Genomic DNA, 57,671 nt, shown 5'->3' on the forward strand with positions numbered 1-57,671 from the left:
ACGAGATTATCTACGATTTCTTTGATGCATTGAAGTCCAGATCCAGAGGATATGCTTCTTTTGATTATGAGATGGACGGATACCAGAGATCTGAACTTGTAAAACTGGATATTCTGGTCAATAAAGAAGAAGTAGACGCTCTTTCCTTTATCGTCCATGCAGATACTGCATATGAACGTGGAAGAAAGATGTGCGAGAAGCTTAAAGAAGAGATCCCAAGACAGCTCTTTGAAATCCCGATTCAGGCGGCTATTGGTGGGAAGATTATTGCCCGTGAGACTGTAAGAGCAATGCGAAAAGATGTGCTTGCAAAATGTTACGGTGGTGATATCAGCCGTAAGAGAAAGCTTCTTGAAAAACAGAAAGAAGGAAAGAAGCGTATGCGTCAGGTTGGTAATGTAGAGATTCCTCAGAAAGCATTTATGAGTGTACTGAAGTTGGATGACAAATAATGAGATTATTAGAATTATATATTCATATACCATTTTGTAAAAAAAAATGTAAATATTGCGATTTCCTCTCAGGTCCGTCAACGGCGGATGAGAGGGAATCTTATGTGAAAAGCCTTTGTCAGGATATTCGCTCATACGCGCACCTGGCGAAGGCTTGCCGTGTTATCAGTATCTTTGTCGGTGGGGGAACGCCTTCTACTTTGACAGCTTTTCAGATGCAGCAGATATTTTCAGCAGTCCGTGATACATTTGTTGTAGAAGAAAATGCAGAGATCACAGTTGAGATGAATCCTGGAACTGTAGACAGGGAAAAGCTTTCCGGTTATAAAAAATGTGGAATTAACCGATTAAGCATTGGCCTGCAATCTACAAAAAATAGAGAACTTCAGATACTGGGTCGTATTCATACATATGAAGAATTTCTTGAAACATATCATATGGCAAGAGCAGAAGGATTTGAGAATATTAATGTTGATCTGATGTCAGCAATTCCGGGACAAAGTCTTACTGACTGGGAGGAAAACTTAAAAACAGTGGCAGAGATTGCCCCGGAACACATTTCTGCATATAGTCTGATCGTGGAGGAAGGTACTCCATTTTATGAGGAGTATGGGGAAGGGCGTCATGCAGACGAATTACCGGATGAAGAGACAGAGCGTAAGATGTATTGGAGAACGAAAGAAATACTTTCGAAATACGGATATGAAAGATATGAGATTTCTAATTATGCAAAGCCTGGATATGCTTGCAGACATAATATTGGATACTGGGAGCGAACAGAATATCTGGGGATTGGAACCGGAGCTGCATCACTGATTAATAACAGTAGATTTAATTATGGAGAAGAGCCGGAAAAGTTAACTGTATCTGCACAGATGGAAGAGACGATGTTCCTTGGCCTGCGTATGATGAAAGGTGTATCAAAAATAGAATTTCTTAAGATGTATGGTGAGAGCATGGAGAACATTTATGGAAATGTGATAAGAGACATGGAACAGAAAGGACTTCTGGAAGATGGAGAAGACTTTGTGAAACTTACAGATCGTGGAATCGATGTCAGCAACTATGTTATGAGTGAGTTTTTGTTGTAAAGATTATTCTTGGATTTGTTGATTTGATAACATAAAAACGATAAAAGAAAGTTTTAAAATTATATAGCAATAAAAAAGTTTACATAAAACAGCAACGACACAGGGGAAAAGATGGAGACTAAGAAAAAGAAAATAGGTTTTATTCTAAATCCATATGCTGGAATTGGTGGAAAAGCCGGTCTAAAAGGAAGTGACAATTACAAAAAAATAGAAAAGCTTTTGCTGGAAGGCTGTGAAAGAACAGCCTCCAAGAGAGCAGAAAGCTGTATGAGCAAAATTGCAGATCTTACCGCAAGTTTAGTTGCAGGAGATAAAGGATTGGTGGGAGAGAAAAATTTTTCAATCCTAAGTGCATCAGGGGATATGGGAGAAGCTTTGCTTAAGAAACTTAAAATCCCATGTGATGTGGTGTTATGTCCAAAAGCCGACACAAGCAGCGCAGAAGATACGAAGCTTTGTGCACAAGTTATGAAAGAACAGGGTGTGGATCTTCTCGTGTTTTGTGGAGGAGATGGGACTGCAAGGGACATTTGTGAAGCCGTCGGTACGGATGTGACGGTTCTTGGAATCCCGGCGGGAGTGAAGATGTATTCTGCGTGTTATGCCTGTAATCCATATCAGGCAGGTGAGATGTTGGCAGGGTGGCTTGAAGGAAAAGAGATGTCTTATGAAATGAGGGAAGTTCTTGATATTGAAGAGAAGGATTTAGATTCCAGAAACATAAGCCCCCAATTGTACGGATTTTTGGAAGTATTAAGTGATGGAAAACATTTACAAAAGGCAAAAGAATTGGATTTGGGGTCAGGCGAGTCCGCAACTATAATAGCGAGGGCAGCAATCTTGCGAATGGAAAAGGACTGGGTTTATATTATCGGTCCGGGAGGAACGACCTGGAAGATAAAAGAGTTATTGTGTGAAAATGACGAGCAGGAGGATACTGGGAAAAAGAACGTACATGGAACTGTCCGTGGAGTGGATGTGATCAGAAATGGTAAAATCATACTTCGAGATGCGAATGAAAGAGAATTGTGGAACTGTGTCAATTCATACAGTCATATAAAAATTCTGGTGACCTGTATTGGTGGGAATGGTTTTTTGTTAGGAAGAGGAAATCAGCAGATTAGTCCACGGGTAATCAGAAAAGTAGGAAAAGAACAGATTGAAATTGTAGCAACAAAAGAAAAACTGGCAGGACTTGGCGGGCAGCCGATGCATGTAGATACCGGCGATGCAGATGCAGATGAGTATTTAAAGGGGTATTATAAAATTATATTCAAAAATTCTGATTCTGCTATTTACAAGGTTGTATAAAGAAAAATCTGCAAATAGTCTTTTATTAAAAATAAATATTATGGAATATTTAAAGAAGTCGACAAATGGTCGGCTTTTTATTTTATTTTTATGAAATATTGCAAAAATATCAAAAAATTAACAAAATAACTTGACGAAATCACTGGTTGAAGACTAATGTATGTGTTGTAGGTGAAATAAATAAAAATGTTTAGATAATCAATAAGTGAACTGCCATGAAAGGAGTGATTCTTGTGGAAAACAGTTTTGTACATCCATATATGCCTAATAGTGTACCAGAGAATAAGAAGGCAATGTTGGATGAATTGGGGATCAACAGCGTAGAAGACATTTACAAAAGTATAATTCCAGATGAATTGCTGTATAAAGAACGATTAGATATTCCGGAACCAATCAGAAGTGAATATGAACTGAAAAGACATGTGATGGAAATTTTGAATCGTGATATTACAACGGAAGAATATACGAGCTTTCTTGGAGCCGGGTGTTACAAACATCAGGTGCCGGCAATTTGCGATGAGATAAATTCCAGAGGTGAGTTTCTGACTGCTTACTGCGGAGATACATATTCTGATCATGGTAAGATGCAGGCAATCTTTGAATACACAAGCATGATGGGAGAACTTCTGGACACAGATGTTGTAAGTTATACAACTTATGACGGTGGTCAGGCAGTGGCATCTTCGCTTCGTATGGCAGTCAGAGCAGTCAGAGAAAAAGGAATGGCTGGAAAAGTGATTCTTGTTCCGAAGACTATGAATCCGGAAATATATTCACAGGTCGTACAGTATTGTAGAAATGTGGCAGAAGTAAGAAAAATAGCTTATGAACCAGAGACAGGACTTATGGATCTGGAAGAGTTGAAAGAACAGTTGGCAAAGAAAAATGTTGCGGCTGTATTTTTTGAAAATCCAACTTATCTTGGTAACTTTGAGACAAGAGGAGAAGAAATTGCAAAACTGGCACATGATGCAGGAGCTTATTGTGTTGTACAGACAGAGGTGGCAGCGCTTGGAATTATGGAGAGCCCGGTAAATCAGGGTGCTGATATTGTATGTGGAGATATACAGCCTCTTGGAATGCACATTCAGTTCGGCGGTGGTCAGGCAGGATTTATTGCATGTAATCAGAATATGGATCTGGTAGAACAATTTCCAACTTATATGTACGGAATTACAGAGACAGAGAAAGAAGATACATATGGATGGGGAAGAGCGATGAATTATCGAAGCTCTCATGGAAGCCGTGAGAATGCAAAAGAGTATTTTGGAACAGAAACAGGTCTCTGGGCAATTACGGCAGGTGTGTACCTGGCAAGTATGGGGCCGCAGGGCATGTACGAACTCGGTGAGACGATTATTCAGAATGCAGCATATCTGGAGGATATTTTAGATGAGATTCCGAAAGTTCGGGCAAAGAGATTTGAGAATGCGAAGTTTCAGGAGTTTGTAATAGATTTTAACCAGACTGGAAAGACGGTTGAAGAAATTAATAAAGAATTGTTAAAAGAGAACATATTTGGCGGAAAAGACTTAAGTTATGATTTCCCAGAGCTTGGGCAATGTGCACTTTATTGTGTATCAGAGATTACGACATTAGAAGAGATGGAGCATCTTCGTGATACCCTCAAGCGGATTGTAAAGGGGGAATAGTGATGGGATATTATAAGACAAATCGGGATTTCCACGAAGCAAGATGGGACGAACCTATAATTATGAAACTTGGCAATCCAGGTGAACGAGGGATATTAGTTCCCAAAGCAGATGAAAAAGTTACAAAAGCAACAGGAACCGTAGAAACGCTGCTTCCGAAAAATCTGATTCGAAAAAAAGCACCTAAGCTTCCGGAAATGTCTCAGATGCAGGTACTCAGACATTATATGAGATTATCTCAGGAGACGATTGGAACAGATTTTAATATTGATATCGGGCTTGGAACCTGTACTATGAAGTATAGTCCTAAGATACACGAACAATTGGTGAGATCTGAAAAATTAAGCGAAGTTCATCCATATCAGGACGAGTCGACTATTCAGGGGATCCTGGAAATTATGTATCGAGATGAGCAGTACATCAAGGCAATTTCGGGTATGGATAAAGTAAGCTTACAGCCAGGAGGCGGTACTCAGGCAATCTTTGCAAATGTAGAGACAATTCGTGCTTATCATGAATCCAGAGGTGAGGGTGAACAGCGAAATGAGATTATTACGACCATTTTATCGCATCCGGGCAATCCAGGTGCCGCTGCAACGCTTGGATATAAGGTAATCACTTTATATCCAGATGAAAACGGTGTGCCAGATATAGATGCTCTAAAAGCAGCCGTTTCTGAACATACAGCCGCACTTATGATCACCAATCCGGAAGATACCGGAATCTACAATGAGAAAATTAAAGAATTTGTAGATATTGTTCATGCAGTTGGAGGCTTATGCGTATATGACCAGGCAAACTTAAATGGACTGTTCGGAATTACAAGAGCGCGAGATGCAGGATTTGATATGTGTCATTATAATCTGCACAAATCCTTTTCTTCACCGCACGGATGTCAGGGACCGGCAGCCGGAGCACAGTGCGTATGTGAGAAGCTTGCAAAGTTTGTTGCAGCACCGACCGTAGAATTTGACGGAGAAAAATATTATCTGGATTACAATCGTCCGGATAGCATTGGAAAGTTAAGAAAATTTTATGGAGTGCCTGCGGTTCTTGTGAGAACCTATGCATATATTCGAACTCTCGGCCCGGATGGAATGAAACAGATTGCAGAAATGTCGATTTTAAATAATAATTATATGTTGAAAAAACTTTTGGAGATAAAAGGAATTTCTTTGCCATATGCGAAAGGAAAATACAGATTAGAACAGGCAAGACTGAGCTGGAAAGAATTGACGGACGAGACAGGCGTAACGACAGATGATATCTGCAGACGAATCGTGGATTATGGTTTTCAAGATTATTTTACAAGTCATCATCCAAGAATCATTCCAGAACCTTTTACACCAGAGCCTGTAGAATCTTACTCAAAGGATGATATTGATGAATTTGTAGATGCATATCGTCAGATTGCAGAAGAAGCATATACTACACCACAAGTTGTAAAAGAAGCACCGCATCATGCGGCACTCGGATCCAGAATCCAGGAAGATGGTCTTACCGAGTGGAAAAAATTTGCAACAACATGGCGTGCATATATAAAAATGAAAAAAGACTCTTAATCTGATGAAACAGGAGGGTGGTGAAAAAATAATCGGTATGTGAGATGTCTTGAAAATGTTAGAAGGGAGAAGATAGAATGATTTTTGATGGACATGGAGATGTGTGGACAGATGTAACTTGCCGTGCAGTAGATCACGGAGAAAGAGATATTTTTCGTAAGCATCATCTGCATAAGTTCCAGGAAGGTGGTGTTACAGGAGGAATTTTCGTAATCTGGATCGATCCACCATATGATAGTGATCCAGTGAAACGATCCAAACAGATTGTAAAGAGTATTAAGCAGGAAATGGAAGATTCTGCGGATATTCTGAATTTTGTGAAGAAGTATGATGATTTTGAAAAAGGCACAAAAGAAGGAAAATTAAATATCGTAACCGGAATGGAAGGGTTAAGCCAGATTGGGGAAGACATTGATATGATCAACTATTTTTATGATGAAGTAGGTGTCAGACATGCAATGCTTACCTGGAATGAATTAAACGCATTGGCAACCGGATGGCCGGTGGATGTAACAAGGGGACTTACAGAAGCAGGAAAGAAAGCCGTAAAGCGGATTCAGGATCTTGGAATGGTGATGGATGTATCACATCTAAATGACAAATGTTTCTGGGGCGTCATTGATCTGGCGCAGGGACCGATTATTGCATCACATTCCAATGCACGTAGTGTATGTCCGGCAATGCGCAACCTGACAGATGACATGTTGAAGGCGATTGCTAAGACTGGTGGTCTGGTGGGAATGAACAGTATGAGAGAGTTTATTTCTGAAAAACACGATGAACAAAATGTCGAGCATTTGGCAGACCATGTCGAGTATATTGCTGATCTGATCGGAATAGATCATATTGGTCTTGGATTTGACTTTGATGACTACCTTGGAGGAGAGGCGCTTAAGACATTCAGTGATCATGTCGATTCACCGAGTGGCGACGGTATTTCTAATGAGGCAGAAGCAAAGAATATCCTGGCAGTATTAAAGAAGAGGGGATACAGTCAGGAAGATCTTGACAAGATTGGCTATAAGAATTTTTATCGAGTATTCAAAGAAGTATGGAAATAAAGAATACGAAAAAGTAACTTGTTTATAGGATTGAGAAAGGCAGGAATTCATATGAAAACATTAATTAGTGCGGATAATACGTGGGCGTTGTTTGCAATATTAGTAGTCGTCGCAGCATTAGCTATCTGGATGGAGCAGAAGTACAAATGGGCAGGAAAAGTAACAGGTTGTGTTATTGCTTTGATTGGAGCTATGATTCTTTCTAACATCCGGGTAATCCCGACAGATGCACCGGCATATGATTTTGTATGGTCATATGTTGTACCACTTGCAGTACCACTTCTTTTGTTTAATGCAAATGTGAAGAAAATCTGGAAAGAAAGTGGACGTGTGCTTGTAATTTATCTGATCAGCGGTATTGGTACACTGGTCGGTGGTATTGTAGCATTTTCTCTGTTACATAATCAGATTGCAGATCTGCACAAGATAGCAGCTATGATGGTTGGTTCATACACAGGAGGAAGTGTGAACATGGTAGCAATGTCTGATGCATTTGGAGCAAGCGGAGATATGGTATCTTCTTCAGTGGTAGCAGATAACCTTTTGATGGCACTTTATTTCTTTGTACTGATTGCAATTCCAACAATTAAATTCTTCTTGAAGAAATTTAAACATCCATATATTGATGAAGTAGAAGCAAGAAAAGCAAGTGGTGAAAGTGAAAACCAGGCAGCAAGTTACTGGAAAGCAAAACCGGTCGCACTGATCGATATCGCAGAGGCACTTGCGATTGCATTTGCAATCGTAGCAATTTCTACAGCAATTGCAGATTTCTTTGCAGGATTGATTCCAACAAGTAATTTTGGACTGTCATTATTAAACGGTCTTCTTGGAAACAAATATTTGATCATGCCTACATTGACCATGTTATTGGCAACAATTAAACCAGAATTTATGGGAAATATTGGTGGCGCACAGGAAATTGGTACATTCCTGATTCATATCTTCTTTGCAGTAATCGGTGTTCCGGCATCTATCTACCTGATCGTGACACAGGCACCATTACTCCTTGTATTCTGTGCAATCATCGTTGGTATGAACATGATTGTCTCCTTTGTATTTGGTAAGATTTTCAAATTCAACCTGGAAGAGATCTGTATTGCATCGAATGCAAATATAGGTGGACCTACAACAGCCGCAGCGCTTGCAATTGCAAAAGGATGGCAGGCAATGGTAGTTCCGGCACTTCTGGTCGGTACTCTTGGATATGTCATTGGTAACTACTATGGAATCTTTATAGGAACATTCCTTGGAAGATAATGATCATACAAATCCGGGCTAAATAAAAAGAGAATGAACTGTATTTGCAATGAAAATTAAAATACAGTTCATTCTTTTTTTGGGATATACCTATAATAATTCGGCCATTAGATTGGCGTATATCTTTTCATTCTTTTGTGTCCAGTTTGCTGCAATTGCCATTGCTTCAGATTCCGTTGGAACAGTGAGCGTCAGGTCGATTAAAGGAGCATCACGTTCCAGTATCTGACAGCGGACACAATATTCCATGTTGGGATTTCGATAATAGTCAGCTTTTATGGCAACTTCATTTTTCAGTTCATATTGTTTATTACTGAGAAAACTGTTAATATCTTCCTGGATTGCAGGTGAAATATCATTTTTAAAGTAATGAATTGTTTCCTCGCCTTCTTCTGTCAGGTGATAAAATGTTCTTGTGTGCGTGGACTCTTCACGAATAAATCCAGAATCCAAAAGCTCTGAAAGAGCCTGTTGCAATTTAAAATATGTCGTGTAGCCTTCGTTTAAAACGAATTCTGAAATCTGGGAATTAGTCAGTGGGAAATCCACCTTATCCAGCATATACAGAATAATCAGTTTATAAAGTTTAAATGCTTCTGCCATAATTTACAACTCCTTTCCCTGCCAGATGTCGTGAATCTTGAACCAGGACTGCATCTGGTTTAAGACATGTCGTTTGTTTGTGCTCCAGGTAGGAGCAATCAGAAGATCTTTTGGACCGTCCCCGGTGAGCCGATGAATGACGATATCCGGACTCAGATTGCAGATACAGGAACTTAAGACTTCAAAATATTCTTCCATGGAATAAACAGAAAATCTGCCTGTCAGGTAATCGTCCGCGAGATCTGTGTATTTCAGAACATGTAAAAGCTGTAGCTTGATTCCCTGAATGTGGTGATCATTCAGATAATGCATAGTCTCAAGATTCCGCTTGATATCTTCTCCTGGAAGTCCGAGAATCGTGTGTACGATTACCGGAATACCCAGTTGACGAAGTCTCTTTAATGCATGTTCAAATACCGGAAGATCATAGCCGCGCCGGATATAAGATGCCGTATCTTCATGAATTGTCTGAAGTCCAAGTTCAATCCAGACAGGTTTGATCTGATTTAATTCATGAAGAAGATTTAAAATATCTTCGCCGAGACAGTCCGGTCTTGTTGCAACAGAAAGAATTCTGATATCCGGGTGCATGATTGCCTCAGTAAATATTTTACGAAGGTAGTCTACAGGTGCATAAGTGTTCGTATATGCTTGAAAGTATGCAATATAAGAACCGCCTCCATATTTGGCGGCGACTTTGGATTTTCCATGTTCAATCTGTTCACGAATCGTCTCGGAAGGTGATTCGGCAAAATCACCAGAACCACCCTGGCTGCAAAAAATACAGCCACGGGTTCCGCATGTTCCATCCCGGTTCGGACAAGTCATGCCTCCGTTCAGTGATAGTTTATATAATTTGCTGCCATAGGTGTTTTTGAGATAATAGTCCAGAGAATGGTATCTCTTTTCGCCCCAGTAAACAGCCATTAAATCAATTCCTTCACAGCTTCGCTTACAACGTCTGCAACGCGAGGGTCGAAAGCTTCCGGAAGAATATTGTTTTCGTTCAGTTCTTCATCCGGAACAAGGCTTGCGATTGCTTTTGCAGTTGCAAGTTTCATCTCTTCTGTAATCTTAGTTGCGCGTCCTTCCAGAGCGCCTTTGAAGATTCCAGGGAAAGCAACGACATTGTTGACCTGGTTCGGGAAGTCTGAACGTCCGGTTCCAACAACTTTTGCTCCGGCTTCTTTTGCGAGGTCTGGCATGATCTCTGGTACAGGGTTGGCCATCGCAAAGAGGATAGCATCTTTGTTCATGGAAGCGACCATTTCTTTTGTGACAATATTCGGAGCAGATACACCGACAAAGATGTCTGCACCATTCAATGCATCAGCAAGGGTTCCTTTTTTGCCTTCCAGATTTGTTACTTCGACCATCTTTTTCTGCATCCAATTCAGATTCTGAGAATCTTTTCCGAGGATTCCACTGATATCGCACATTGTAATATGAGAAAATCCGTATGTGAGAAGCAGTTTTGTGATTGCAACACCGGCACTTCCGGCACCATTTACAACGACTTTACAGGTCTCTTTGTCTTTTCCTGTTACTTTTAATGCATTAATGATTCCGGCAAGAACCACAATGGCAGTTCCGTGCTGATCGTCGTGGAAAACAGGAATGTCGAGAAGCTCTTTCAGACGTTCCTCAATTTCAAAGCATCTTGGAGCACTGATGTCTTCTAAGTTAATGCCTCCGAAAGCAGGAGCAATATTTACAACAGTTTTGATGATTTCTTCAGTATCCTGAGTGTCCAGGCAGATCGGCACAGCATTGACACCACCGAATTCTTTGAAAAGGACAGCTTTTCCTTCCATAACAGGCATGGCAGCCAGCGGTCCTATATTGCCAAGTCCAAGCACGGCACTTCCGTCAGATACAACAGCAATTGTGTTGGATTTGATTGTATATTTGTATGCGGCTTCTTTATCTTCAGCGATAACTTTGCATGGCTCAGCAACACCCGGTGTGTAAGCAATTGCCAGATCTTCGCGAGTCTTTACATGAGACTTTGCGATGGTTTCAAGTTTGCCGTTCCATTCTTCGTGCATTTTCAGAGCTTTTTCTTGATTTGTCACGTTAAATACCACCTTTTTCTACTATATTTTGTATATGGGGATTTGAACAAGGTCACCCCTTGTATACCATCATATCATTTTAAGATTACCAAATCAAGAAATGTCTTTGAAAAAAGGCTTTTAAAAGCGAAACATTTGTAGTATAATAAACTTTAGTTTCAGATGAAGTCTATTCTGACAAAGAATCCCGTGATGACACATAAGCCTATAATTGAAAGGAATATAAAGCGATGATGAAAGAAAAATATGAAACATTACCGTTGACGACGTTAAAAGAACTTGCAAAAGCAAGAGGCCTGAAAGGTATTTCTACAATGAAAAAGGCCCAGGTAATCGAATTGATGTTACAGGAAGATGAAAAAGAACAGGAAAAAGAAAAACAGGAAAAGCGTGAGACAGTAAAAGAGATGTCTGCGAATACCGGAGATAAAGAAATCCATGATATTGACCGCCTGGACAGTGGCATTGTTGCACGCGGAATTCTGGAGGTTATGCCAGATGGGTTCGGATTTATCCGAAGTGATAATTATCTTCCAGGAGATAATGATATCTATATTTCGCCGTCTCAGATCCGTAGATTCAATCTGAAGACTGGAGATATTTTGGAGGGACATACTCGTATTAAGACACAGCAGGAGAAGTTCAGCGCACTGTTATATTTGACTAAAGTGAATGATACAGATCCAATGGAACTTCTCACACGTAGCAGTTTCGAGAAGATGACACCGATTTTTCCAAATGAGAGAATGCGTCTGGAGTGTGGCAAGACAAGCACGTCTATGAGAATTATGGACTTGCTTTCTCCAATTGGTAAAGGTCAGAGAGGAATGATCGTATCACCTCCGAAAGCCGGTAAGACAACACTTTTAAAAGAAGTTGCATTGTCTGTTCTTAAGAATAATCCGGAAGTGCATCTTCTGATTCTTCTGATTGATGAACGTCCGGAGGAAGTTACGGATATTAAAGAGACCATTCAAGGAGACAATGTAGAGATTATTTACTCTACATTTGATGAGCTTCCAGAGCATCATAAGAGAGTATCTGAAATGGTCATCGAACGTGCAAAGCGTCTTGTAGAACATAAGAAAGATGTTATGATCTTGCTTGACAGCATCACACGTCTTGCAAGAGCGTATAACCTGACTGTTTCACCATCCGGAAGAACACTTTCCGGTGGTCTTGATCCTGCAGCGCTTCATATGCCAAAGCGTTTCTTTGGTGCTGCAAGAAATATGCGTGAGGGTGGAAGCCTTACAATTCTCGCTACAGCACTGGTAGATACAGGAAGCAAGATGGACGATGTTGTATATGAGGAGTTTAAAGGAACAGGTAACATGGAACTGGTACTTGACCGTAAGCTTTCTGAAAAAAGAATGTTCCCTGCTATTGATATACCGAAGTCAAGCACTCGTAGAGAAGATCTGCTTCTTAACAAAGATGAGCAGGAAGCTGTGGAGATCATGCGCCGTGCACTCAATGGAATGCGTGCGGAAGAGGCGGTGGAGAGTATCCTGAATATGTTTTCCAATACAAAGAACAACAATGAGTTGATTGAAATGGTAAAAAAGAAAAAAATATTATAGACAAGCTGGCAATCGTGTGGTACAATAAGAAAGCTGTTTAGAAAATATTCGCGTTTGACGCAACTAAAATAAACGCAACAATAATAAAGAAGAGGTGAAAATCATGAAAGAAGGAATACATCCAGCATACTATCAGGCAACTGTAACTTGCAACTGTGGTAACACATTCGTAACAGGATCTACAAAAGAAGATATCCACGTAGAAATCTGTTCTAAGTGTCATCCGTTCTACACAGGACAGCAGAAAGCAACACAGGCTCGTGGCCGTGTTGATAAGTTCAACAAGAAGTACGGAATGAAATAAGTTCGAAGGTTATCGGGGTTGAGGTTTTTTAAATCTCAACCCTTTCTTCTATTTATATCAGATATGAGGAGAGCAATTATATGAAGTCATCCAATATTGGGGGACAGGCAGTCCTTGAAGGAATTATGATGAGACATGGAGACGACTATGCGGTTGCAGTGAGAAAACCGGATGGAGAGATTTTTGTACAGAAGGAAGAATATCACAGTGTGATCAAATGGAAAGCTTTAACGAAGATTCCGTTTATCAGAGGGGTGTTCAATTTTATAGATTCTATGGTTCTGGGAATTAAGACGTTGATGTTTTCAGCTGAATTTTATGAGGACGAAGAGGAAGTAAAAAGCGAAAAAGAACTGACAGAGGAAGAAATCGCAAAGAAGGAAAAACAGGAAAAATGGATGATGAATGCGACAGTTGCAATATCTGTAGTAATTGCAGTAGCAGTATTTATGGTTCTGCCGTATTTTCTGTCTTCATTATTAAAACCACTGATGCCATCGTATCATTTGAGAACATTAGTGGAAGGATTTGTGAGGATTGGTATATTTATTCTCTATATTGCATTGATTTCAAGAATGGATGATATCCAGAGAACATTTATGTACCATGGCGCGGAGCACAAATGCATCAATTGCATTGAGCATGGACTTCCGCTTACCGTTGATAATGTCAGAATCAGTTCCAGACAGCATAAGCGCTGTGGAACAAGCTTCTTATTCTTCGTACTGGCAATCAGTATTATTTTGTTGATGTTGATTCAGGTGGAATCACCGCTGATGCGTGTGATCGTGAGAATTGCCCTGATTCCGGTCATTGCAGGAATTTCTTATGAAGTACTGAAACTTGCAGGAAGAAGTGAGAATCCGATTATCAATCTTTTGAGCAGACCAGGACTTGCAATCCAGAAGCTGACAACGAAAGAACCGGACGACTCAATGATTGAAGTGGCAATACAGGCAGTAGAAGCAGTATTTGATTGGAGAGCATATGAAGCAGAGAATTTTAAAACTGCAGAGGATTTATAAAGAAGGATCTGCGTATCTGGAAAGCAGACAGATACCAGATGCTCAAATCGATGCATGGTATTTACTGGAATATGTGACTGGAATCAGTCGTGCTTCCTACTATGGAAATCCGGAAAAAAATATTTCGGAAGAGGAAGCGAAACGGTATTGGGAATATCTGGAAAAGCGTGCACGAAGAATTCCACTTCAGCATATTACGGGAAGTCAGGAGTTTATGGGATATGAATTTCTTGTTAATGAGCATGTGCTTATACCAAGACAGGATACAGAGAATCTGGTGGAAGAAGCATTGAAAGTGATAAGACCGGATATGCATGTGCTGGATATGTGTACTGGTTCGGGCTGTATACCGATCAGTCTTTTAAAGTATGCGGCAGAAAGAAAGCACATTACAGGGGTGAAAGCGGTTGGCGCAGATATATCAGCAGATGCGCTTGAAGTGGCAAAAAAGAACGCTCAGAGACTTAAGGTTCCTGTTATATGGGTACAGAGTGACATTTTTGAAAATGTATCTGAAAGTTTTGATCTTATTGTGTCAAACCCACCATATATTAGAACGGAAGTGATCCAGGGACTGGAGGACGAAGTAAAGCTTCATGATCCGTGGATTGCGCTTGACGGACATGAAGACGGACTTTACTTTTACAGAAGAATTGTAAGCGAAAGCATTTCACATTTGAATGATGGTGCATGGCTCATGTTCGAGATCGGTCATGACCAGGCAGAAGATGTATCAAAGCTTATGAAAAATGCAGGATTTTGCAATATATATGTGAAAAAGGATCTGGCAGGACTTGACCGTGTAGTGTGTGGCATGTACAATAAAAGAGTTGTAGAAAATTCAAGTCGAACAAAAATGTGAGACATTGGTCAGGATAGAGAATACCGAAGTGAGGATTATGTTTAATGTTTGCGCCGGTATATGGCAGTTATAGTAATATTGTAGGTAAACAGGAGGAGATAGAGATGTTTGATAAATTAGAAGATCTGCTAATTCGATTAGAAGAAATCTTGAGCGAACTTCAGGAACCGGATGTGGCAAGTGACCCAAACCGTTTCCGTAAGCTCATGAAAGAACAAAGTGAGCTTACACCAATCGTAGAAGCATACAAAGAATATAAAGCATGCAAGCAGAACATTGAAGAAAGTCTGGAACTTCTGAATGAAGAGTCTGACGAAGATATGCGAGAACTTGCAAAAGAGGAGTTGAATGAGTCGAAAGCAAGAGTAGAAGAGCTTGAGCATGAGCTTAAGATCCTGTTGCTTCCAAAAGACCCTAATGATGACAAGAACGTAGTAGTTGAGATCCGTGCTGGTGCCGGTGGAGATGAAGCAGCACTTTTTGCTGCAGAAATTTATCGTATGTATCTGCATTATGCAGAGAGTAAACGCTGGAAAGTGGAACTGGTAGAGTGCGAAGAAATTGGAATCGGTGGTATGAAGAATGTTACATTTATGATTGATGGACAGGGCGCATATTCTATGATGAAATACGAATCCGGAGTACACCGCGTGCAGCGTGTGCCGGAGACAGAAAGTGGCGGACGTATCCACACATCAACAATCACAGTAGCAGTTATGCCGGAGGCAGAAGATGTGGATGTTCATATCGATGAGAAAGATATCCGTATCGATGTTATGAGAGCATCAGGAAACGGAGGACAGTGTGTCAATACAACAGACTCCGCTGTACGTCTGACTCACTATCCAACTGGAATTGTAATCTACAGCCAGACAGAGAAATCACAGCTGCAGAATAAAGAAAAAGCATTTGCACTTCTGCGTGCAAAACTTTACGATTTGGAATGTCAGAAGCAGCATGATGCAGAGGCAGAAGCAAGAAAGAGCCAGATCGGAACAGGAGACCGCTCTGAGAAAATCCGTACTTATAACTTCCCACAGGGACGTGTCACAGATCACCGTATAGGTCTGACATTATACAAACTAGACAAGATCATGAACGGCGATATCCAGGAAATCATCGATGCCTGCATCGCTGCCGATCAAGCCAAAAAACTCGCAAACATGGACGAATAAGCTATGAGGGCATAATATAACGGAAGGACGATTAAACCTGCTTGCAGGGAGAATCGTCCTTTTGTTATATTGTGTGAGAATGCAAACGAGCACCGAGAAGAAGCAAAGCGGAATCGAGGTGGGCGGGTGCATGCCATCATAGCGAAGCACGAGAGCCAGAGTACTCTTATTTTAATCTATGTGAGTCAAACGAGCACTGAGATGGAGCAGAGCGGAATCGAAGTGGGCGTTCGTGCTATGAAAAAGAAAAGAGGAGCCAGATGCTGCTTGCAGCAAACTGACTCCTCTTTTTAGCCTTCGATTGATTTTAAAGATTTCCCGTTATATACACATGTAGTTTCCTTGCCGGGAACTATTGTTACCATATAACCGTCTTTGCCAAAGTTAATTGCAACAACTTTTCCGTCTGTTGTATGGAAAATCTGAAGCAGTACAGCATTAGAATCATATTTTGCTCCAAAATAATCATTAAATGTAGTGTCCCATGTATTTTTTCCAGAAGGCGCAGTGAAAAGGTACTGTGCATTAGATTTATCAGCACTATCCAGATAAGATAATACCTGTCGGGCAATTCTTCTGCTGGATGTATTGATTTCTGTTTTGTCATTGGGATTTCTCTGTACAGCATTCAGAGCAGCGTTCGTAATTCTGCCCAGATTCTTTATTCTTTTGCCATCGATTTCCGTTGCAAATCTGCATGGCGGTTTAGTGGGATCAGGGTTTGTAAAGCTTTCAGGATACATAGCATAGCATTCTGACATGGCTGCCTGTGCAGCTTTCCAAGTATCGGTTGCTTCTGTTATAATTGCTTTTTCTTTTGCCTTTCGTATGTATCCGGTTAAAGCCGGAATCAAAAGTGCGGCAAGAATTGCAAGGATTGTCAGAACCACAATGAGTTCTACTAATGTGAAACCCTGTTTTTTCTTTTCTGATTTTATAATTATCGTCTTCTCTCTATAATATAATGTTGTTGAGTTTTTGGTATCATATAATAAAAATGATTACACATAATATAATTAATGATACCGTATATATAGGAAAACGTCAAGAAAAACAAAAATCAATTCAATCAATTCAGATATTGCTATAATTATATCCTATAGCAAACTATAAAAATCTAAACATAGACAAACTAAATTCTTACAATTATAATAGGAAAAGTCAAGAACATAAAAACTAATGAAAAAAACTTGTAAGGAGTGATCAGTTATGAAGAAGAAAAAAGTATTAAGTACATTATTGATAGTAGGAATGGTAGCAAGTATGATGGCTGGTTGTGGAAAATCAGCAGATGATAAAAAAGAATCTGACAATTCCGGAGTTACCACTTATACAGTTGGAACAGAAGGAGCATATCCTCCGTTCAACCTTGTAAATGAAAAAGGCGAACCGGACGGATATGATATTGCAGTCATGAAGGCAATTGATGATCTGAATCCAGATGTTGAATTTAAATATGAAGCAACAGGCTGGGATGGAATCTTTACAGCTCTCGAGTCTGGCAAGATTGATGTGATTGCCAGCCAGTGTGGTAAGAATGAAGAGCGTGAGCAGAAATATCTTTTCCCGGATATTCCATATACAGAGACTCAGGCAGCAATTGTATTTAAAAAAGACCGTACAGATATTTCCAGTGATGTAAACAGTATTGCAGGAAAAACGATTGTATCTGCAACCTCAGGAGCACAGACAAACTGGCTTGAGAATTATAACAAAGAGCATCCGGACAAAGCAGCCAATATTATGTATGCAGATGGAGATATGAGCAAGATGCTTCAGGAAGTTATTAACGGAAGAGCAGATGCACATATTGCTTCTATTAAAGTAACTGCTGATTATGTTCTCAAAGAGCAGGGACTTGACAATGAACTAGAGTGTCTTCCATTTGAGACTGGTGATGAGACAACTACATACATGCTTCTGAGACAGGACGAGTCAGGAGAGAAGCTGAAAAAGATTATTGATGACAGTCTGAAGACGTTGATTGAAAATGGTACATTAAAAGAATTATCTGAGAAGTATCTTGATGGAGATTATGCACCACAATTATAATCGAGAAAGTGTCTTATATCTTTAAAGAAATAAGAAAAAATGTAAGATGCACGCCGTATGAGATGCGACGTGCATTTTGTGCAATACATTGTTTTACAGAAATCGTTCTTGCACGAATTTCTATAGGGCGATTCATAAGTTGTACCGGAAACCACAAGAGTTCCGAATAAAAGAGAAAGATTGGTGTAAAAGAGATGGGGAAAATATTTAGTGTTGAATTTCTGATACAGTCCATTCCGCAGATAGCAGTATATCTGCCGATTACACTTCTGATTACAATTGCCAGTTGTGTAGCAGGACTGATTGTAGGGTTCTTTATTGCGTTGGCCCGTTATTTTGAAGTACGGGTACTTAAGACAGTTGCGAAAGTATACATATCATTTATCCGTGGTACGCCGACTATGGTACAGTTGGTGCTTGTGTATTACGGAATCCCGATACTGCTTCGTGTGATGAACGAAGCATGGGGAACAAGTTTTGATATTAACGGAATCCACCCGGTCGTATTCGCAATTATTACACTGGGACTTAATGCAGCGGCATATATGTCAGAGATTATCCGCAGTGCATTGATGTCCGTAGATGAAGGACAGGTAGAAGCTTGTTATAGCTTGAATATGACGAAGTGGCAGGCGCTTATAAGTGTTGTAATCCCGCAGGCATTTGTCGTAGCACTTCCAAGTCTGGGCAATAACTTTATATCATTATTAAAAGAGACTTCTCTTGTATTTAACATTGCAGTTGTAGATATTATGGCACAGGCAAGAATCGTTGGAGCGAGATCCTATCGTTACTTTGAGGTATATATTGCAGTATCTTTGATTTACTGGGTATGCTGTATGCTTTTGGAACGTCTGCTTGCAAAGATAGAGACCTATGTGCGTAGAAAAGAGAGGAGAAATTAAGATGTCGATAGTAGAAGTAAGAGGACTTTGTAAAGCTTTTGGTGATAATCAGGTTTTGAAAAATCTGGATTTTCAGATAGAAAAAGGTGAAGTTGTAACGCTGATCGGACCAAGCGGAGGCGGTAAGACAACGCTTCTTCGTTCTCTCAACTGGTTAAATGTACCAGATGCAGGGAGAGTTACCATTGATGGAGTTACAATTGAAGCCGGAAAAGAGAATAAACAACAAATCCGGGCACTCAGAGAAAAGACGAGCATGGTATTTCAGCATTATAATCTCTGGAAGAACAAGACTGCTCTGGAGAATATTACGGAAGGACTGATTCGGGTTCAGAAGATGCCGAAAGTCCAGGCAGTGGAGAAAGCAGAACATTTGCTGGAACGTGTCGGACTGATCGAGAAGAGAGATGAATACCCGGTACGTCTTTCCGGAGGGCAGCAGCAGAGAGTAGGAATAGCGAGAGCACTTGCAGCAGAACCGCAGGTTATGCTGTTTGATGAGCCAACAAGTGCTCTTGATCCGGAGTGGATCGGGGGAGTTCTTGATGTTATGAAAGAAATTGCAGCAGATGGAATGACGATGATCGTAGTATCCCATGAGATGCGCTTTGTAAAAAATGTTGCCTCCAGAATCTTATTCCTGGAAGGTGGACAGATTGTAGAAGACAATACACCGGAGAAATTGTTTAATAATCCGGAGAATGAACGTACAAGAGCATTTTTGGAGATGGCAGAATTGTAAGAAACAATAAAAAGTTTTATCTCAGTCGAGAAGACTCCCACTTCAGGTGGTGAGTAATAGCAAATTTGTCTCAGTGGGAGTTAGGTCTCCGCCTGAGATAAACGCTCCGCGAAGATGCGCAGTGATTCTGATAGGAATATGTCAGCTTCTCTGACCAGAATCACGCGCCAAGTCTCACGGACGTTCGACTTGAATATAAAATGAAGACAGATGAGAAAGCTGAAATAAGAAAATTAAATCTGGGACAGGTACTTTTTAAAGAAGTCCCTGTCCTAAAATATTTGAAGACAACAGGCAATTGCGAAAATGAAGGAGAAAATAAATATGGCAACAGATTTTGATAAAGTAATCAATCGAAAAGGAACACATTCTTTAAAATATGATTTTGCGACAGTAAGAGGAAAGAAAGCGGATATACTTCCACTTTGGGTGGCAGATATGGATTTTCAGGCACCAAAAGCAGTCAGAGAGCGCTTATTTGAGATTGTAGAGCATGGTATATTTGGGTACAGTGATACCCTGGAGGATTATTTCAGAGCAGTGAAATCCTGGTATAAGAGAAGATTTGACTGGGAAATCGAGAGTGACTGGATCATCAAGACACCAGGAATTGTGTTTGCACTTGCAATGGCAGTAAAAGCCTACACAGAGCCGGGAGAAAGTGTTCTGATGCTGCAGCCGGTTTACTACCCGTTCAGAGAGGTCATTGAAGACAATGGAAGAAAGCTGATTGGAAGTCCATTAAAATTAGAAGATGGGCACTACACCATTGACTTTGAGGATATAGAGAAGAAAATCCGGGAAAATGATGTAAAATTATTACTTTTCTGCAGTCCGCACAACCCGGTAGGACGTGTGTGGAAAAGAGAAGAGTTGGAAAAAGTTGCAGCGCTCTGCTTGAAATATCACGTGACACTTGTCAGCGATGAGATCCACAGTGATATTGTATACAAAGGACATAAACATCAGATGATGGCATCTATTTCAGAAGAGATTGCAGATATTACTGTCACATGTACCGCGCCATCAAAAACATTTAATGTGGCAGGGCTTCAACTTTCCAACATTATCATTTCCAATCCAAAGCTGCGTGAGAAATTTAAACACGAAGTGATGCAAGCGGGCTACAGCCAGCCGAATCTGATGGGAATGGAAGCGTGTCAGGCTGCTTATGAAAACGGCGAAGAATGGTTGGAAGAGTTACTTGTATATCTTCAGGGAAATGTGGACTTCGTCCGGGATTATCTGAAACAGGAGATTCCGAAAATCAGGCTTATTGAGCCGGAAGGAACTTATCTGCTTTGGCTGGATTGCAGAGAACTGGGGTTATCAGTAGAAGAACTGGAACATCTGGTCGTTGATAAGGCAAATCTCTGGCTGGATCCGGGATTTATTTTTGGGGCAGTAGGAGAAGGATTTGAACGAATCAATATCGCATGCCCGCGTCAGACGTTAAGGCAGGCAATGGATCAGCTTAGAGATGCTTTGAATGCAGAGGCATTCTTGAACTAGGGATTTGTAAAGAATGGTAGATAAGACAGGAGGAAAATCGTGATGGCAGAAGAACTACAGACATACTTATTGGAACATTTTCAATGGCTGCACAGACATCCGGAACTTGCATTAAAGGAGTATGAGACAACCAACTATGTAAAAAATGTATTAAAACAGACAGAAGGTGTGGAGCTTTTGAATCTGGGACTTGATACAGGAGCGCTTGCAAGGATCGAGGGAAAAGAGCCAGGGCGTGTTGTTGCAATCAGAGCGGATATTGATGCGCTGCCGATCCTGGAAGAGAGTGGACTTTCTTACAGTTCAGAAAATGATGGCTGTATGCATGCTTGTGGACATGATTTCCACACGACAGCACTTCTTGGAGTGGCAAAACTTCTTGGAGGAGAGAGAGAGCATATAAAAGGTACCGTCATTTTATTGTTTCAACCTGCCGAAGAAGCAGAACATGGTGGTGAAAAAGTTGTAAATACCGGAATGTTTGAAAAATATAAGATTGAAAAAATCTTTGGACTTCACACAAAACAAAACATGCCAGTCGGAACGATTGCAATTGCACCAGGTCCATTTTCAGCGGCGGTAGACCGGTTCTTATATACGGTAAAAGGAATGGGATGCCACGGAAGCGCCCCGCAGACGGGTCTGGATCCGATCCCGGCAGCAGCAAGACTGGTAGGAAGTCTTCAGGAAATTGTAAGCCGAAGAATCAGTCCGACGGAGACGGCAGTTATCAGTGTGACTCGTTTTACATCAGGCACAAGCTGGAACATTATCCCAGAGACCGCCAGGCTAGAAGGAACCGTTCGCACATTTAATCCCAAAGTGCGTGAGCAGATTGTGAAACTGATGCAGGCACAGGCTGAAGGTCTGGAGCGGGAAGGTTATCAGGTGGAATTTACATGGATCCCGGGCTGTCCGGCAACGAACAATGATGCAGATCTGGCAGAACTTGTGCGAAAAGAAGCAATGGAAGAAGGATTCCATGTAACCTTGCAGCATCCGGAGATGGGAGGAGAAGATTTTTCCTGTTATCAGGAGTTGGTTCCGGGAGCATTTTTTCATGTGGGGACCGGGGGAAAATATCCGGCGCATAATTCTAAATTCACAGTAGATCCGGCAGCACTTTTGGGAGCTTCCAAACTGATGAGTGAGATTGTGAAGAAAGCGCTTAAAGCTTCATAGATATTGCAGCTATGAAGCTTTGTTTTTTGGCAGAGCAGTAAAAAGCACATAGATGATATTAGGGGCATGCCTTGTAATGAGTATAGAAAATGTGCTATACTCGGAAGAGTAAAAATTACAGTTATCAGATGGACGAGAACTGCGATGAGTACAATGGCGGGGAATTCCTTCGTCGGATGTGCTCTTTACTAGTTTTGAATTGGAGCATAGAATGAAAGATATTATTTTTAAGAGAACAGAGCTGGAAGACAAGGAAATCATGACAAAGTATTTCGATGAGCATCCGAGCAGAAGTTGTGAACGTACATTTGTCAATGCGTTTTTATGGTCCAGGCAGTACCCGGTAAAATGGGCGATTGTTGAAGGAGCCATGGTGTTCAAAAGTGAAGATGAGGGACATGTTGCCTATGCATTTCCGGCAGGGACAGATGAACATGTGAAGCGTGCATTGGATAAGATGAAAACATATAGTGAGGAGCGAGGTTATCCGTTCCGTATGTATAATGTGACACCGGATGATTTTGCACGACTGGAAAGCTGGTATCCGGGAAGATTCGAGATTGAGTATGACCGGGACGAAGCGGATTATGTCTATGAAAGCGAGAAGTTAGCGACTTTGTCTGGTAAGAAGATGCATGGAAAGAAGAACCATGTGAATCGATTCCGAAAAGAATTTGAAGGACGCTGGAGCTACGAATCCATGAAAAAAGAGAATCTGGAGGAATGTTTCCAGATGGCTTTGAAGTGGAGAAAAGAGAATGGCTGTAATGATGATACAGATAAGAATGCAGAGATGTGTGTGACAATGAATGCACTCAGACTTTTTGAAGAACTTGACCTGAAGGGCGGTATCCTTCGAATTGATGGTAAAATCGTAGCATTTACCATCGGAGAACCAATCTGCCCGGATACATTTGTTGTTCACATAGAGAAAGCTTATGCAGATGTGCCCGGAGCATATACTATGATCAATCAGCAATTTGTAGAACATGAGTGTATGGATTACAAATATGTGAATCGGGAAGATGATGCCGGTTCTGAGGGACTCAGAAAAGCAAAGCTTTCCTATAAACCAGTATTTATGGTAGAAAAAGGACATGTACATGAAAAGGAGATAGAAAAATGATAGCAGATAAAATGAAAAATATGGTAGCGAACAGTTCCGCTATTCGTGCAATGTTTGAGGAAGGAACACGTCTGGCAGGAATTTACGGACGTGAGAATGTATTTGATTTCAGCCTTGGGAATCCGAATGTTCCGGCACCGCAGATTGTAAAAGATGCAATTGTCGAACTGGTCAATGACACAGATCCGGTTGTGCTTCATGGCTATACGAACAGTAACAGTGGATATCCGGAAGTAAGAGAGGCAATTGCAAAGTCTCTGAATGAAAGATTTGATACAAAATTTTCCGGCAAGAACATTGTCATGACTGTCGGAGCGGCAGGTGGATTGAATGTCATTTTAAAATCTCTGATCAATCCCGGAGATGAAGTGATTGCATTTGCACCATATTTTGGAGAATATCGTTCTTATACAAATAACTATGATGGAGTTCTGGTCGAGATTTCCCCGAATACAGTTGATTTTCAGCCAAAGCTTGATGAATTTGAGCAGAAGATTACACCAAAGACAAAAGCTGTCATTGTAAATACGCCGAATAACCCGACAGGTGTTGTATATTCAGAGGAGACGATCAAGAAGTTAGCGGCAATCATGGAGGCCAAACAGAAAGAATATGGAACAGAGATTTTCCTGATTTCTGACGAACCATATCGTGAACTTGCTTATGATGGAGTGGAAGTTCCATACCTGACGAAATATTATGATAATACGATTGTAGGATATTCTTTTAGTAAATCCCTGTCACTTCCAGGAGAACGTATAGGATATCTTGTTATTCCGGATGAGGTTGCAGACAGTGAAGATCTTCTTTCCGCTGCCAATGTGGCAACAAGAATCTTAGGTTTTGTAAATGCACCAACTCTGCAGCAGAAAGTAGTAGAAAAATGCCTGGATGCAAAGACAGACCTTTCTTTCTACAACAGAAACAGAGAAGATCTATATAACGGATTGAAAGAATGTGGATTTGAATGCATCAAACCACAGGGAGCATTCTATCTCTTTGTAAAATCACCAGTTGCAGATGAAAAGGAATTCTGTAATGCAGGAAAGAAATATAATATCCTGATGGTACCAGGTAGTTCCTTTGCGTGTCCGGGATATGTAAGACTGGCATATTGTGTATCTCATGAGACAATCGTGAATTCGCTTCCTAAATTCAAAGAACTGGCAAAGGAATACATGTAATGTTCAGAGGTCGCGGCGATGAACAAATTTAGCAAAGATACAGGAGCATAGTATGAAAGCATTTGAGAAGAACATAAGAAAAGTAGAGCCATATGTACCAGGTGAACAGCCACAGCGCAAAGTCATCAAATTAAATACGAATGAGAATCCATATCCACCGGCACCGGGAGTCACAAAAGCGTTAGAAGAGATGGATACAGACCGTTTCCGCCTTTATCCGGATCCGACTGCAGCACCACTTGTAAATGCGCTTGCGGACTTTTATCATGTGAATCCGGACCAGGTATTTGTAGGTGTAGGATCCGATGATGTATTGTCTATGTGTTTCCTGACATTTTTTAATTCCGAAAAACCGATATTTTTCCCGGATATTACTTATTCTTTTTATAGTGTATGGGCGGATCTGTATCGGATTCCATATGAATGTCAGAAACTGGATGAGGATTTCAAACTTGTAAAAGAAGACTACTATAAGGAGAACGGGGGAGTGATTTTCCCAAACCCAAATGCACCGACAGGAATCTATGAGGATCTGTCAGTAGTAGAAGATATCATTGCACATAATCAGGATGTCATTGTGATCGTGGATGAAGCGTATATTGATTTTGCAGGACGTTCCGCACTGGAACTGATTGACAAATACGATAACCTGATCGTTGTCCAGACATTTTCCAAGGCAAGATCTATGGCGGGTATGCGAATCGGCTATGCTATCAGCAATCCGACATTGATCAAATACTTAAATGATGCGAAATATTCATTTAACTCTTATACTATGAACCAGACTTCAATTGTGTGTGGTGTGGAAGCTGTGAAAGACAGGGAATATTTCGAGAATGGCGTCAGAAAAATTGTTGAGACAAGGGAGTGGGCAAAAGAAGAACTTACAAAACTTGGATTTACATATCTGGATTCCGGGTCCAACTTTATATTTGCAAAGCACCCGGAATACGATGCGAAAGAGCTGTTTGAGGCATTAAAGGCACATGATATCTATGTGCGATTTTGGGGCAGCGAGAGAATCGAGCAATATATGCGTATTACCATCGGAACAAGAGAAGAGATGGAACAATTATTTGCATTTTTGAAAAAATATATGTGGCGGGGTTCTGAACAGTTACAAAAATAAATGAAAAAATAAGGAGAGATGTATGACACAGTCATTAGTACAAGGAATTATTGATGCACTCAGTGGAAGTGTTGGGAAAGAGGCAATTGTATTTATTATTTCCATGATTCCGATTCTGGAACTTCGTGGAGCGCTTCTTGTAGCAGGACCGCTTCTTGGAGTGCCGGTCGCGAAAGCGATTCCATTATGTATTCTTGGGAATATTATACCGGTTCCGTTTATCCTGCTTCTGATCACACCGATTTTTAACTGGATGAAAGGAACAAAACATTTAAAACCGCTGGTAGATAAGCTGGAAGCAAAAGCAATGAAGAAAAAAGACCAGATTGAAAAATATGAATTCTGGGGACTTGTATTATTTGTTGGTATTCCGCTTCCGGGAACCGGAGCATGGACAGGTTCACTCATTGCCGCACTTCTCGGTGTGAAATTTAAGAAAGCATTTCCGGCAGTCATCATTGGAATCTGCATGGCAACTGTAATTATGTGGTTCATATCTTATGTGCTTCTTGGTGGAGTACAGATTTTAGGATAGTGCAGTCTTGAATGAATAAGAGAGAAGAAACATAGAAGGAGAAAAAATATGTCTATGAAATTCAATACGACACTGCCTTCTCCGACAGAACTGAAGGAAGAATATCCTCTGTCAGAAAAGCTTGCAGAGTTAAAGAAAAAAAGAGATCAGGAGATTCGAGATATTTTTACGGGAAAATCGGACAAATTTGCAGTCATTATCGGACCGTGTTCTGCAGATAATGAAGATTCAGTGTGTGAGTATGTGAATCGTCTGGCAAAAGTCAATGAAAAAGTAAAAGATAAACTGATGATTATTCCAAGAATTTATACAAATAAACCAAGAACGACCGGCGAGGGATATAAAGGAATGCTCCATCAGCCGGATCCGGATAAGGCACCGGATCTTTATGCGGGAATTATTGCAATCCGTCATATGCATATCCGTGCTATGGAAGAAAGCGGACTGACCGGAGCAGATGAGATGTTATATCCGGAGAACAGAAGCTATCTGGATGATATTTTATCTTATGAGGCAATCGGTGCACGTTCTGTGGAAAATCAGCAGCATCGTCTGACAGCAAGTGGAATGGATATTCCTGTCGGAATGAAGAATCCGACCAGTGGAGATCTGTCGGTGATGCTGAATTCTGTAGTGGCAGCCCAGATGGGACATCGTTTCATTTACAGAGGTATGGATGTACAGACGTCAGGAAATGATCTGGCACATGTGATTTTGCGTGGAGGCGTAGACAAATATGGAACATGCCAGCCAAATTATCATTATGAAGATTGCCTGCGATTATTTGAACTTTATCAGAAGAAAGATCTGAAAAATCCAGCAGCAATTGTTGATGCGAACCATTCTAATTCAAATAAAAAATACAAAGAACAGCTTCGTATTGTCAGTGAAGTGCTTCATACACGAAGATATAATCCGGATCTGAAAAATATGATCAAGGGTGTTATGGTGGAAAGTTATCTGGAAGAAGGAAGACAGAATATCGGACCTGATATGGTATATGGAAAGTCCATTACGGATCCTTGTATTGGCTGGGAAGATACGGAGCATCTAATTTATAAAATTGCAGAAGAGTGCTAGAAAATAAAAAAAGAAAAATAATAAGTGCAGATTAAGAGCTTTCTGAAGCATCTTTTTCTTTCAAAAGTTTCATATACTTTTTGAGATCACGTTTGCTGCTTCGGGAGAGGCTTCGGTATGCAAGCAAAAGATTCAGCTCATCATCAGAATTGGTTGTAAGCCGGGAAGGAGAGAGGGTGATAGTATCCTCTTCGTCATTCAGAAGATAATCAACAGGGACCTCGAATAAATCTGCGATTGCCGTCAGCTTTTCATGAGAAGGCTGGCGGCCCTTTTTTTCGTAACCTGCAATAGCAGAGCGGGAGACATGGATACAGTCAGCAACATTTTTCTGAGTCATATTAAATTTTTTGCGTAATTTGCGTAGCTTCTGACCGAATGACACTTGCCAGGTCTCCTTTCTTTTGTATTTTTGGTATATTTTACCAAGTGTTATGTGAAAAAAAGATAAGTGTGGCGGATGTAAACAAAAAGTAGCGAAAAAGTTCCGTTCTGGAACATGAGAATACCCGTTGACACTGTCTGGAAAAGAATCTATAATTTAGTTATGATAGAAAAGAAGAAAAGTGAGAGGATTATAAGAGTATGATTATAGCAGGCAATGATGAGGCAAAAAGAAGTAAGATATGGCGAGTGGTTACCCTTGTATCCTCAGTGCTGATCATTTTAATCGCAGTATATCTGCTGACGAGAATGTTCACGACTAATCCAGTAGTAGGAAACTGGGAAAGTGAGGATGCAACGATTGCGCTAAAGATTGAGAAGAACGATACGATTCAGGTAGATATCACGGATATTGCAGAGAATACAGATGCAGCCGTAGAGATGAATTACAGCGTAGATATGAAGTCAAAGATTATTACCATCACAAAAGATGAGGAGCAGATTGACAAGGCAGTTGAGAAAGCGGACGGTGCATATACAAAAGAAGATCTGGAGAATGTACTGGATGATCTGGATTCATCTTTTTCATACAGCGTAGATGGCAATCAGCTGACACTTACAGAACGAGAATATGGGGAACAGTTCACGTTCATCAGAAAGTAGGTATCAGACAAAAGAAATCTAAAACGAAAATATCAGAAAATCTGCCGTGTGGCAGGTTTTCTGCATGTGAAGGAGCAAAAATCATGTACAGAGATCACACGAAAGAAGTTCAGATTGGAAATGTTACGATCGGAGGAGGTAATCCGATCAGAATACAGTCAATGACAAATACGAAGACGGAAGATGTGGAGGCGACTGTTGCCCAGATTCTTGCTCTCGAGAAAGCCGGCTGTGAGATCATCCGCTGCGCTGTGCCGAATATGGATGCAGCGAAAGCAATTGGTGAGATCAAGAAGCAGATCCATATTCCACTTGTGGCAGATATTCATTTTGATTATAAGCTGGCGATTGCAGCGATTGAGAACGGGGCAGATAAGATTCGTATTAATCCGGGTAATATTGGAGATGAGCAGAGAGTCCGTGCTGTTGTTGAAAAAGCAAAAGAGTACGGTGTTCCAATTCGTGTTGGTGTGAATAGTGGATCACTGGAAAAGCATCTGGTAGAGAAGTATCATGGGGTGACTGCAGAGGGACTTGTAGAGAGTGCCCTGGACAAAATACAGCTTATCGAGGAGATGGGATATAATAATCTTGTAGTCAGTATCAAATCTTCTGATGTTATGATGTGTGTAAAGGCACATGAACTGATCGCCAAGAAATGCCCATACCCATTACACGTAGGAATTACAGAGGCAGGAACATTATTGGCAGGTAATATAAAATCCTCAGTAGGTCTTGGACTGATTCTGGGACAGGGAATCGGAGATACAATCCGTGTGTCACTGACTGGATCACCATTAGAAGAGATCAAGACAGCGAAGATTATTTTAAAGACACTGGGACTTCGCACAGGTGGAATTGAGGTTGTATCCTGTCCGACATGCGGAAGAACCCAGATTGATCTGATCGGACTTGCAAATCAGGTCGAAGAGATGGTTGCAGATATCCCACTGGACATTAAGGTCGCAGTTATGGGCTGTGTGGTCAATGGACCGGGAGAAGCAAAAGAAGCAGATATTGGAATTGCCGGAGGAAAGGGAGAAGGACTCCTGATCAAAAAAGGCGAGATTGTAAAGAAAGTAAAAGAAGAGGAACTATTAGAGACATTGAGACAGGAGCTGTTGCATTGGAATGAGTAAACCGTTCTTTGAAGTATTCCCTACGTTAAAGGCAGGGGAAGATATACGTAATATGTTCGAAGGAGCGCAGGTATTAAAAGTGACGACCAACTCTGACCGGACATTTTTAAGAGTGCATATAGTAAGCCGTCATCTGATTCAGAAAACATTGGTATACGAGATGGAGCACCTGATCAAGAACCAGCTTTTCGGAAGAAGTGCCGTGCAGGTAGAGATTCGAGAAAAGTATGAGCTGTCCGGACAGTACACGCCAGAGAATGTGATGGCGGAGTATCTGGACAGCTTTCTTGCGGAGCTGGATACAAGAAGTGTTGTAGAACGCAATATGCTGCAGAATGCGAAATGTACCTTTGAAGAAGGAAATATTCTTTGCATGCAGTTAATCGACACTGTTATTGCGCAAGGAAAAAAAGATTCTCTGACAGATTATTTAAAAGGTGTGTATGCAGAACGTTTCGGATTGCCCATTGAGATTCGTGTCATGTATAAAGAACCAAAAGAAAGTACTTTGAAATACAATGATATGCGTCTGCAGCAGGAAGTAGACAGTATACTGGATCAGGTTGAGGCTGTACAGAAGCAAAAAGAGGAAAAAAAGCAGGAAAAAGAAGCAAAGTCTGGGGAAAAAGAAACATCTGGAAGCGGACAAGGTGGAAAAAATTCCGGAGACGGAAAAAATTCTGGCAGTCCTGCAAAAGGTGGATTTTCAAAAGGCAGTGGATTCCAGAAGGGTGGCTTTCGTGATAAGAAGGTGTTTGTGAAATCTGCGAAGATGGATCTTGATGAGTCAGGTTTGATTTACGGACGCCCATTTGACGATGAGCCGATTGAACTGTCAACCGTGATTGGTGAGATGGGAGAAATTACATTTCGAGGAAAAGTCATTAGCTTTGATACAAGAGAAATCCGCAATGAAAAGACCATTGTCATGTATGCAGTGACAGACTTTACTGATACGATCATGGTCAAGATGTTCGTGCGTAATGATCAACTTGCAGATGTACTGGCTGAAATTAAAATGGGTGCATTCCTGAAAATTAAAGGCGTGACCAATATTGACAAATTTGACGGCGAACTTGTCATTTCTTCTGTGTTTGGAATTAAGAAAATTTCTGATTTTACAGAATCCAGAAAAGACAATGCGGTAGAAAAGAGAGTGGAGCTCCACTGTCATACGAAAATGAGTGACATGGACGGAGTTTCCGAGGTCAAAGATCTTGTAAAGAGAGCACATGACTGGGGGCATAAGGCAATTGCGATTACAGATCATGGTGTGGTACAGGCGTTCCCGGACGCGAATCATTATATTGAGACACTGGATAAAGACGATCCATTTAAAGTTATTTATGGTGTGGAAGGATATCTGGTCGATGATTTGCAGGATGTGGCAGTCAATGAGAAAGGTCAGTCTTTAAAAGGAACCTATGTTGTATTCGATCTGGAGACGACGGGATTTAGTTCGGCAAAAGATAAGATTATCGAAATTGGTGCAGTTAAAGTTGAGAACGGAGAAATTACGGATAAGTATAGTACATTTGTGAATCCGAAGATTCCGATTCCATTTCGAATCACACAGCTTACAAGCATTACTGATGAGATGGTTATGGAATCACCGGAGATTGAGACAATTCTCCCACAGTTTCTAAAGTTCGTAGGAGATGCAGTGCTGGTAGCGCACAATGCCAGTTTTGATGTGAGCTTTATCGAAGAAAATTGCAGGCAGCAGGGCATAGAACCGGATTTTACTTCTGTAGATACGGTGGGACTTGCTCGTGTATTATTACCGACACTTTCAAAATTCAAGCTAAACGTTGTGGCAAAAGCACTGAATATTTCTCAGGAACATCACCATAGAGCAGTGGATGATGCCAGAGTTACCGCAGAGATTTATGTGAAATTTATTCAGATGCTGGAAGAACGTGGAATCGAGACACTGGATCAGATGAATCATTTTGGCGCGCACAACGCGGAAGCAATCCGTAAGATGCCGTCTTACCATGTCATTGTTCTGGCAAAGAATGATATTGGACGCGTGAACCTTTATACATTGATTTCCAAGTCACATCTGGAGTATTTTGGACGTCAGCCGAGAATGCCAAAGAGCGAAGTGTTAAAATACAGAGAGGGTCTGATTATTGGAAGTGCTTGTGAAGCAGGAGAATTGTATCAGGCAATACTGGGAGAAAAATCTGCAGAGCGGATTGCCAGAATTGTTAATTTTTATGATTATCTGGAAATACAGCCACTTGGAAATAACCGGTTCATGATTGATAGTGATCGTGTGGAGAAGGTTCAAAGTGAGGAAGATTTACGTGAGATCAACCGTGAGATCATCCGTCTTGGAGAACGGTTTGATAAGCCGGTCGTGGCGACCTGTGATGTGCACTTTATGGATCCGGAAGATGAAGTGTACCGCCGTATCATTATGGCAGGAAAAGGATTCAAAGATGCAGATCAGCAGGCACCGTTGTATTTGCATACGACAGATGAAATGCTGGAGGAGTTTGAATACCTTGGTTCAGCAAAAGCAAAAGAAATTGTCATTGACAATCCCAATATGATTGCGGATATGGTGGAAAAAATATCACCAGTCCGCCCGGATAAGTGTCCACCGGTCATTCCAGATTCAGATAAAACGCTTCGTGAAATCTGTTATAACAAGGCACATTCTATGTATGGAGATCCGCTCCCGGAGATTGTTACAGAGCGTCTGGAACGTGAGCTTAATTCCATTATTTCCAACGGATTCGCCGTTATGTATATTATCGCACAGAAATTGGTGTGGAAATCCAATGAGGACGGATATCTTGTAGGATCCCGTGGGTCGGTAGGATCTTCTTTTGTTGCGACCATGGCTGGAATTACAGAGGTAAATCCATTAAGCCCACATTACTATTGCCCGAAGTGCCACTACAGTGATTTTGAATCCGAAGAAGTACGGGCTTACGCAGGGGGCTGTGGATGGGATATGCCGGATAAGGAGTGCCCGGTGTGCAAAACCAGGCTTGTAAAAGATGGATTTGATATTCCGTTCGAAACATTCCTTGGATTTAAAGGAAATAAAGAGCCAGATATCGATCTGAACTTCTCAGGAGATTATCAGAGTAATGCCCATAAATATACGGAAATTATTTTCGGAGCCGGACAGACGTTCCGTGCCGGAACGATTGGTACGTTGGCGGATAAGACAGCATTTGGGTATGTAAAGAACTATTTTGAAGAGCGGGGAACAAGAAAGAGAACTTGCGAAATTGACAGGATTGTTCAGGGATGTACCGGTATCCGCAGAAGTACCGGACAGCATCCGGGAGGAATCATTGTACTTCCTCACGGGGAAGATATCAACTCATTCACTCCGGTGCAGCATCCGGCAAATGATATGACGACTGATATTATTACGACACATTTTGACTATCATTCCATCGACCACAACTTGTTAAAATTGGATATTCTGGGTCATGATGATCCAACCATGATCAAGGCACTTGAGGCATATATCAGTTCGCCTGCTATGGAAAATGAGTACAATGAGACGGATCATCCATTTGTAGCAACAGATATCCCTCTGGATGATCAGGGGGTAATGTCTTTATTCCATGATACATCGGCACTTGGAATCACACCAGATGATATCGGGGGATGTCCGGTAGGATGTCTTGGAATTCCGGAGTTCGGAACGGATTTCGTAATCCAGATGGTAGTAGATACAAAACCACAGACACTTTCAGATCTGATCCGTATTTCCGGATTGTCCCATGGAACGGACGTATGGCTGAACAATGCGCAGGAGCTGATTAAGAGCGGTAAGGCAACCATTTCTACAGCAATCTGTACCCGAGATGATATTATGACATATCTGATCAACAAAGGACTGGATAGTGAGGAATCCTTCACGATCATGGAGCGAGTGCGTAAAGGTACCGTTGCAAAAGGAAAATGTAAAGATTGGCCGGAGTATAAAAAAGATATGTTGGAACATGATGTGCCAGAGTGGTACATTGGTTCCTGTGAGAAAATTAAATATATGTTTCCGAAAGCCCATGCGGCAGCCTATGTCATGATGGCATATCGTATCGCCTATTGTAAGGTAAATTATCCGCTGGCATACTATGGAGCATATTTTGGAATCCGTGCAGATGCATTTTCTTATGAAATTATGTGTCAGGGCAAGGAAAAACTGCAATACTATATTGATGATTATACAAGACGGTCTGATTCTCTCAGTAAAAAAGAACAGGATACAATGAAGGACATGCATATTGTTCAGGAAATGTATGCGAGGGGATATGAGTTTCTGCCAATCGACATTTATCGCGCAAAAGCAACAAAATTCAGTATCGTAGACGGAAAGCTGATGCCACCGTTTTCCAGCATTGACGGAATGGGAGAGAAGGCTGCAGAAGCGGTGGAGGAAGCGGCAAAAGATGGTCCATATCTGTCCAAAGATGATTTTAGAAACCGTACGAAAGCAAGTAAGACGGTTGTAGATTACATGGCAGATTTAGGACTTTTAGGAGACCTTCCGGAGTCCAATCAGTTGTCATTATTTGATCTTTAACAGACAAAATGGGCAAAAAATGGACAGAAAAAGGTATACTTATAAAAGTATGTTAAAATTAAAATAATGCTTTTCAAACGCCATATTTTGTAGTAATATAATGGGGAGGAACACAATATCTTGTGATTTTGAAGAAACTAAATAGTTTCTTACCGGAGTGAGTGTGAATTGTGGAACACAAGATGTTGTGGTGGATCCGAAAAGCAGAAGAACAAAGATATATAAGAAAGGCGTGAGACATGAAGATGTTAGTGAAGACGAAAGTAATCAAAAGAAATGGAGAGGAAGTCGGCTTTGATCTGGAAAAGATCGAGAATGCAATCCGCGCAGCTAATGAAGAAGTTGATAATATTTACAAACTGAATGAATTCCAGGTCCGGGCAATTGCAGATGATATTGCAGGACAGGTAAAAAAATCAACTCACGCTATACATGTAGAAGATATTCAGGATATGGTAGAGACTGGAATTATGGGAATGCGTGGCTATGAAGTGGCACAGAAGTATGTGCGCTACCGTTATAAACGTGAATTGGCAAGAAAGTCCAATACAACAGATAACGGGATCCTTGCACTGATTGATAACATTAATGAAGAAGTCAATCAGGAAAATTCCAATAAGAACCCGGTGATCAACTCCACGCAGAGAGATTATATGGCAGGAGAAGTAAGTAAAGACCTTTCCAAGCGTGTACTTCTTCCGGAAGAGGTTGTAGAAGCACATGAACAGGGAATCATTCATTTCCATGATTCAGATTATTTTGCACAGAAAGAGCACAACTGTGATCTGATCAATCTGGAAGATATGCTTCAGAACGGAACCGTCATCAGTGAGACAATGATCGAAAAACCACACAGCTTCTTTACAGCGTGTAATGTGACGACTCAGATTGTAGCACAGGTCGCAAGTAATCAATATGGAGGACAGTCTTTTACACTGGCACATCTTGCACCATTTGTGGATATCAGTCGTAAGAAAATCCGTAATATTGTTATCTCTGAACGTAAAGCATGTGGGGAGAGTCTGGATGAGGCAATCATTGACAAACTGACAGACTGCCGTCTGAGAGAAGAGGTAAAAAGCGGAATTCAGACAATCCAGTACCAGCTTATCACACTCATGACATGTAACGGACAGGCACCGTTTGTTACCGTATTCATGTATCTGGATGAGGTGGAAGACGGTCAGACAAGACAGGATCTGGCACTCATCATTGAAGAAGTATTAAAACAGAGAATGCAAGGCGTTAAGAATGAGAAGGGTGTTTGGATCACACCGGCATTCCCGAAACTGATTTATGTCCTGGATGAAGATAATATTACAGAAGATTCTAAGTACTGGTATCTGACAGAGCTTGCAGCAAAATGTACTGCAAAGCGTATGGTTCCGGATTACATTTCTGCAAAGATCATGAAGGAACTGAAAAAGGGTGAAGTTTATCCATGTATGGGATGCAGATCTTTCCTGACAGTAGAGGATTCTCAGATGCTTCCAAACGGAAAGCATAAATTCTACGGGCGTTTCAATCAGGGTGTTGTTACAATTAACCTGGTAGATGTAGCATGTTCCGCAGAAGGAGACATGGACAGATTCTGGCAGATTCTTGATGAGAGACTGGAGTTATGCCACAGAGCACTCCGTTGCCGTCATGAGAGACTTCTTGGAACTATTTCAGATGTGGCACCGATTCTCTGGCAGTACGGTGCATTGGCAAGACTGAAAAAAGGTGAGACCATTGATAAGCTTCTATATGGCGGATATTCAACCATTTCTCTTGGATATGCAGGCCTTTATGAGATGTGCATGCGCATGCTTGGAAAGACGCATACAGATCCGGAAGCCAGACCATTTGCAATGGCAGTTATGCAGAGGTTGAATGACAAATGTGCCCAGTGGAAAGCTGCTGAGAATATCAGCTATTCTGTATATGGTACACCGATGGAGTCTACCACATACAAGTTTGCAAAATGTCTTCAGAAGAGATTCGGAATCATCAAAGGAGTTACAGATAAGAATTATATTACGAACAGTTATCATGTACATGTATCTGAGCCAATCAATGCATTTGACAAGCTGGAGTTCGAGGCAGAGTTCCAGAAACTGTCACCAGGAGGAGCAATCAGCTATATTGAAGTCCCGGATATGCAGCAGAACATTCCGGCAGTCCTTTCTGTGATGCAGTTCATCTACGAGCATATTATGTACGCAGAATTGAATACAAAGAGTGACTACTGTGAAATCTGTGGTTATGATGGAGAGATTCAGATTAAAGAAGACGAAAGTGGAAAGCTTATCTGGGAGTGCCCGAACTGTGGGAACCGTGATCAGGATAAGATGTCAGTAGCCAGAAGAACATGTGGATATATCGGAACACAGTTCTGGAATCAGGGAAGAACACAGGAGATTAAGGATAGAGTCTTACATCTGTAAAAGCAAATTGCGGAGTTAAAGTATAAAATTATACGGTTCCCGGATTTCGCATTAAAATTTGCAGATTAGTTGGAAAAAATAAAGGCTGGGAATTTTATATGAATTATGGAGAAATAAAAAAATATGATATAGCAGATGGTCCGGGAGTTCGAGTGACATTGTTTGTCTCAGGATGTCGTCATCACTGTAAAGGTTGTTTTAATGCAGAAACATGGGATTTCCATTATGGGAATCCGTACACTGAGAATACTGAAAAAGAAATTTTGGATGCATTGAACCATCCATACATTGCAGGACTTACACTTCTTGGCGGAGAACCATTTGAACCGGAGAATCAAAGAGAACTTGTAAAGCTCTTAAAAAAAGTCCGGGAAATGTATCCAAAGAAGAATATCTGGAGTTATTCCGGGTATGTATATGACAAAGATCTGATACCAGGTGGAAGAGCCTATACAGAAGTCACGGATGAGATGTTGTCTTATATAGATGTACTGGTAGATGGTCCGTTTGTAGAAGATTTGAAGGATATTACCTTACAGTTTCGGGGAAGCAGTAATCAGAGAATTTTAAATCTTCGTGAAATGAAATTATAATACAAGAGCAGATGCGAATTATAGAATATATAGTTTGTGTCTGTTCTTTTTTTTGAGAGAAGCTATGATATCAGATGAAAGATAAGAGGAGGAAATGTATATGTTAAAGAAAAAATTTGACTGGAAGGAATTAGGGATTGATCTTCTGGTGGATCTGGCAGCAGGAATGCTTGGTGCGGTTGGAATTTATAATTTTGCGCTGAATGCGAATTTCCCGGTAGCAGGATTTTCCGGAATTGCAATCATACTGTATCATCTGTTTAAGATTCCAGTTGGTGCAGGAATGATACTTCTGAATATCCCGGTCACCATTTTCTGTTACAAATATCTTGGAAAAACATTTTTCCTAAAGTCAGTAAAGACAACTCTGATCTGGTCCGTACTGACAGACTATGTGGCACCGATGCTTCCAGTGTATAATGGAAACAGGCTTTTGGCTGCACTTTGCATGGGTGTATTATGCGGAATAGGATTTGCGCTGATTTTTATGCGAGGTTCCTCTACCGGAGGACAGGATTTTATCAGTATGTCCATCAAGAAAGCAAAACCACACATGACACTCGGTATGATCACATTCGGTTTGGATATCTGTACGATTATCCTTGGAAGTGCACTGGTATTCAAAGAAGTTGACGGACTGATTTATGGAATCCTTGTGACATATCTTATGGCGACGGTTATGGATCGTATTATGTATGGAATTGATGAAGGTAAGATGACATTGATTGTAACAAAGCAAGGAAAAGAGGTGGCAGAACAGATTGATGAATATGCAGGCCGTGGTTCAACGATTCTGGAAGGTGTGGGAAGCTATAGTGGTGAAAAAAAAGACGTGGTCATGTGTGCATGCAATAACAAGCAGATGTATACGATAAAAAGAATGGTAAAAGAGATAGATCCGAAAGCATTTACGATCATTATGGAATCCAATGAAGTTGTCGGAGAAGGATTTAAGCAGGAATAGAGATATCTAAAAGGACAACATTTATAAAAATAAGATTCCTTTTTTGATAGTTATTGAAAAAAGGAATCTTATTTTTGCGATACAAGTTATGAATTCAATTGCTCAAGAATCTTTTCGGCGTTGTAATCAGGAAGCTGTTGCAATGCAATATCATAAATAGGTTGGATAATATCTAGTGGCTCTAGGAGTGATTCTGCAATTTGATTGACAGAATACTGTAATTCAATTCGTTTAATAACTTGCTTGATTAAATGGAGTCGTTCGCCTTCAATTCGCCCGGCACGTTCACCTTCGATTCGCCCGGCACGTTCGCCTTCGATTCGTCCCTCAAGCCGTCCTTCCTCGCGGCTGACCCGTCTGGTCTCCTGTACGTCGTAAGCCTGAAAATTGTCAAACATCATACTGAATTTCCTCCTTGTGATCTGGTCTGTAACCTCGTAAACTTCTTCATCAGGTACATTTAATTTATGAAGAAGAACGGCGATCACTTTACCAATAATTTTTAACAGATAATCTGGGGTGTCTTCTGTAAGATGTTCCGTGTATTTTTTAGGGATATCTTTTAAGGCATGAAATTCTGAGGAACTCTGAAGCTGATTAATCAGAAAGATTAAAGAGAGTTCGTCGTTCTTTTCAATCAAATCCTGTTTGGAATATTTGTTTAACGGAACGACCAGGTAATTGAAACTTGGTATGTAATCTCCGAAGACATCACTCAAAAAGACGCGATTCTTAAAGTTCAACGGTGCAGACCATGTGCTGCTCCCCTCGTAATATACGATAGGCAGGATTGGTGGATAAAGAAAATCCTTAGATTTTGTGGTACCTTTATGTAACTTTTCCTGTTGCGCGGCATAATCTGTCCAGATAAATACAATATAACGGAGTATTCGGAAGGACATATCAAAATCATTTTCTGACTGGTGTTCGATGAGTGCAATCAGATAAATCTCAGAATTGCCTATCCAAATTTTATTCACGGTATCAGAGTCTCTGGATTCCTGAAATAAAGGCAGAAAATGTGAAGAAACATTTTCAATATCTTCGGGCTTAATCTCTTTAAAAAGAGGAATGTCCGTGTAACCTTTTAGGAACTGAGCACAAAGTACCGGGTCTCCGAATACAATTTTAGCAGCGTTGTCTTTTGTGTGAGTATTGTGTACCCCATTTGAAGTTGTCGTATTGTTTGTTTCCATAAATCTCCTCTCTGGGCAAATGTGATATGGAAACTATCTGAATATATTTTAACATTTTGAGTATAAAAAGACAATGCAAAAAGAGCATATGATGAGAAAATGTAATTACATTCAGAAGTACCGTATCATTTGCCCGGTGAAACTGTAGCTATACCAGTGCCGGGAATCACTGAAAGCTGCGGTGAATGAGTAACTTCATCAAAAATCTGAGTGAATTATTTGCTGAAAAAGCAAATGAAATTCAGAATTGAAATCTTGGCTAGAGATTTCTATGGGCGTTGAAACATAATGAAAATATCATGCCCGAAATTTGATGTAGATGTAGTGTAACATAGGGAGAATAATAAAGCAAGAAAAGACTGAAAGAATTGTGAGACTAAGAGAACCATAGGAAAAGTCGAATTATTTTCCCTATGGTTCATTTTAATATTAATTGCATTGTATGCTATATATTTTCACCAGTTCTGTAATCATTTCAACAGCCTTATCCATACCTTCTACTGTAATATGTTCATACGGTCCGTGATATGCGTATCCGCCGGTTCCGAGATTCGGGCAAGGAAGACCGCGGAAGCTGAGCTGGCATCCGTCTGTACCGCCGCGGACTGGTAAACACACTGGTGTAAGACCGACAGCTTCGCAGGCTTTTTTTGCATTATCAATCAGATGCATATGCTGCTCAATTACTTCTCGCATATTGCGATATTGATCTTTTAATGTGAGTGAGACAGTTCCTTCACCCCATTTTGTATTTAAGTCGTCTGCAATCTGCTGCATAATTTCTTTACGGTGATTGAAATTTTCTGCATCGTGATCTCGGATAATATAGTTCAATTTTGCATAACTGCACTCACCTTCCATCTTCATGAGATGATAAAATCCTTCATATCCATCTGTATCGCGAGGCCTCTCACCTTTTGGAAGCATAGAATCAAATTCCATAGCGACCAGACTGGCATTGATCATCGTATCTTTGGAAGAACCCGGATGTACACTGACTCCGTGAAATTCTACGACAGCACTGCTTGCGTTAAATGTCTCGTATTCAATTCCGTTTTCCATACCGCCATCCAGTGTGTAAGCAAAATCAGCACCGAATGTTTGCAAATCGAAATGTGAAGCGCCGGTTCCAGTTTCTTCATCAGGTGTAAATGCAATACACAGGGGACCGTGTGGAATGCTTTGAGTTTTCAGTCGTTCGACCATAGTCAAAATGCCTGCGATTCCAGCTTTATCATCGGCACCAAGAATTGTTGTTCCGTCACTGGTGATTAATGTGCGTCCTTTCATAGATTTTAAATGCGGAAACATTTCCGGACTTAAGACAAGTTCACTTTCGCCAAGTGCAAGAGCTTCTCCATCATAATTCTCTGTAATCATCGGTTTTATATCATGGTCACAATAATCTGAAACCGTATCCATATGTGCAATAAAACCAATTGCAGGTGCATTTTCACATCCTGGAGTTGCCGGAATCTTTCCATACAGAAAGCATGTATCTGTCAATGTTACATCACAGATGCCTAATTCCTCCATTTCCTTTTTTAAAACATTTGCCAGGTCAAACTGGCACTGGGAAGAAGGTGTTGTCTCACTTTCCTCATTGCTCGGTGTGCGAATTACCACATATTTCAGTAATCGTTCATATGCGTTCATAAAATATAACTCCTTTAAATTAATAGAATATTAAAGATTTTTCACTGTGATACTCACAAAATGTTCTGTGCATCACAATCGTATATCCTGACATTATTCTTTGCAGACATCGACCCATTTTTTTGCAACTGAGACTGATTCTAATTCTGCAATTGTAAGTTTGACTGCACTGTGGTCATTACCTGCTGCTGGATATACAATATCGAATTTTCTCAGGGATTCGTCTAGATAAACAGGAATTCCTTCTTTGATGCCGAATGGGCATACACCGCCCGGAGCATGTCCAATATATGCTTCAACGTCATCAAATGGAATCATTTTTGCTTTTGTATGAAATGTATCTTTATACTTGTGATTATCGATTCTTGCTGTTCCTTCCGTCAGAATCAAAATCGGGGTATCACCGATCAAAAAAGATAATGTTTTGGCAATCATGCCTGGTTCTACACCAAGTGCCTGCGCTGCAAGCTCTACTGTTGCGCTGGAATCCTCCAGTTCGATGATATGGTCTACATAACCTTTTCCTTCCAGATATTTTTTTGCTTTCGCTAATGACATAATAAAAGCCTCTTTCCAAACTGATATCATAGATATCAGAAAAATGATATTTTGTAAAACTCTCTGACCTTAATGTTTCTATTGTATCATAAAAATGGTTAGAGAAAAGCAGGAAAAAATTAATTTTTTGTTCGAGATGTATTTACGAATTCGTTGCTTTTCGTCTAAGGGGTGGTATATAATAAAATGAAAGTGTTCCATGGTACCTTGTATTATTTAAATAGGTATTTAAGGAAGTATTCTTGAAAATATGATCAGGAGGCATAGAGAATGAAATTAACAAAGTTATTGGAGCGTCTGGATTACAAGGTGGTCGCAGACAGTGATAATATAGAGATTACAGAACTTGTCAATGATTCCAGAAAGGTCGTACCGGGAAGTGTGTTCGTATGCATCAGCGGTGCTGTTTCAGACGGTCATCAGTATGTAAAAGATGTAGCAGAAAAAGGTGCTGCAGCGGTTATTGTGGAAAAAGATGTGGAAGTGCCAGAGGGATTGACAGTTATCAAAGTAGAAGATACAAGATACGCACTGGCACTTATGTCAGCAGCCTACTTCGGATATCCGGCTGAAAAGCTTAAGACCATTGGAATTACCGGTACCAAGGGGAAGACAACAACAACTTATATGGTAAAAGCTATTCTGGAGGAAGTAGGACACAAAGTCGGATTGATTGGTACGATTGAGGCAATCATCGGGGATAAGACCATTCCATCTAATAATACAACACCAGAGTCTTACACGATTCAGAAGTATTTTGCACAGATGGTGGAAGCAGGATGTGACTGTGTGGTTATGGAGGTTTCTTCACAGGGACTGATGCTTCACAGAACCGCAGGGATTATGTTTGATATCGGAATCTTCACAAATCTTGGAGAAGACCATATTGGACCGAATGAGCATAAAGATTTTGAGGACTATAAGCGCTGTAAAGGACTTCTGTTCAAACAGTGCAAAGTTGGAATTGGAAATGTAGATGACAAGTGGTTCGAAGATGTATTTAAAGGTGCAACCTGCGAAATTGAGACATTTGGATTTGGGGAGAAGGCAGATCTTCGTGCAATCGATGTGAAGCACATCTCAAGACCGGGATATCTTGGAGTTTGGTACCATGTGACAGGACTGATGGACTTTGATGTGGAAATCGACATTCCTGGAGAATTCAGTGTGTACAATTCACTGACAGCTATTGCAGTATGCAGACATTTTAATGTACCGATCGAGAAAATCAAAGATGCACTGAAAGTCGCAAAGGTCAAAGGTCGTATTGAGATGGTCAAGGTATCCGATGATTTTACACTTATGATTGACTATGCGCATAATGCTATGGCACTGGAAAGCTTGTTACACACACTTCGTGATTACAATCCGGGACGTATTGTGACGGTATTTGGCTGTGGCGGAAACCGTTCTAAAACAAGACGTTATGAGATGGGAGAGGTATCCGGAAAACTGTCTGATTTTACAATCATTACTTCAGATAACCCGAGATTCGAAGAGCCACAGGCAATTATTGATGATATCATCGTGGGTATGAAAAAGACAGATGGAAAATATATCGACATCTGTGACCGTAAAGAGGCAATCCGTTATGCCATCGAGCATGGACGTCCGGGTGATGTCATTGTGCTGGCTGGAAAGGGACATGAGACATATCAGGAAATCAAAGGCGTGAAATATGACATGGATGAGAGAGTCCTGATTAAAGAAGTATTGGAAGAACTTAAAGGAGAGTAATGTTCGCTGATATTATTATTGATATTACGCATGAAAAATTAGATAAAGTGTTTCAGTATCGCATCCCCCCAGAACTTGAGGGGGTGCTTCAAGTTGGAATGGAAGTTATAGTTCCATTTGGCAAAGGGAATAAAGAAACTCATGGATATGTGATAGGATTTTCTGAAAAAGCAGATTACGACCTCGCAAAAATTAAAGAAGTTCTTTGTATTGAAGAAAACCATCAGGAAATCGAGTCAAAACTTATTGCTCTAGCTGCATGGATCCGAGAATACTATGGTGGAACTATGATTCAGGCATTGAAGACGGTACTTCCTATTAAGAAAAAAGAGCGGATCCAGCACAAGCGCAAGGTGAAGCTTCTTTTAAATGAAGAGGAAGGAAAGAAGCAGTTAGATATTTATCTGCACAAGAACCAAAAGGCAAGAGCAAGGCTTTTGGCAGGGCTGTTAGATCAGCCACAGCAGGACTATGAGCTCATTACAAAGAAGTTAAATGTCACACTTTCGGTCATTCGTTCTCTGGAAGAGCAGGGAGTATTGGAGATTCAGGAAGAAGAGAATTTCCGTAATCCGATACACTACCAGAAAAAAGATTTCGGTCCACTTACACATACACCAGAACAACAGCAGGCAATCGACACATTCTGGAAAGATTACAGTCAGAGACATTACGGAACATATCTGCTTTATGGCGTAACCGGAAGTGGGAAGACGGAAGTTTATATTGAGATGATCAGTCGGGTGGTTAGTCAGGGAAAACAGGCAATTATGCTGATTCCAGAGATCGCGCTGACTTATCAGACGGTGATGCGCTTCTATGCCAGATTTGGAAACCGGGTGTCGATTTTGAATTCCAGACTTTCCCAAGGAGAGCGATCTGATCAGATGGAGCGTGTCAGACGTGGAGAAGTGGATGTGATGATTGGACCTAGATCTGCGCTTTTTACACCATTTTCCAATCTGGGACTAATCGTGATTGATGAAGAGCATGAGCCTACTTATAAAAGTGAGCAGGTGCCAAGATATCATGCAAGGGAGACTGCAATACGCCGTGCACAGATTGAACAGGCAAGTGTCGTACTTGGTTCAGCAACACCTTCTGTGGAAGCATTTTCCTGGTGCCAGGGCGGAAGCTGCACGATGCTGGAATTAAAGAACCGTGCTACCAGGCAAGTGATGCCAAAGGTATACACGGTCGATATGCGGGAAGAATTAAAGAATGGAAACCGCAGTATTTTAAGTGACAGACTGACAGAACTTATGGAAAAGTGTTTAAGTGAGCACCACCAGATGATGCTTTTCCTCAATCGGCGTGGATATGCGGGGTTCGTCTCTTGCAGGTCCTGTGGATATGTAGTAAAATGTCCTCATTGTGATGTTTCGCTCTCAGAGCACAGAGGAGGCAGGCTCATCTGTCATTACTGTGGGCATGAGGAGAGGATGATCAAAACTTGTCCGTCCTGTGGCTCCCCTTATATTGGTGGATTCCGCATGGGAACGCAGCAGGTAGAGGATCTGGTAAAGAAGCGCTTTCCACAGGCAAGAGTCCTGCGTATGGATCTGGATACGACAAAGAATAAAGACGGGCATGAGAAGATTCTGTCAGCGTTTGCAAACGAAGAAGCAGATATTCTGATCGGGACGCAGATGATTGTGAAAGGTCATGATTTTCCTGGGGTAACACTGGTTGGAATTCTGGCGGCAGATATGTCACTGTATGGGGACGATTACCGTTCCGGAGAACGTACATTTCAACTTCTTGTGCAGGCTGCAGGCCGTGCCGGGAGAGGGAATCTTCCGGGAGAGGTTGTGATTCAGACATACAGTCCAGAGCATTATAGTATTGTAAATGCCGCAAAGCAGGATTATGAAAGTTTTTATGAAGAAGAAATCAGTTACCGGAGACTTATGGGATATCCGCCGGCTGCCGGGCTGATGGCAATTTATGCATCAGGGGCAGACGAGGCACTTCTTACGAAAGCTTCAGGATACCTGAAAGATTTTGCAGTGCGGGCAGCTGGAGAAGCACCGATGGCAGTCATTGGACCAGCAAGTCCAGGCATAGGAAAAATCAATGATATTTACCGTAAGGTCATCTATTTGAAAAGTGAAGATGAAAGAATCCTGATGGCGGTGAAGGAGCGGATGGAAAAATACATTGAGATCAATCGGGGCTTTCAGTCATTGAAGATACAGTTTGATATGAATCCGTAATAATAAGATTATCAGAGTGAAGACATGATGCCGATGCAAAGCAGGTTACAATCCACAGGCGTCATAAGATAGAATGTAGCAGGTAAAGGAGAAAAAAGATTATGGCAATCAGAGAAATCAGAGTGCTTGGGGACGATGTTTTGACCAAACACTGTAAAGAAGTAACAAAGATGAGTATCCGTACAAAGATTTTGATCGAGGATATGTTAGATACCATGTATGAGGCTATGGGAGTCGGACTTGCAGCACCACAGGTCGGAGTGTTAAAAAGAATTGTAGTGATTGATGTAGGGGAAGGTCCGATCATACTGATCAATCCGGAGATTTTGGAAACTTCCGGAGAGCAGACAGGAGAAGAAGGATGCTTAAGTGTACCTGGAAAATGTGGACAGGTGACAAGACCGAACTATGTAAAAGTCAGAGCTTTGGATGAAGATATGAATGAGTTTGAGATGGAAGGCGAAGGACTTCTGGCGAGGGCGTTCTGCCATGAGATCGATCATCTGGATGGAAAAATGTATGTAGATCTTGTTGAAGGCGGTATTCACAATGTAGAAGAGGGAGAGGAATAGATGAAAGTCATATTTATGGGGACACCGGATTTCTCTGTTGGCACATTAGAGGCGCTTGCAGAAGCCGGGCATGAGGTTGTTCTTGCAGTGACACAGCCGGATAAACCGAAAGGGCGTGGCGGCAAGATGCAGTATACGCCGGTCAAGGAAGCAGCTCTTGCCCGGGACATTCCGGTTTATCAGCCAAAAAAGATCCGGGAGCCGGAATGTATTGAAGAATTGAAAAAATATAACGCAGATATTATGGTTGTTATTGCGTTTGGGCAGATTCTTCCAAAGGAAATTCTACAGATGACACCTTATGGCTGCATTAATGTCCATGCATCTTTACTTCCAAAGTATCGAGGAGCTGCACCGATTCAGTGGGCAGTCATTGATGGTGAGAAGTTTTCCGGTGTGACAACGATGCAGATGAACGAAGGCCTGGATACAGGAGATATGATCTTAAAGACAGAAATCCCGCTAGATCCAAAGGAGACTGGTGGAAGCCTGCACGATAAACTGGCAGAGGCAGGAGCAAAGCTTTGTGTAGAGACTTTGAAATGTCTGGAAGATAAGACAGCTACATGGGAGCCGCAGGGAGAGAGCACGACTGCATATGCAAAGATGCTGGATAAGAATCTTGGTAATATTAACTGGAATGATCCGGCTGTTCAGATTGAGCGCCTGATCCGAGGTTTAAACCCATGGCCAAGTGCTTACACACACTGGAATGATAAAGTGATCAAGCTGTGGCAGGCAGATGTCGTGGAAGACAATACAGACCAGGAAGCCGGAACGATTGTAAAAGTGGAAAAAGACAGTTTTTATGTCCAGACTGGTGAAGGACTTCTGAAGATTGAGGAACTCCAGCTTCAAGGCAAAAAACGTATGGATGCAGGCGCATTTCTTAGAGGAAATCACCTGGAATATGGAGAAATTCTAAAAAAATGTTAAGAAAGTATGAAAAGACGTGTTTTTGCGTCTTTTTCATATATAATACCCCTAAAGGATAAAGGAGGTAGAAAGTTATGTATTATCCAATGTATTTTGATCCGACCTATGTACTTGTTCTGATCGGTGTAGTCATCTGCATGATTGCATCTGCGAAGATGAATTCAACATTTAATAAATATTCCAGAGTGAGAAGTCATTCTGGTATGACAGGAAGAGAGGCTGCGGAGACAATCCTGAGGAGAGCTGGTATCTATGATGTCCGGGTTGAGAGGATATCCGGTAATCTGACAGACCATTATGACCCGAGAGGAAAAGTACTCCGGCTTTCTGATGCGACTTATGGACAGACATCGGTGGCAGCTGTCGGAGTAGCAGCACATGAGTGCGGACACGCAATCCAGCATCAGGTGGAATATGCACCGCTACAGATTCGTGGTGCACTTGTTCCGGCTGCCAATTTTGGAAGTACCATTGCGTGGCCGCTGATTCTTCTGGGATTGTTCTTTAATTCCCAGATGTCCCAAGTGTTACTGAATCTTGGTATTCTGGCATTTTCACTGGCAGTGTTATTTCAGATCATAACACTTCCGGTAGAATTCAATGCTTCCAGAAGAGCGATAAAGATTCTGGGTGAGAGCAATCTATTATATCCGGATGAACTTTCCGGAACCAAAAAGGTACTGACGGCAGCAGCACTTACTTATGTTGCAGGTGCAGCTTCTGCAATCCTTCAGCTTTTGCGAATCCTGATTCTGACAGGTGGCAGAAGAGACGACTAGACATTGAAGAGATTAGTTAAAATGAAGAAGAGTAGTCGTGAAGATGGTGTGATTGAGTGAAGATATAGTTTGATAAAAAGGAAATGAGGATAGACACATGGCAACGCAGGTAAATGTAAGGGAAATCATACTGGAGACGCTGCTCTTAATTACAAGAGACGGGGAGTACAGTCATATAGCCCTGAAAAATGTTCTTGATAAATATCAGTATTTGGAAAAACGAGAGCGTGCATTCATCACGAGAGTGGTGGAGGGCACGCTTGAGCGTCAGATAGAGATTGATTATATCATCAATCAATTTTCAAAAGTAAAAGTGAACAAACAGAAACCAGTGATCCGCACAATTTTAAGAAGTTCGGTCTACCAGTTAAAATATATGGATCACGTACCGGACAGTGCGGTGTGTAATGAAGCGGTAAAACTTGCAGGAAAAAAAGGATTTGTGAATCTAAAAGGATTTGTAAATGGAGTCCTTCGTAATATCAGCAGAAATCTGGACATGGTTTCATATCCGGATCCTTCCAATGAGATTGCCTGTCTTTCCGTGAGATATTCTCTGCCAATGTGGATGGTAGAAAAGTGGATCTCGGTATATGGAAAAGAGACAGTAGAGAAGATGGGAAAAGCATTTCTTGAAGAGCGCCCAGTGACAGTCAGACGTAATACAGCTGTTGTTTCAAAGGAAGAATTTGAAAAAGAACTGGAAAAAGATGGTGTGGTCTATCGCAGACACCCGGTACTTCCTTATGCATATGAACTGACCAATTATGATTATCTGGCAGGACTTCTGGCATTTCAGAAAGGATATTTCTATATCCAGGATATCAGTTCCATGCAGGTGGCCGAATGGGCAGAACCGAAAGAAGGAGATTATGTGATCGATGTCTGTGCAGCACCGGGAGGAAAAGCAATTCACCTTGCGGAAAAGTTGTCTGGAACCGGGCATGTGGAAGCAAGAGATCTGACAGAATACAAGGTTGCGTTGATTGAAGAGAATATTGAAAGAAGTGGACTTGATAACATAGAGGCTGTATGCCAGGATGCGACGATCAATGATGAGGCGTCTTATGAAAAAGCAGATATTCTAATTGCAGATCTTCCGTGTTCAGGACTTGGAATTCTTGGTAAAAAACCAGACTTGAAGAGTAAAATGACAGTAGAGATGGCGAAAGGACTTGCAGACTTACAGAGACAGATTTTGACAGTTGTCCATAATTATGTAAAACCAGGAGGAAAACTTCTGTACAGCACTTGTACAATTAATCGGGAAGAAAATGAGGATAACACGGCATGGTTTGTGGAAAACTTTCCGGAATTTGAAAAAATCCGGGAAAAACAGATGCTGCCGGGAAGCGATATGGGGGATGGATTCTATATTGCTGAATTTAGAAAACAATAGATTGGAGCAAGGTCATGGAGAAAAAAGACATCGTATCTTATAACTATGATGAATTACAAGATGAGATAAAGAGCATCGGAGAAAAACCGTTCCGTGCAAAACAAATTTATGCATGGCTTCATGAAAAACTGGCAGAAGAATTCGATGAGATGACAAACTTGTCGAAAGCACTTCGGGAAAAACTTGATCAGGCGTATGAAATCCGTAAAGTGAAAGTGGTCGCCCATCAGATCTCCAAGGTGGATCCGACAGAAAAATTTTTGTTTGAGCTGGAGGACGGGAACCGTATCGAAAGCGTTCTTATGAAATATAACTATGGCAATTCGGTATGCATTTCCTCACAGGTCGGATGCAGGATGGGGTGCAGATTCTGTGCGTCTACACTGGATGGGCTTGAGAGAAATCTGACAACTTCTGAGATGTTAAGACAGATTTATCAGATCCAGAAGATGACAGGCGAAAGAGTATCCAATGTTGTTGTTATGGGAACAGGAGAGCCTTTGGATAATTACGATAACTTTGTAAAATTTATACATATGCTTAGTGATGAACATGGGTTGAATATCAGCCAGAGAAGTATTACCGCCTCCACTTGTGGAATTGTACCCAATATTCACAGACTGGCAGGGGAAGGACTTCAGATTACTCTTGCATTGTCGCTGCATGGTTCCAGTCAGGAAAAGCGTAAAAAACTGATGCCGATCGCGAATAAATACGAACTTTCAGAAGTACTGGAAGCCTGTGATGATTATTACAAGCAGACCGGGCGGAGAGTGACCTTTGAATATAGTCTGGTGGCAGGCGTGAATGATGGACCGGACGATGTAAAAGAACTGACCGGGATATTGAAACACCGTAACTGTCATCTGAATTTGATTCCGGTAAATCCAATTAAGGAGAGGGATTTCAAAAAGCCAGATAGCAAAAAAGCTATGGAATTTCAAAATAAACTTGAAAAAAACGGAATAAATGTTACTATTAGAAGGGAAAGAGGCTCTGATATTGACGGAGCCTGTGGACAGCTCAGAAGACGATATGGTGCTGTAAAAGAGGAGAGACCAGATGAAGATATATGCGAAGACTGATGTGGGTCGAAAACGTGAGATGAATCAGGATTATGTCTATGTGACAGATAAGCCGGTAGGTCCTTTTCCGAATCTGCTTGTAGTAGCAGACGGAATGGGAGGACATAAAGCGGGTGATTTTGCGTCAAAATATACCGTGAAGGTTGTCCATGAAGAACTGGAAAAGACAGAACTTGATAAACCGGAAGAAATCTTGAAGAGTATTGTGTCTGTAGCAAATCATAAGCTGATACAGGCAGCACAGTCTGATGTGAAGTTAGAAGGTATGGGAACGACACTCGTAATAGCTACTGTAATAGGGAATACTTTATATTTTTCGAATGTCGGAGATAGTCGTCTTTATCTGATTGGTGATAAGATAAAACAGTTGTCCAAGGATCATTCTCTTGTTGAAGAGATGGTTCGTCTGGGAGGTATAAAAGCAGAAGAAGCTAAGAATCATCCGGATAAGAATATTATTACAAGAGCCATGGGGGTCAAGGAAGAAGTAGAGGCTGATATTTATGAATATCGGCTGAAAAAGGGGGATATGATCCTGATGTGTACCGATGGTCTCAGTAATATGGTTGAAGATGAGGATATGTTTGATATTGTAAAGGGAGCGAGAGACATCGTCGAGGCAGTACAGATGTTGATCGAAAAAGCAAACAGCAATGGCGGGAGAGATAACATAGGGGTTGTTTTAGCTGAGCCGCTTGCAGATGAGGTGAGTGCATGGTAAAAGATGGTATTGTATTAGGAAAGAGATACGAGGTACTGAGCAAAATTGGTGCCGGTGGTATGGCAGATGTCTATAAGGGAAAAGACACAATGCTGAACCGTTATGTCGCGATCAAAGTATTGAAAAAAGAATATCGCGAAGACGAGAATTTTGTCCGTAAATTCCATTCAGAAGCGCAGGCAGCCGCAGGACTTCTGAATCCGAATATCGTAAATGTGTATGATGTCGGAGAGGACCGGGGACTTTATTATATGGTGATGGAACTGGTAGAGGGCATCACTTTAAAAGAATATATTGAAAAGAAGGGAAAGCTTTCCCATAAAGAAGTCATTAGCATTGCAATTCAGATGTGCAATGGTATCGGGGCAGCACATGCGGCAGGTATCGTACATCGTGATATTAAACCTCAGAATGTTATGATATCCAGAGATGGTAAGGTCAAAGTGACTGATTTTGGGATTGCCAAGGCTGTTACTTCTAATACGATCAGTTCCAATGCAATGGGATCTGTTCATTATACATCTCCGGAACAGGCAAGAGGCGGCTATAGTGATGCGAAGAGTGACATTTATTCAATTGGTATCACACTATATGAGATGGTAACCGGAAGAGTACCATTTGACGGAGAGTCAACAGTGGAAGTTGCTATGAAGCATTTGCAGCAGGAAATCACACCTCCGTCAGAGTATGCACCGGATATTCCGTACAGTCTGGAGCAGATTATTTTAAAATGTACCCAGAAGAACAGTGAGAGACGTTATGCAAGTACAGCAGATCTGACAAGAGATCTGAAGAGATCTATGATGGATCCGGACGGGGATTTTGTTGAAATTCCGCCACTTCGTAATGCAGATACAGTGATTATCACAGATGATGAACTGGATGATATCAGAAGTTCTTATGACGACTATGATGATGATTACGGAGATGACGATGATTATGGCGCCGATGACTATGACGATGATTATGGTGATGACCGTTATGATGATGACGACGAAGAGTACGATGATGACGATTATGATGGCAGAAAAGGCGCAGAAGAAGTTAATCCACATATGAACAAGGTCATGAAGATTCTAATGATCGTAGTGGCACTGATCATTGCATTTATTTTGATTTTTGCAGTCGGAAAAGCAGCAGGAATTTTTAAATCTATTGGATCCGGAACAACAACAGAAGATTCATCAGACAAAGATACAGTAAAAGTACCTGATATTGTCGGAATGACAGAAGAAGAAGCAACAAAAGCACTGAAAGATAAGAAACTTGGAATTAAAGTTGACTCTAGAGAAGATTCTGAGAAGTATGAGGAAGGAACAGTCAGTGAGCAGAAGACAAAAGCCGAAACAAAGGTAAAGAAACATTCAACCGTTCATGTAGTTGTAAGTTCCGCATTAATTGGAAAAGAGATTATTGTGCCGGATGTATCTGGCATGAGTGAGGATGAAGCTCAGAAAAAATTGACAGATGCAGGATTTAAACCTATTTCAGAATTTCAGTATGATGATAATGTAGCTGAAGGTAATGTAATCAGTACAACACCTGCAGCAAATTCCAAGGCAGCAAAAGACACGCAGGTTAAGATGATTGTAAGTAAGGGAGCTCAGAAGAAGACAGTACCGGATGTGCGTGGAAAATCTGAAGCAGATGCCAGAAGTGAGATTCAGGCAGCAGGACTTACTGTAGGATCTACCAGCACCCAGCATGATGACAGTGTAGCAAAGGGAAATGTTATTTCTCAGAGCGTGACACCTGGTAAAAAAGTATCAGCCGGAACAGCCGTCAATCTGGTACTTAGCAGTGGCAGCGATAAGGTAAGTATCCAGAACTTTGCAGGAAAAGATGAGGAAGAACTTCTGTCATGGGCATCTCAGAACGGTTTGAATGCAAGTAAGCAGAAAGATGAATACAGCAGTAACTATGAAGAGGGAACAATCATTTCTATGAGCCCGGCTTCAGGAAGTGTATCGAAAGGCAGCACGATCACTTATGTGTTAAGCCGTGGACCGAAACCGTCTGATAACACGAATACTGGTGGAAATACGGACAATGGCAACAGCGGCAGTGGAAGTGGAAGTGACAGCGGTCAGCAATAGGATATAGAAAAAGATGCAGGGAAAGATAGTAAAAGGAATTGCCGGATTCTACTACGTTCATGTAGTAGAATCCGGTGTTTATGAATGTAAAGCGAAAGGAATCTTTCGCAAGGATAAGAAAAAACCACTGGTAGGCGATGACGTAGAAATCGAAGTTTTAAGTGAAGTGGAAAAGACTGGAAGTATTATAAACATTTTTGAGAGAAAGAATGAATTGATCCGACCAGCAGTTGCTAATATTGACCAGGCACTGGTCGTATTTGCAGTGGCAAAGCCAAGCCCGCATTTTAACCTGCTTGACAGATTTCTTGTTATGATGCAGACGAAAGAGATACCGGTGATTTTGTGCTTTAATAAAGAGGATATTGCTTCTGAAGAAAAATTATCGGAACTGGCGGAAATCTATGAAAAATGTGGGTGCCAGCTTATATTTGTCAGTGCAAAAGAAGAAAAGAATATGGAAACTTTGCGCAGGATGCTGGAAGGTAAGACTACAGCAATTGCTGGTCCTTCCGGGGTCGGAAAGTCGTCAATTATCAATCTTTTAAATCCAAAGGCCAATATGGAAACCGGCAGTATCAGTAGGAAGATTGAACGAGGAAAGCATACGACAAGACATTCAGAATTATTTATGATTGGTGAAGATTCTTATATTATGGATACGCCTGGATTCAGTTCATTATATGTGAATGATTTTGAAAAAGAAGAGCTGAAATATTATTTTCCGGAGTTTGAGCTATATGAAGGTCAGTGCAGATTTAATGGGTGTGATCATATTCATGAACCAGGTTGTGCTGTGAAAGAAGCCGTCGAAAAAGGAAAGATTCATGCTGTCAGGTATGAAGATTATAAAGAGTTATATGAGGAATTGAAAAATAAGAGGAGGTACTAGTTATGGATTACATTTTAGCGCCGTCAATATTGTCGGCAGATTTTAAAGTTCTTGGAGAGCAGATGAAACTTACAGAGGATAATGGTGCAAAATATCTGCATTTTGATGTTATGGACGGAATGTTCGTGCCAAGCATTTCCTTTGGAATGCCGGTATTAAAATCTATCCACAATGCAACAGACCAGGTTATGGATGCACATCTTATGGTGCAGGAACCAATTCGTTATGTGGAGGCTTTTAAAGAAGCAGGAGCCGATATCGTGACGATTCATCTGGAAGCTTGTGAAGATGTGAACGCTACAATTGCGAAGATTCGTGAGTGTGGAATGAAAGTAGGACTTTCTATCTGCCCGGAAACACCGGTTTCAAAAGTAGAGGATCTGTTAAAAGACATTGATATGTTACTGATCATGAGTGTACATCCGGGATTTGGAGGACAGAAGTTTATTCCGGAATCTCTGGATAAGATTCGTGAGGCGAGAAAAATGATCACAGATCAGGGACTTTCCGTAGATATCCAGGTCGATGGAGGAATCTACCAGACTAATGTCAAAGAAGTACTGGATGCAGGAGCGAATATTATTGTAGCCGGTTCAGCAGTATTTAAAGGAGACCCGGCAGAAAATACAAAAGCGATGATGGAGATTTTGAAGACTTATGAGTAAGAAAATTGTGATTGTAAGTGGTGGAGAGTTAGAGGAATCATTTGTATTATCAGAACTTGAAACACTGGACAGTCAGTTTATTATTGGTGTTGATAAGGGAATGGAATTTCTTTATCATCAAAAGATACTTCCAAGTTATATTGTTGGAGATTTCGACAGTGTAGACCAGAAAATCGGAGACTATTACCGCAATGAGACGAAAGTTCCGATCCGCGAATTTAATCCGGTAAAAGATGCATCAGATACAGAAATCGCAATTCGCCTGGCAATGACACTTGGAGCCAGTGAAATCTATATCCTCGGAGCGACCGGTGGAAGAATCGACCATCTGTGGGCAAATGTACAGACACTCACAATTCCATTTAAAGCGGGGGTTGATGCGGTCATTCTGGATTCCCAGAATAAGATTCGCCTGATCGGCGGCGACACAGTGATCCGTCGCGAGGATGCATATGGACCGTATTTTTCAATATTCCCATTAGGACAGGAGATTTACAGTTTGAGCATTGAAGGTGCGAAATATCCGCTTCATGATCATCAGCTCACACCTTATGACAGTCTGTGTGTCAGCAACCAGTTCGAAGAAGATGAAGTAAAGATTACATTTGGTTCCGGGATTGTAATTCTGATGGAAACCCGGGATAAAAAGTAAACAGACAAAATGATGTTGGGGTCATAAAATATCAGGCAGGATATGTTCTCGAAAAAAGGATATATCCTGCTTTTTTACATAACGGTAAGAATGCAAGGACATTTTTTAATATATAAGTTAGAAAAATCAGGAGGTGTGTATGGTAATAGGAATTATAGAAGATGACAATTTGTTAAGAAAAGCATTAGATACATCATTGCAAAATCAAGGTTATACAACGATTCTTGCCGCTTCAAGAAAAGAAGCAATTAAAAATATAGATAGTTCTGTAGATTTGTTGATTGTAGATATTGGATTACCGGATGGAGATGGAATAAATCTATATCAGGAACTTCAAAAAAATGGAAGAATCCCGGCAATTTTTTTAACTGCAAAAGATGATGAAAAAGATATGTTAAAAGCGTTTGATATAGGAGCAGATGATTATGTGGTCAAACCATTTTCAATAAAGGTATTGTTAAAACGTATGGAAGTTGTTTTGAAGAGAAAATCAAATGAAAATGTTTTTATGTGCGGGCAGGTTATCTTGTATTCGGATAGAAAACAGGTTTTTGTAGGAAAAACAGAAATATCGTTAACACTCAAAGAGTATCAGCTTTTGGAATATTTTATTATGAACCAGAATCAGGTTCTTACAAAAGAGATGATAATGGAAAATATATGGGGAATCGATAGTGAATTCATTGATCCTAACACAATTAGCGTTATGATCAGCAGATTGAAAAAGAAATTAAATGATTCATCGAATGTTATCAGTAATGTATTTGGAATGGGATATAGAATGGGAGATTAGCATGGCTGCAGCAATTTTCACAGTATTTTTAGTAGGTTTCATACTCGGAGGAAGCACTGTATATTTAGTTGAAAATCATTTTAGAACAAAGGAAATGAACAAAATATATAAACTGACCGAATCTTTAATAAATGGCAATGACTTAGATGATTCTGATATAGGGAAGGAAACGCTTTATTCTAAAACAGCCAATCAGTTAATCCGTTTACAGGAAATGTTAGAAGGAAGAAGAAAAGAGGCCGAAAAAAGTCAATATGAGATACAAAAATTGATTTCTGAGATAGCGCATCAACTAAGGACACCGCTGGCGAATATAAAAAATTATACAGAATTGCTGCAAGAGTCATTGGATGAAACGCAAGAAGTATTGAATACAGAATACATGAAAGACTTGCGAACGAGTGAAGAACAATTATGTTTTTTAGTGGAAAGCTTTATAAAAACTGCTCGATTAGAGCAAGGAATCATACAAGTTCACATGCAAAAAGAAAATCTTGTCGAAACAATTCTAAATGCATTAGGGCAAATACAAAAAAAGGCAGAAGATAAAGGTATCTTTTTTCAAGTAGAATTGCCGGAGAAAATCATTTGCGAACATGATAAAAACTGGATGTGTGAGGCATTTTATAATGTGTTTGATAATGAAGTCAAATATAGCAAAAGCAATAGTACGATCGATATCACAATGAAACAAACGGAAATGTTTTATAAAATTCAGATAAGAGATTATGGAATTGGGATAAGAGATGGAGAAGAAAATAAAATTTTTCAAAGATTTTATCGTGGTGAGCAGGCAAGAGGGCAGGAAGGATGTGGAATTGGTTTATATCTTTCCAGAGAGATTGTTTTATTACAAAAAGGGATGATCAAAGCAAAACAAATGAATCCAGGGTTCCTTATAGAGGTGAATCTTCCGATATAGACAATTCATATGCACCTTGTAAGAAGTTTGTAAGATGTACCATGTAAAATAGAGTATGGCTGAAAAAATGCAGCATTTGCGAAAGGGGGTTACAGAAAAGATGGACATAATTAAAGCCATAAATCTTAAAAAATATTATACATCCGATACATATGAAGTGCGTGCTTTAGATGGTGTGTCACTAACAGTAGAAGAGGGCGAATTTATAGCAGTTGTCGGTACGTCTGGATGTGGAAAGACAACACTTATGAACATTTTGGGCGGTCTTGACACTCCGGATTTTGGAGGTGTTTGGATCAGAAATACAAGTTTAAAAGATCTTAACAAGGAAGAAAGAACGATATTCAGAAGAAGAAATATCGGATTTGTATTTCAGCAATATAATTTGATACCTTCTCTTAGCATACGCGAAAATATAGTTCTTCCGATGCGACTGGATGGTAAGAAAATCGATGTGGATTTTTTCAATGAAATTGTAGAAACACTTGGACTAAAAGATAAATTAGAACGTTTCCCATCAACACTGTCTGGTGGGCAGCAACAGCGAGTTTCTATAGCGCGGGCATTATTAACGAAACCGGCAATTGTCCTGGCGGATGAACC

Annotated in this window: 51 protein-coding genes (2 of these 51 cut by a window edge); 43 read left to right on the forward strand and 8 right to left on the reverse strand. The window is 40.8% G+C overall.

The features are described 5' to 3' along the window. The 7 genes from lepA to LI164_RS01685 all read left to right on the forward strand — a co-directional run. On the forward strand, positions 1-452 hold the end of the coding sequence (gene lepA, locus LI164_RS01655; RefSeq protein WP_227086653.1) for a translation elongation factor 4. It extends 1,363 nt beyond the left edge of the window; 452 of the gene's 1,815 nt are visible here — the last part of the coding sequence; its start codon lies off the left edge, out of view; its stop codon occupies positions 450-452. After that, complete coding sequence (gene hemW, locus LI164_RS01660; protein ID WP_227086654.1) at positions 452-1,543, forward strand: radical SAM family heme chaperone HemW; 1,092 nt, start codon at positions 452-454, stop codon at positions 1,541-1,543. Before lepA ends, hemW begins: the two co-directional genes overlap by 1 nt. A gap of 111 nt (positions 1,544-1,654) precedes the next feature. Beyond that, the gene (locus tag LI164_RS01665; protein WP_227086655.1) at positions 1,655-2,854 is read left to right on the forward strand and encodes an ATP-NAD kinase family protein; all 1,200 of its coding nucleotides are present in this window, start codon (positions 1,655-1,657) and stop codon (positions 2,852-2,854) included. Between the two features lie 233 nt (positions 2,855-3,087). Beyond that, entirely contained in the window at positions 3,088-4,506 is a 1,419-nt protein-coding gene (gene gcvPA, locus LI164_RS01670; RefSeq protein WP_227086656.1) for an aminomethyl-transferring glycine dehydrogenase subunit GcvPA, read from the forward strand. A 2-nt stretch (positions 4,507-4,508) separates the two neighbouring features. Further along, entirely contained in the window at positions 4,509-6,068 is a 1,560-nt protein-coding gene (gcvPB, locus tag LI164_RS01675) for an aminomethyl-transferring glycine dehydrogenase subunit GcvPB (RefSeq protein WP_227086657.1), read from the forward strand. A 77-nt stretch (positions 6,069-6,145) separates the two neighbouring features. Beyond that, positions 6,146-7,129, forward strand: coding sequence for a dipeptidase (locus LI164_RS01680; RefSeq protein WP_005334417.1), 984 nt, complete (start codon positions 6,146-6,148; stop codon positions 7,127-7,129). Between the two features lie 51 nt (positions 7,130-7,180). Further along, the gene (locus LI164_RS01685) at positions 7,181-8,389 is read left to right on the forward strand and encodes a DUF819 domain-containing protein (RefSeq protein WP_118447628.1); all 1,209 of its coding nucleotides are present in this window, start codon (positions 7,181-7,183) and stop codon (positions 8,387-8,389) included. Positions 8,390-8,479: 90 nt separating this feature from the next. Here LI164_RS01685 and LI164_RS01690 read toward each other — a convergent pair whose 3' ends face one another. The 3 genes from LI164_RS01690 to LI164_RS01700 are packed head-to-tail and all read right to left on the reverse strand — an operon-like array spanning position 8,480 to position 11,067. Next, on the reverse strand, positions 8,480-8,992 hold the full coding sequence (locus tag LI164_RS01690) for a DUF4364 family protein (RefSeq protein WP_227086658.1): 513 nt from the start codon (positions 8,990-8,992) through the stop codon (positions 8,480-8,482). Between the two features lie 3 nt (positions 8,993-8,995). Beyond that, positions 8,996-9,919 carry a TIGR01212 family radical SAM protein gene (locus LI164_RS01695; protein WP_117980700.1) on the reverse strand — a complete coding sequence of 308 codons (924 nt, stop codon included), beginning with the start codon at positions 9,917-9,919 and terminating at the stop codon, positions 8,996-8,998. Beyond that, positions 9,919-11,067 (reverse strand): NADP-dependent malic enzyme, encoded by a 1,149-nt coding sequence (locus tag LI164_RS01700; RefSeq protein WP_117605677.1) that lies wholly within the window; start codon positions 11,065-11,067, stop codon positions 9,919-9,921. Before LI164_RS01700 ends, LI164_RS01695 begins: the two co-directional genes overlap by 1 nt. 233 nt (positions 11,068-11,300) lie before the next feature. On the opposite strand from LI164_RS01700, the gene rho reads away from it, so the two are divergent. The 5 genes from rho (at position 11,301) to prfA (ending at position 16,016) form a co-directional block, all read left to right on the forward strand. Continuing rightward, positions 11,301-12,650, forward strand: a complete 1,350-nt coding sequence (rho, locus tag LI164_RS01705; protein ID WP_029731591.1) for a transcription termination factor Rho — start codon at positions 11,301-11,303, stop codon at positions 12,648-12,650. Between the two features lie 103 nt (positions 12,651-12,753). Beyond that, positions 12,754-12,954 carry a 50S ribosomal protein L31 gene (gene rpmE / locus LI164_RS01710; protein WP_005334394.1) on the forward strand — a complete coding sequence of 67 codons (201 nt, stop codon included), beginning with the start codon at positions 12,754-12,756 and terminating at the stop codon, positions 12,952-12,954. Positions 12,955-13,034: 80 nt separating this feature from the next. Further along, on the forward strand, positions 13,035-13,979 hold the full coding sequence (locus LI164_RS01715; protein ID WP_005337105.1) for a DUF1385 domain-containing protein: 945 nt from the start codon (positions 13,035-13,037) through the stop codon (positions 13,977-13,979). Next, positions 13,942-14,841 carry a peptide chain release factor N(5)-glutamine methyltransferase gene (gene prmC, locus LI164_RS01720; protein WP_147567828.1) on the forward strand — a complete coding sequence of 300 codons (900 nt, stop codon included), beginning with the start codon at positions 13,942-13,944 and terminating at the stop codon, positions 14,839-14,841. Before LI164_RS01715 ends, prmC begins: the two co-directional genes overlap by 38 nt. A 104-nt stretch (positions 14,842-14,945) precedes the next feature. Then, complete coding sequence (prfA, locus tag LI164_RS01725; protein WP_029731587.1) at positions 14,946-16,016, forward strand: peptide chain release factor 1; 1,071 nt, start codon at positions 14,946-14,948, stop codon at positions 16,014-16,016. Positions 16,017-16,306: 290 nt separating this feature from the next. On the opposite strand, the gene LI164_RS01730 is transcribed toward prfA, so the two are convergent. Then, entirely contained in the window at positions 16,307-16,960 is a 654-nt protein-coding gene (locus LI164_RS01730; RefSeq protein WP_173793637.1) for a prepilin-type N-terminal cleavage/methylation domain-containing protein, read from the reverse strand. A 265-nt stretch (positions 16,961-17,225) separates the two neighbouring features. On the opposite strand from LI164_RS01730, the gene LI164_RS01735 reads away from it, so the two are divergent. From LI164_RS01735 to LI164_RS01780, 10 genes are all read left to right on the forward strand, one after another. After that, positions 17,226-18,068 carry a transporter substrate-binding domain-containing protein gene (locus LI164_RS01735; protein WP_173793617.1) on the forward strand — a complete coding sequence of 281 codons (843 nt, stop codon included), beginning with the start codon at positions 17,226-17,228 and terminating at the stop codon, positions 18,066-18,068. A gap of 194 nt (positions 18,069-18,262) precedes the next feature. Then, positions 18,263-18,973: an amino acid ABC transporter permease gene (locus LI164_RS01740; RefSeq protein ID WP_227086659.1), complete on the forward strand. Its 711-nt coding sequence runs from the start codon at positions 18,263-18,265 to the stop codon at positions 18,971-18,973. Position 18,974: 1 nt separating this feature from the next. Then, the gene (locus LI164_RS01745) at positions 18,975-19,715 is read left to right on the forward strand and encodes an amino acid ABC transporter ATP-binding protein (RefSeq protein WP_179974560.1); all 741 of its coding nucleotides are present in this window, start codon (positions 18,975-18,977) and stop codon (positions 19,713-19,715) included. Positions 19,716-20,039: 324 nt separating this feature from the next. Next, positions 20,040-21,227 carry a MalY/PatB family protein gene (locus LI164_RS01750; protein WP_227086660.1) on the forward strand — a complete coding sequence of 396 codons (1,188 nt, stop codon included), beginning with the start codon at positions 20,040-20,042 and terminating at the stop codon, positions 21,225-21,227. Positions 21,228-21,269: 42 nt separating this feature from the next. Next, positions 21,270-22,409 (forward strand): M20 family metallopeptidase, encoded by a 1,140-nt coding sequence (locus LI164_RS01755; RefSeq protein WP_005334383.1) that lies wholly within the window; start codon positions 21,270-21,272, stop codon positions 22,407-22,409. Between the two features lie 211 nt (positions 22,410-22,620). After that, entirely contained in the window at positions 22,621-23,535 is a 915-nt protein-coding gene (locus LI164_RS01760; RefSeq protein ID WP_227086661.1) for a DUF2156 domain-containing protein, read from the forward strand. Continuing rightward, positions 23,532-24,719 carry a pyridoxal phosphate-dependent aminotransferase gene (locus tag LI164_RS01765; protein WP_005334380.1) on the forward strand — a complete coding sequence of 396 codons (1,188 nt, stop codon included), beginning with the start codon at positions 23,532-23,534 and terminating at the stop codon, positions 24,717-24,719. The genes LI164_RS01760 and LI164_RS01765 overlap by 4 nt, the downstream gene beginning before the upstream one ends. Before the next feature lie 52 nt (positions 24,720-24,771). Then, positions 24,772-25,848, forward strand: coding sequence for a histidinol-phosphate transaminase (gene hisC, locus LI164_RS01770; protein ID WP_005334379.1), 1,077 nt, complete (start codon positions 24,772-24,774; stop codon positions 25,846-25,848). A gap of 22 nt (positions 25,849-25,870) precedes the next feature. Continuing rightward, positions 25,871-26,383 carry a small multi-drug export protein gene (locus LI164_RS01775; RefSeq protein WP_005334377.1) on the forward strand — a complete coding sequence of 171 codons (513 nt, stop codon included), beginning with the start codon at positions 25,871-25,873 and terminating at the stop codon, positions 26,381-26,383. A gap of 15 nt (positions 26,384-26,398) precedes the next feature. Further along, complete coding sequence (locus LI164_RS01780; protein WP_227086680.1) at positions 26,399-27,463, forward strand: 3-deoxy-7-phosphoheptulonate synthase; 1,065 nt, start codon at positions 26,399-26,401, stop codon at positions 27,461-27,463. A gap of 31 nt (positions 27,464-27,494) precedes the next feature. Here the strand turns inward: LI164_RS01780 and LI164_RS01785 are convergent, their stop codons facing one another. Next, positions 27,495-27,848, reverse strand: a complete 354-nt coding sequence (locus LI164_RS01785) for a helix-turn-helix domain-containing protein (RefSeq protein WP_040015587.1) — start codon at positions 27,846-27,848, stop codon at positions 27,495-27,497. Between the two features lie 200 nt (positions 27,849-28,048). On the opposite strand from LI164_RS01785, the gene LI164_RS01790 reads away from it, so the two are divergent. The 6 genes from LI164_RS01790 to LI164_RS01815 all read left to right on the forward strand — a co-directional run bounded on the left by LI164_RS01790 (position 28,049) and on the right by LI164_RS01815 (position 38,193). Next, a complete protein-coding gene (locus LI164_RS01790; protein ID WP_005334372.1) occupies positions 28,049-28,510 on the forward strand; it encodes a hypothetical protein in 462 nt (153 codons plus the stop codon). An 83-nt stretch (positions 28,511-28,593) separates the two neighbouring features. Further along, positions 28,594-29,649 (forward strand): flavodoxin-dependent (E)-4-hydroxy-3-methylbut-2-enyl-diphosphate synthase, encoded by a 1,056-nt coding sequence (gene ispG / locus LI164_RS01795; RefSeq protein ID WP_005334370.1) that lies wholly within the window; start codon positions 28,594-28,596, stop codon positions 29,647-29,649. After that, positions 29,642-34,207: a PolC-type DNA polymerase III gene (locus LI164_RS01800; protein WP_005334368.1), complete on the forward strand. Its 4,566-nt coding sequence runs from the start codon at positions 29,642-29,644 to the stop codon at positions 34,205-34,207. The genes ispG and LI164_RS01800 overlap by 8 nt, the downstream gene beginning before the upstream one ends. Before the next feature lie 239 nt (positions 34,208-34,446). Continuing rightward, a complete protein-coding gene (nrdD, locus tag LI164_RS01805) occupies positions 34,447-36,636 on the forward strand; it encodes an anaerobic ribonucleoside-triphosphate reductase (protein ID WP_005334365.1) in 2,190 nt (729 codons plus the stop codon). A 98-nt stretch (positions 36,637-36,734) separates the two neighbouring features. Then, the gene (gene nrdG, locus LI164_RS01810) at positions 36,735-37,229 is read left to right on the forward strand and encodes an anaerobic ribonucleoside-triphosphate reductase activating protein (protein WP_005334363.1); all 495 of its coding nucleotides are present in this window, start codon (positions 36,735-36,737) and stop codon (positions 37,227-37,229) included. Between the two features lie 100 nt (positions 37,230-37,329). Then, positions 37,330-38,193: a YitT family protein gene (locus LI164_RS01815; protein WP_005337149.1), complete on the forward strand. Its 864-nt coding sequence runs from the start codon at positions 37,330-37,332 to the stop codon at positions 38,191-38,193. Positions 38,194-38,279: 86 nt separating this feature from the next. Here the strand turns inward: LI164_RS01815 and LI164_RS01820 are convergent, their stop codons facing one another. The 3 genes from LI164_RS01820 to LI164_RS01830 form a co-directional block, all read right to left on the reverse strand. After that, positions 38,280-39,389, reverse strand: a complete 1,110-nt coding sequence (locus LI164_RS01820) for an Rpn family recombination-promoting nuclease/putative transposase (protein ID WP_005334361.1) — start codon at positions 39,387-39,389, stop codon at positions 38,280-38,282. Between the two features lie 429 nt (positions 39,390-39,818). Continuing rightward, the gene (gene pepT / locus LI164_RS01825; RefSeq protein WP_005334360.1) at positions 39,819-41,045 is read right to left on the reverse strand and encodes a peptidase T; all 1,227 of its coding nucleotides are present in this window, start codon (positions 41,043-41,045) and stop codon (positions 39,819-39,821) included. Between the two features lie 93 nt (positions 41,046-41,138). After that, a complete protein-coding gene (locus LI164_RS01830) occupies positions 41,139-41,603 on the reverse strand; it encodes a YbaK/EbsC family protein (protein ID WP_215683956.1) in 465 nt (154 codons plus the stop codon). A 270-nt stretch (positions 41,604-41,873) separates the two neighbouring features. Between LI164_RS01830 and LI164_RS01835 the strand changes: the two genes are divergently transcribed. The 15 genes from LI164_RS01835 to LI164_RS01905 form a co-directional block, all read left to right on the forward strand. Beyond that, the gene (locus tag LI164_RS01835; RefSeq protein WP_227086662.1) at positions 41,874-43,340 is read left to right on the forward strand and encodes a UDP-N-acetylmuramoyl-L-alanyl-D-glutamate--2,6-diaminopimelate ligase; all 1,467 of its coding nucleotides are present in this window, start codon (positions 41,874-41,876) and stop codon (positions 43,338-43,340) included. Beyond that, positions 43,340-45,556 carry a primosomal protein N' gene (gene priA, locus LI164_RS01840; protein ID WP_227086663.1) on the forward strand — a complete coding sequence of 739 codons (2,217 nt, stop codon included), beginning with the start codon at positions 43,340-43,342 and terminating at the stop codon, positions 45,554-45,556. The genes LI164_RS01835 and priA overlap by 1 nt, the downstream gene beginning before the upstream one ends. 101 nt (positions 45,557-45,657) lie before the next feature. Then, positions 45,658-46,128 carry a peptide deformylase gene (def, locus tag LI164_RS01845; RefSeq protein WP_005334354.1) on the forward strand — a complete coding sequence of 157 codons (471 nt, stop codon included), beginning with the start codon at positions 45,658-45,660 and terminating at the stop codon, positions 46,126-46,128. Beyond that, positions 46,129-47,064 carry a methionyl-tRNA formyltransferase gene (fmt, locus tag LI164_RS01850; RefSeq protein ID WP_005334352.1) on the forward strand — a complete coding sequence of 312 codons (936 nt, stop codon included), beginning with the start codon at positions 46,129-46,131 and terminating at the stop codon, positions 47,062-47,064. A 74-nt stretch (positions 47,065-47,138) separates the two neighbouring features. Further along, entirely contained in the window at positions 47,139-47,843 is a 705-nt protein-coding gene (locus LI164_RS01855; RefSeq protein ID WP_227086664.1) for a zinc metallopeptidase, read from the forward strand. Between the two features lie 97 nt (positions 47,844-47,940). After that, positions 47,941-49,242, forward strand: a complete 1,302-nt coding sequence (rsmB, locus tag LI164_RS01860) for a 16S rRNA (cytosine(967)-C(5))-methyltransferase RsmB (RefSeq protein WP_227086665.1) — start codon at positions 47,941-47,943, stop codon at positions 49,240-49,242. 14 nt (positions 49,243-49,256) lie between these two features. Further along, positions 49,257-50,327, forward strand: a complete 1,071-nt coding sequence (gene rlmN / locus LI164_RS01865; RefSeq protein WP_005337167.1) for a 23S rRNA (adenine(2503)-C(2))-methyltransferase RlmN — start codon at positions 49,257-49,259, stop codon at positions 50,325-50,327. Next, the gene (locus LI164_RS01870) at positions 50,305-51,048 is read left to right on the forward strand and encodes a Stp1/IreP family PP2C-type Ser/Thr phosphatase (protein ID WP_005334343.1); all 744 of its coding nucleotides are present in this window, start codon (positions 50,305-50,307) and stop codon (positions 51,046-51,048) included. Before rlmN ends, LI164_RS01870 begins: the two co-directional genes overlap by 23 nt. Continuing rightward, on the forward strand, positions 51,042-53,144 hold the full coding sequence (gene pknB / locus LI164_RS01875; RefSeq protein WP_227086666.1) for a Stk1 family PASTA domain-containing Ser/Thr kinase: 2,103 nt from the start codon (positions 51,042-51,044) through the stop codon (positions 53,142-53,144). Before LI164_RS01870 ends, pknB begins: the two co-directional genes overlap by 7 nt. 13 nt (positions 53,145-53,157) lie before the next feature. Continuing rightward, entirely contained in the window at positions 53,158-54,036 is an 879-nt protein-coding gene (gene rsgA / locus LI164_RS01880) for a ribosome small subunit-dependent GTPase A (RefSeq protein WP_227086667.1), read from the forward strand. A gap of 2 nt (positions 54,037-54,038) precedes the next feature. Next, positions 54,039-54,701, forward strand: coding sequence for a ribulose-phosphate 3-epimerase (rpe, locus tag LI164_RS01885; RefSeq protein WP_117605658.1), 663 nt, complete (start codon positions 54,039-54,041; stop codon positions 54,699-54,701). Beyond that, positions 54,694-55,353 (forward strand): thiamine diphosphokinase, encoded by a 660-nt coding sequence (locus LI164_RS01890; RefSeq protein WP_227086668.1) that lies wholly within the window; start codon positions 54,694-54,696, stop codon positions 55,351-55,353. The genes rpe and LI164_RS01890 overlap by 8 nt, the downstream gene beginning before the upstream one ends. A gap of 139 nt (positions 55,354-55,492) precedes the next feature. Next, positions 55,493-56,146 (forward strand): response regulator transcription factor, encoded by a 654-nt coding sequence (locus tag LI164_RS01895; RefSeq protein ID WP_118005567.1) that lies wholly within the window; start codon positions 55,493-55,495, stop codon positions 56,144-56,146. Position 56,147: 1 nt separating this feature from the next. After that, positions 56,148-57,068, forward strand: coding sequence for a sensor histidine kinase KdpD (locus LI164_RS01900; protein ID WP_227086669.1), 921 nt, complete (start codon positions 56,148-56,150; stop codon positions 57,066-57,068). Between the two features lie 100 nt (positions 57,069-57,168). Further along, positions 57,169-57,671 carry the 5' portion of an ABC transporter ATP-binding protein gene (locus LI164_RS01905; RefSeq protein ID WP_040015683.1) on the forward strand. It continues 181 nt past the right edge of the window, so the window shows 503 of its 684 coding nt (coding positions 1-503); the start codon lies at positions 57,169-57,171; its stop codon lies beyond the right edge, outside the window.

Origin of the sequence: Dorea sp. 210702-DFI.3.125 (assembly GCF_020560945.1) — a bacterium.
Classification (GTDB): domain Bacteria; phylum Bacillota; class Clostridia; order Lachnospirales; family Lachnospiraceae; genus Dorea; species Dorea formicigenerans.

Coding starts and splice junctions, on each gene's coding strand:
- hemW (WP_227086654.1), top strand. CDS start 452: ATGAGATTATTAGAATTATATATTCATATACCATTTTGTAAAAAAAAA.
- LI164_RS01665 (WP_227086655.1), top strand. CDS start 1,655: ATGGAGACTAAGAAAAAGAAAATAGGTTTTATTCTAAATCCATATGCT.
- gcvPB (WP_227086657.1), top strand. CDS start 4,509: ATGGGATATTATAAGACAAATCGGGATTTCCACGAAGCAAGATGGGAC.
- LI164_RS01680 (WP_005334417.1), top strand. CDS start 6,146: ATGATTTTTGATGGACATGGAGATGTGTGGACAGATGTAACTTGCCGT.
- LI164_RS01685 (WP_118447628.1), top strand. CDS start 7,181: ATGAAAACATTAATTAGTGCGGATAATACGTGGGCGTTGTTTGCAATA.
- LI164_RS01690 (WP_227086658.1), bottom strand. CDS start 8,992: ATGGCAGAAGCATTTAAACTTTATAAACTGATTATTCTGTATATGCTG.
- LI164_RS01695 (WP_117980700.1), bottom strand. CDS start 9,919: ATGGCTGTTTACTGGGGCGAAAAGAGATACCATTCTCTGGACTATTAT.
- rho (WP_029731591.1), top strand. CDS start 11,301: ATGAAAGAAAAATATGAAACATTACCGTTGACGACGTTAAAAGAACTT.
- rpmE (WP_005334394.1), top strand. CDS start 12,754: ATGAAAGAAGGAATACATCCAGCATACTATCAGGCAACTGTAACTTGC.
- LI164_RS01715 (WP_005337105.1), top strand. CDS start 13,035: ATGAAGTCATCCAATATTGGGGGACAGGCAGTCCTTGAAGGAATTATG.
- prmC (WP_147567828.1), top strand. CDS start 13,942: ATGAAGCAGAGAATTTTAAAACTGCAGAGGATTTATAAAGAAGGATCT.
- prfA (WP_029731587.1), top strand. CDS start 14,946: ATGTTTGATAAATTAGAAGATCTGCTAATTCGATTAGAAGAAATCTTG.
- LI164_RS01735 (WP_173793617.1), top strand. CDS start 17,226: ATGAAGAAGAAAAAAGTATTAAGTACATTATTGATAGTAGGAATGGTA.
- LI164_RS01740 (WP_227086659.1), top strand. CDS start 18,263: ATGGGGAAAATATTTAGTGTTGAATTTCTGATACAGTCCATTCCGCAG.
- LI164_RS01745 (WP_179974560.1), top strand. CDS start 18,975: ATGTCGATAGTAGAAGTAAGAGGACTTTGTAAAGCTTTTGGTGATAAT.
- LI164_RS01750 (WP_227086660.1), top strand. CDS start 20,040: ATGGCAACAGATTTTGATAAAGTAATCAATCGAAAAGGAACACATTCT.
- LI164_RS01755 (WP_005334383.1), top strand. CDS start 21,270: ATGGCAGAAGAACTACAGACATACTTATTGGAACATTTTCAATGGCTG.
- LI164_RS01760 (WP_227086661.1), top strand. CDS start 22,621: ATGAAAGATATTATTTTTAAGAGAACAGAGCTGGAAGACAAGGAAATC.
- LI164_RS01765 (WP_005334380.1), top strand. CDS start 23,532: ATGATAGCAGATAAAATGAAAAATATGGTAGCGAACAGTTCCGCTATT.
- hisC (WP_005334379.1), top strand. CDS start 24,772: ATGAAAGCATTTGAGAAGAACATAAGAAAAGTAGAGCCATATGTACCA.
- LI164_RS01775 (WP_005334377.1), top strand. CDS start 25,871: ATGACACAGTCATTAGTACAAGGAATTATTGATGCACTCAGTGGAAGT.
- LI164_RS01790 (WP_005334372.1), top strand. CDS start 28,049: ATGATTATAGCAGGCAATGATGAGGCAAAAAGAAGTAAGATATGGCGA.
- ispG (WP_005334370.1), top strand. CDS start 28,594: ATGTACAGAGATCACACGAAAGAAGTTCAGATTGGAAATGTTACGATC.
- LI164_RS01800 (WP_005334368.1), top strand. CDS start 29,642: ATGAGTAAACCGTTCTTTGAAGTATTCCCTACGTTAAAGGCAGGGGAA.
- nrdD (WP_005334365.1), top strand. CDS start 34,447: ATGAAGATGTTAGTGAAGACGAAAGTAATCAAAAGAAATGGAGAGGAA.
- nrdG (WP_005334363.1), top strand. CDS start 36,735: ATGAATTATGGAGAAATAAAAAAATATGATATAGCAGATGGTCCGGGA.
- LI164_RS01815 (WP_005337149.1), top strand. CDS start 37,330: ATGTTAAAGAAAAAATTTGACTGGAAGGAATTAGGGATTGATCTTCTG.
- LI164_RS01820 (WP_005334361.1), bottom strand. CDS start 39,389: ATGGAAACAAACAATACGACAACTTCAAATGGGGTACACAATACTCAC.
- pepT (WP_005334360.1), bottom strand. CDS start 41,045: ATGAACGCATATGAACGATTACTGAAATATGTGGTAATTCGCACACCG.
- LI164_RS01830 (WP_215683956.1), bottom strand. CDS start 41,603: ATGTCATTAGCGAAAGCAAAAAAATATCTGGAAGGAAAAGGTTATGTA.
- LI164_RS01835 (WP_227086662.1), top strand. CDS start 41,874: ATGAAATTAACAAAGTTATTGGAGCGTCTGGATTACAAGGTGGTCGCA.
- priA (WP_227086663.1), top strand. CDS start 43,340: ATGTTCGCTGATATTATTATTGATATTACGCATGAAAAATTAGATAAA.
- def (WP_005334354.1), top strand. CDS start 45,658: ATGGCAATCAGAGAAATCAGAGTGCTTGGGGACGATGTTTTGACCAAA.
- fmt (WP_005334352.1), top strand. CDS start 46,129: ATGAAAGTCATATTTATGGGGACACCGGATTTCTCTGTTGGCACATTA.
- LI164_RS01855 (WP_227086664.1), top strand. CDS start 47,139: ATGTATTATCCAATGTATTTTGATCCGACCTATGTACTTGTTCTGATC.
- rsmB (WP_227086665.1), top strand. CDS start 47,941: ATGGCAACGCAGGTAAATGTAAGGGAAATCATACTGGAGACGCTGCTC.
- rlmN (WP_005337167.1), top strand. CDS start 49,257: ATGGAGAAAAAAGACATCGTATCTTATAACTATGATGAATTACAAGAT.
- LI164_RS01870 (WP_005334343.1), top strand. CDS start 50,305: ATGAAGATATATGCGAAGACTGATGTGGGTCGAAAACGTGAGATGAAT.
- pknB (WP_227086666.1), top strand. CDS start 51,042: ATGGTAAAAGATGGTATTGTATTAGGAAAGAGATACGAGGTACTGAGC.
- rsgA (WP_227086667.1), top strand. CDS start 53,158: ATGCAGGGAAAGATAGTAAAAGGAATTGCCGGATTCTACTACGTTCAT.
- rpe (WP_117605658.1), top strand. CDS start 54,039: ATGGATTACATTTTAGCGCCGTCAATATTGTCGGCAGATTTTAAAGTT.
- LI164_RS01890 (WP_227086668.1), top strand. CDS start 54,694: ATGAGTAAGAAAATTGTGATTGTAAGTGGTGGAGAGTTAGAGGAATCA.
- LI164_RS01895 (WP_118005567.1), top strand. CDS start 55,493: ATGGTAATAGGAATTATAGAAGATGACAATTTGTTAAGAAAAGCATTA.
- LI164_RS01900 (WP_227086669.1), top strand. CDS start 56,148: ATGGCTGCAGCAATTTTCACAGTATTTTTAGTAGGTTTCATACTCGGA.